This window comes from Burkholderia sp. IDO3, assembly GCF_003366075.1.
Taxonomy (GTDB): domain Bacteria; phylum Pseudomonadota; class Gammaproteobacteria; order Burkholderiales; family Burkholderiaceae; genus Burkholderia; species Burkholderia anthina.
Genome location: NZ_CP028962.1, coordinates 2,575,700 through 2,632,523 on the forward strand (window position 1 = coordinate 2,575,700; position 56,824 = coordinate 2,632,523).

Below are 56,824 nucleotides of genomic sequence, written 5' to 3' on the forward strand. Positions count from 1 at the left end.
CATCGTGATCGCGGCGATCCAGATCGCCCACGCAGGCTGGCCGATCGTCGCACATACGCCGCCGATCGTGAACAGCACGCCAGCCGGCACGCCGCTCGTCACCCAAAATGCATCCTTCCAAGTCAGGCCACGATGCAGCGTGTGGCCCGTCGAATCATGTGAGATGGTAGTTCCAACATCACTGGTGCGGTTCGCACGCAGTCCTGCCTGACTCATCCAATTCCTCCTGTGATGACTCCGCACAAGGGCCGTAGTGTAACAACTTACGCGCTTTTTTGCAGAATCAGTAAAAGAAAACCGGGATATGCACGCATCGAATCACGATTGTTTCGGATTCCTGCGTGCTACTCCCGGCATGTTGTTATGGTGTGGTGTGTGGCGAAGCGCCGCGGACTTACTGCGCGCCTTCAGTCCACGAATTCACGCGGTCCGCATGCGCTGCAATCCATGCATCGGCGGCCGCTTCCGGCTTCGAACCGTTCTGGATCGCGAGCATCACGCTATCGATTTCACCCGGCTTCCACTGGAATTTCTTCAGGAACGCGACGACCGGCTTGGCCTTCGTTTCGAGCTGCGGATTCACGACGCTGTCGACGTGCTCCGCGCCGCCGAACACCTTCTTCGGATCCTCGAGGAAGCGCAGTTTCCACTTCGCGAACATCCAGTGCGGCGCCCAGCCGGTCACGATCACCGGCTTGTTCGCGCCGACGGAGCGCGCCAGCTCGGCCGTCATCGCGCCGCCCGAGCTCGGCATCAGCGTGTAGCTCAGGCCGTAGCTCTTGATCGCATCGTCCGTCTTGCGCATCACGCCCGCGCCCGCATCGATGCCGACGATGCGGCCACCGAAGTCGCTCTTCTCCGCGTTCAGATCGTCGATGCTCTTCGCCTTCACGTAATCGGGAACGATCAGGCCGATCTTCGCGTCGGGGAAGTTCGCGCCGAGATCGACGACCTTCGTCTTGTATTCGCCCCAGTACGAGCCGTGCGTGACGGGCAGCCATGCGGACAGCGTCGCGTCGAGGTCGCCGCGTGCCACACCCTGCCACATGATCCCGGCAGCGACCGGCACGAGCTGGACCTGGTAGCCGAGCTTCTTCTCGATCACGCGGGCCGCGACGTTCGACGTGGCGACGCTGTCGTCCCAGCCTTCGACGTAGCCGATCTTCAACGTCGGTTTCGTGTCGGCGAGCGCCGATGCGCTCAATGCCACCATGGCCGACAGTGCGCCGGTCCACAACAGTTTTCCGAACAGCTTCATGGTCGATCTCCTTGATATGCGCCCATCGCGCGTTGTCTCTCTAGGTTCTTCAACCACAATTCGGCGATCCGGCCGGTTTGCGACGGATGCTTGTCCGGAGGCGACGCCTCCGGGCCGACCGATGGCGCGTCTGTTTTTTACTTGTCGACCACGAGATCCGACAGCGGCTTGCTGCAGCACAGCAGCACCATCCCCTGGTCGATCTCGCGCTGGCGGATGCCGCCGTTGTGCTTCATCTCGACTTGCCCGGACACGAGCTTCACCTTGCAGGTGCCGCACATGCCCTGCGTGCACGAAGCGGGAAGCCGCACGCCCGACTGGCGCGCCGCGTCGAGCACGTGCTGCCCGGCGCCGCACGAGATCTCGCGATTGCTCTTCGCGAAGCTGACCGTGAACTGCTTGGTCGCGGCGTCGGCGCCGTCGGCGGCCGGCACGAGTTCGGCGAGCACTTCGTCGCTCGCGGTCTGCGCGAGCGTTTCGAACGAGAAGCTTTCCTCGTGATACTGCTTGCGATCGAAGCCGGCCTCGTCGAGCAGGTCGCGCACGGCCTTCATGTACGGCGCGGGGCCGCAGGTGAAGATCTCGCGCTCCATGAAATCCGGTGCGATCAGCTTGAGCAGCGGCAGCGTCAGGAAGCCCGTGACGCCCGGCCAGTTGGTGCGCGCACCGACGCGCTCGACGACGAACGACGTGCGGAAGTTCGTCTGGTTCGAGGCGATCAGGTCGAGTTCGCGCGCGAAGATGATGTCGTCCGGCGTGCGCGCGCTGTGCACGAACAGGATGTCGCGATCCTCCGCGAGATCATGGTGCGCGCGGCTCATCGACATCAGCGGCGTGACGCCCGAACCTGCCGACAGGAACAGGTATTTGCGCGCCGGATGCCGTGCGCACGTGAATTCGCCGGCCGGGCCGAGCACGCGCACCGGTGCGCCCGGCTGCAGGTTGTCGTGCAGCCAGTTCGACACCTTGCCGCCCGGCACGCGCTTGACCGTGATCGAGATCGTGTGCGGCCGCGCCGGCGACGACGAGATCGTGTAGCACCGGTTGATCGTCTCGCCTTCGATGTCGAGCTCGAGCGTGATGAACTGCCCGGGCTCGAACGAGAACGCACGGCCTTGCGGCGAACGGAAGAAGAAACTCTTCACGTCGTGGGTTTCCTGCCGCACGTGGCAGCACACCAGCGTTTCCTCGACGTCGCTCGTCCAGCGCTCGGGAAGGGCACTCCAGAAAGCCGGGTGCGTGACCCGGCTGTCCGCCGGCTCGAAATTGGCCGCATCTCGCATCATGTGTAACTCCGCTTGCTATCTGCTGACGACTACGCGCCGGTTTTTTCGGCGAGCCGGCCGATATACCAGGCCGAGAATTTTTCGACGAGACCTTCCGTGAACGGCGAGTACGGGCCCGGCTCGTACGCGCTGCTGGTCGCGCCGCGCTGCGAGAATTCGACGAGCGCGCGATCCTGGTCGTTGGTCGCATTCCACACGGCCGTGAGGTTCTTCACGTCGTAGTCGATGCCTTCCTTGGCGTCCTTGTGCACGAGCCACTTGGTGCGCACGAGCGTCTTGCCGGCCGACAGCGGGATCACCGAGAACGTCACGATGTGATCGCTCATGAAGTGGTGCCACGAGTTCGGCTGCGTCCAGAACGACAGGCCGCCGAGGTCGGCCTGGTCGAACCGGCCGAGCAGCTTCTTCGACGCGACCTTCGCGTCGAGCGTCTGCGATTCGCCGTGGCGGTCGAGCGGCAGGCGCTGCGTGCGGAAACCCGTCACGTCGAGCAGCTTTTCGATTTCGGCGGACGGCAGGCCCATCTCGGCCCACTCCTGGCCGCGACGCACGCAGGTTTCCGCGAATGCGTCCATGCCTTCGGCGTTCGCGTCGGAGCGCTGGTAGCCGAAGCCGTATTCGTACAGCGAGATCGTCAGCTCCGGATGGTTCGCGACGCAGTGATAGCACTCGCGGTTGTTCTCCATCGTGAGCTTCCAGTTGCCTTCCTCGATGATGTCGATCTGTGCGGCGATCTTCGTATTCGGCAGATCGTGCGGCAGCAGGTACGGCTCCATCTCGGCGCGCAACTGCGCGAAGTCGACGGGCGGCTCGTCGGCGAGGCACACGAAGATCAGGCCCGCCAGATTCTGCACGTGCACCGACTTCAGGCTGTGCTTGCAGCGGTCGAACTTCTCGCCCATGTGCTCGGCGAACATCAGCTGGCCCGTCAGGTTGTAGGTCCAGCTGTGGTACGGGCACACGATGTTGCCGACCGAGCCTTTGTCCTCGTTGCACAGACGCGCGCCGCGGTGGCGGCACACGTTGTGGAACGCGCGGATTTCCATGTCGTCGTCGCGCACGATCAGGATCGAGTCGCTGCCCAGTTCCACGGTCACGTAGTCGCCCGGCTCGGGAATGTCCGGTTCGACCGCCACCTGGATCCAGTGCTGGCGGAAAATCGCCTCCATGTCGAGGGCGAAAATTTCCTCGCTCGTATAGAACGGCGCCTCGAGGCTGTAACCTTCCTTGCGTCGCTCGATCAGTGCGCGAATGTCTGCCGATACTTTCATCGTTTGCTCCGGATTCCTTGCATCCCAGTGTGGTTGCCGACAGGCATCAAAATTCAGTAGTCGATGAGTTGATGCTCGCGCAAATACGCGAGGATCACTTGTGCTTTTTCGACTGAACTCCCTTCATTTACGACGTTGCCGCCGCGGCTTTCGGTCGTCGTCGCGGACAGCATCCGCGCATGCCCGGAGCGCTTTTCGGCAGCCACGAGCTTTACGGGTTTACGCTCGATCGGACCGACCCGCCACGCGGCGGCGTCGGCATCCGCACCGGTCGTCGTGAGCGCCGGACGGATCGCGCCGGCCCGCAGCCGCGCATACGCATAGCGCGGCTGCGCGTTGGCGAGCGGATGGACCGCGACGACGGCCGGCAGCGACGCGTCGACGCGCCGCCGCAGCCCTTTCGGCAAGAATTGCCGCACGGTCGCGCGGCCGCCTTCGACCGTCACGTCGACGGCCGAGCCGACGAGCGGATAGCCGAGCGTCGCGGCGACGCGATACGGCAGCATCCCGGTGTCGTACGCGCCCTCGGCGCGGGTGCCGGTCAGCACGAGGTCATAGCCTTCGACGCGCGCGGCGAGCGCCTGCGCGGCATCGTCGCTGTCGCGGCAGGCCAGCACTTCGACCTGCCGCGCACCGAGCGCGAGGTATTCGGCAAGCGCTTCATTCGCGGGATCGCCTGCATGGATCACGTCGAGCTGCGCGCGATGCTTCTCCGCGAGCTGGCGGCCCGCTTCGAGCGCGGCCGCGTCGTTGCGGCTGTAGCGCGCGGCGCCGCTGACGGGGTGCCGGCCCACGGATACGAGCACCGCGATGCGTTGCAACTGGCGGGGGGCGTTCATGCTGCGACTCCTTCCGTTTCACGGCTGCCGACCGCGGCCGGCGATTGTCCGCGCGACGCGCGCGCGGCCTGCACCTGTTCGATCAGCGCGGCGATGGTCGCCTGCGCGTCGCCCACCACCGTCAGGTTCGCGCGCTTCGCGATCGGCGCGCTGCCGTCGAGGTTCACGGCAATCACGTGGCGGCAGTCCTTGATCCCCTGCAGATGCTGCACCGCGCCGGAGATGCCGAACGCGATGTACACGCTCGCCTCGACCGTCTTGCCGGTCGCCCCCACCTGCTTGTCCCGCGTGAAATGACCGTTGTCGACCGCGACGCGGCTCGCGCCGATCGCCGCGCCGAACGCACCGGCCAGCCGCTCGAACGCGCCGATGTCGGACACGCCGTTGCCGGCCGACACGATGAAGTCGGCTTCCTCCAGCGCGACCTGCGCCGCATCGATTTCCTCGAGGCCGAGATCGCGGTACGTCTGCGCCGCGTCGCCGGCCGGGCGGATGAAGTCGGCGGCCAGGCGCTCGCCGGCGCCGACGAACGGCAGTTTCGCTTCGACCGCGTTCTGCGCGAGCAGGATCACGTCGGGCAGCCCGCGCGTCGCGAACGCCCGCCCGGCCTGCGCATACGCGCCGACATGCTTCGCGTCGATCTCGACCACGTGAGTCGCGACGCTCGCGCCGGCGGCTGCCGCGTAACGCCGGCCGAGATCGCCGTCGCCGGTCGCGTTGTCGGGCACGAACACGTGCTTCGGTGCGAGCGCCGCCGCGCACGCCAGCAACGCTTGCAATTCGCTTTCAGGCGCAAACGCGCGACGGTCGAAGTCGGCCAGCTCGATCAGCTTGTCGACGCCGAGTTCCGCGGCGTCGTCCTTCAGTTCGCCGAATGCCAGCAGCGCGACTTCCGTCTGCGCATCGGCGAGCACCGCGGCGGCGGCGATCGCCTGCCGCGTGTGGTCGTCGAGCGCACCGCGTTCGGTGTGCGCCACCACCAGCATCACGTGCTTCGGGTCCTGCACCGCGCGGCGCGGCTTCGCGGCCGCCGCGCCGTGACCGTGCGCGGACCATTGCGCGTTCGCATCGGCGCTGCCTTCCTCGCCGAGCGTGATGCGCTTCAGGCCCTCGGCCGTGATGATGAACGGCCGGCGCGGATCGATTCGTTTGATCGTGTTCATCGATTCACTCCAGCGAAGCGGCAACGAGTTCGGCCACGTCGAGCACGTCGGGGCGCGGGCCCACGACGCCTTCGAGCATCGCCGTGCAGTTCGGGCACCCGACCGCGACCACGTCCGCACCGATCGCGCGCGCGTCGGCGATACGAATGTCGGGAATACGCTGCTTGCCCGGGATGTCGGTCAGCGGCGCACCGCCGCCACCGCCGCAGCAGCGGCCGCGCATGCCGTTGCGCTCCATCTCGACGACCTGGATGCCGATCGTCTTCAGCAGCTTGCGCGGCGATTCCGTTTCGCCGTTGTAGCGGCCGAGGTAGCACGGGTCGTGATACGTGGTGCGCTTTTCGCGCAGCGCTTCGACGGCTTTCGGCGCGATCTTGCCGGTATCGGCCAGCTCCGCGAGGTAGGTCGTGTGATGCTTGACCGTCACGCGCAGCCCGAGCGCGCGGTATTCGTTGCGCAGGCTGTGCATCACGTGCGGGTCGGCCGTCACGATCTGCTTGTACGACAGCGGGCCGAGCGTCGCGATCAGGCGCTTCGCCATCTGCTGGAACGTCGCTTCGTCGCCGAGGCGGCGGGCGACGTCGCCGGTATCGGTCTCGGTCCCGCCGAGCACCGCGTAGTCGACGCCGGCCTTGTTCAGCACCTTGACGAACGCACGCAGCGTACGCTGGTAGCGCATGTCGAACGCGCCTTCGCCTGCGACGAACAGCACGTCGACCGGCTTGCCGGCTTGCGCGACGGGCGCGTTCAGGTCGACCGACCAGTCGTAGCGCGCGGCCGTGTCGTAGCCGCCCATCGTGCCGGTCTCGCGCAGGTTCGCCAGCACTTCCTGGCCCTTGCCCGGCACCGTGCCGTGCACCAGCGTGCGGTTGCGGCGCATGTCGACGATCGCGTCGACGTGCTCGATCAGCATCGGGCATTCCTGCACGCAGGCACGGCAGGTCGTGCACGACCACAGCGTCTGCTCTTCGATCAGGCCGGACACGATCGGGCCGTTCGGTTCGCCGCGATGCTGGCCGACCGCGAGGCCCGGCGTCGGGCTGCCGGCGTACGCGGCATCGGTGCCGCCCGCCATCCCGACGACGAGATCCTGGATCAGTTTCTTCGGGTTCAGCGGCTGGCCCGACGCGAACGCGGGGCACGCGGCTTCGCACTTGCCGCACTGCACGCAGGCGTCGAAGCTCAGCAGCTGGTTCCAGCGGAATTCGACGGGCTTCGCGACGCCGTACTCTTCGTGCGCGATGTCCGGCAGCTTCAGCGCCGTCGGCGGCGTGGCCGTGCCGTTGCCCGTGAACGCATCGCGGGTGGCCGCGAAACGCTCCTGGCGCGGGTGGAACGCGAGGTGCAGCAGGCCGGCGATCGCGTGCTTCATCGGGCCGCCCTTCGCGGCGCCGACGGTCATCGTGAAGGCGCCGGCGCCGATCAGCAGCGCGCAGAGCACCGCAAACGCGCCGGACATCGCGCCGGTCGGCACCACCATGAACAGCACGAGGCCGAGCGCGAACGAGCCGAGCATCCACGGCAGCGTATTCCACGGGCCGCGCGACAGGCGTGCGGGCACGTCCTTCGCCGCACGACGGCGCCACACGAACACCGCGCCGACGAGCATCGCGAGCGCCGCGAGGAAGATCAGCTTGTCGAGCCACGGCGAGTAGATCGCGAGGCCGTAGTTGACGAACACCAGCGCGAGCGCGGCGATCGCGCCGCCCGCGGTCGCCACGTGGGTCTTCGCGATGTACGGATCGCGGGCCACCACGTGGTGCAGGTCGACGAAGTAGCGTTTCGGAATCGCGAACAGGTTCGCGACGCCGAACGAGCCGGGTGCGGTGGCGCGCCCGAGACGCCAGTAGGACGAGCGCTTCGCGACCGCGAACGCGAGCCCCGCCACCGACAGCCACAGCAGTGCGGTAATGAGGAAAGCCGGATTCATCTTTAGAAATCCTTCACGAGACGCAGCGAGTCGTAGATCGCGCCGTGGACGTTGTGCATCGAGATGCAGTCGCCGACACGGAACAGCAGGAAGCGGCCGTTGCCGAGTTCTTCCGACAGGCACGGCTGCGGCTCCGCCGCGAACAGCGTATGCGGATCGATCTGGCCGCGGTTCACCGATTCGGGCTTGAGCTTCCAGTACAGTTCGTCGTTCGGCGACGAACCGTTCTCGATCACCACCTGGTCGACCGCGCGCTCTTCCAGTTCTTCGGTGTACTCGTTGCGCAGCACGGCGATCTTCTTGCCGTCCTCTTCGTACACGCGGTCGAGCATATAGTTCGGCGTAGGGATCACGCCGAGCGCGTACAGGCGGCGATAGAAGATCGGGAACGTCGTGCCGCCGCAATCGTCGGCCACCTTCACGTCGGGCGTCACGACCTCGACCTTCGAGCCGCGGCTCGCCATGAAGTCGGCCACGCCGGCGCCCGCGTGCGTGCTCACGCCGTCGAACAGCAGCACGTTCTGCTTCGGCTCGACCTTGCCGGTCAGGATGTCCCACGAGCTGACGGCGAGCCCTTCGGCCACGCCCCAGGCAGGCACCTGCCACGTGAAGCTCGACCCGCCGGTGGCAAGCACGACGATGTCCGGCTTCTCGGCCATGATCATCTTCTCGTCGGCGGCGACGCCGAGGCGGCGATCGACGCCCAGGCGCTTGGTTTCCATGTCGAACCAGCGGATGATCCCCGACATCTGTTCGCGCTGCGGCGCCTTCGCGGCGATCATCACCTGGCCGCCCACTTCGGTGTTCTTTTCGAACAGCACCACGTCGTGGCCGCGCAGCTTCGCGACGCGTGCGGCCTCGAGCCCCGCGGGGCCCGCGCCGACCACGACCACCTTGCGCTTCGGACCGCGCGACTTCTCGATGATGTGCGGCATCGTCGCTTCGCGCGACGTGGCCGCGTTCTGGATGCACAGCACGTCGAGGCCGTTGTACTGGCGGTCGATGCAGTAGTTCGCGCCGACGCACTGCTTGATTTCGTCTTCGCGGCCATCGCGGATCTTGATCACCATGTGCGGATCGGCGATCTGCGCGCGCGTCATGCCGACCAGGTCGATCATGCCGTTCGCGAGCAGGCGCTCGGCCTGGCCCGCATCGCGGATGCTCTGCGCGTGCATCACCGGAATCTTCACCACCGACTTGATGCCGGCCGCGAGGTGCACGAACGGCTCCGGCGGCAGCGCCATCGGCGGCATGCAGTTGGCGATCGTGTTGTGGGTGTCGCCGCCCGAGCCGACCACGCTCAGGTAGTCGATCAGGCCCGTTTCCGACATCGCCTGCGCGATTTCCTTCAGCGCTTCGTGGTCGAGGCCGTCTTCGTGGAATTCGTCGCCGCACATGCGCAGGCCGACGCAGAAGTCCTTGCCGACCGCCTCGCGCACGGCCGTCAGCACCTCGATGCCGAAGCGCAGACGGTTCTCGAGGCTGCCGCCCCATTCGTCGGTGCGGTGGTTCGAACGCTTGCTCCAGAACTGGTCGATCAGGTGCTGGTGCGCGGCGGAGATTTCGATGCCGTCCATGCCGGCCGCCTTCACGCGCTTCGCGGCGGCCGCGAAGTCGCCGATGATGCGGCGGATTTCCTCGATCTCGATGATCTTCGCGTTGCCGCGGTGCACCGGCTCGCGCACGCCCGACGGCGACATCAGGTGCGGCCAGTGCTCGCCGTGGAACGACGAGCGGCGGCCCATGTGCGTGGCCTGGATCATGATCTTCGCGCCGTGCTTGTGCATCGCATCGGCCAGGCGCGTGAGCGGATCGATGATCTTGTCGTTCGACAGGTTCACCGATTTCCACCAGCCCTGCGGGCTGTCGATCGACACGGGGCTCGAGCCGCCGCAGATCGCCAGGCCGACGCCACCCTTCGCCTTCTCTTCGTAGTAGCGGATATAGCGGTCGCCCGGCAGGCCGCCCGGCTCGGCATACACCTCCGCGTGCGCGGTGCTGACGATCCGGTTGCGCAGCGTCAACTGGTTCAGCTGCATGGGTTTGAACAGGTGGGGATAACGCATCGCAGGCGACCTCTGGCGTTCGAATGTCTCGTGTTGCGGGTGTTGTTGTGTTGCTGTGTCGTGGCGTCAGCGCATCAGTGCGCGATCGGCGACACTTCGAAGACGCAGTGATCGTGGTGCTCGGCCGCACACTGCACTTCCTTCGATTGCGAGCGCGGCGCGCCCTTGCCTTCCGGCGTCGTGTCGTTGACCCAGTCCATCGCGCCGGCGAACCAGCCCGCGAACATGTAGCAGAGCTTGCCTTCCTTGCCCGGCTGCTGGAGCACGAACGACGAGTGGCGCAGCTCGATCCGGGCATGCGCGCTGGCCGGATCGGCTTCGATGATCGAGAACAGGCCCCAGCCGCGTTGCGACAGGCGCTTCAGGTAGTGCTCGAACACGGCCATGCCGGTCAGGCCGTGCTGCTTCGCTTCCTTGTCGCACCAGTGATACGCGGACTTGTAGCCGGCCTTGTAGAGGATCTCGGCATACGCTTCGACGCCGAGCGCTTCCTCGACGGCCACGTGGTTGTTCGTGAAGAAGTGACGCGGCACGTACAGCATCGGCAGCGCGTCGGTGGTCCAGACGCCGGTATCGGGATCGACGTTGATCGGCAGTTGCGGTTGCATCGTTGTAGCTCCGTGAGGAAAGTGGCCGCGCGGCTCGGGCGCAGGCGCGACATCGTCCGCGTGCCCGCGCGGCAAGCGCGGGCACGTCCCGATTTTTCTCGTGTTGAATGCGGGCGGCGGTTCGGCTCGGCGGGCGCTTAGGCGCCCCACACGTCCTTGAACACGCGCACCCAGTTATCGCCCATGATCTTGCGGATACGCGACGCCTTCCAGCCGTGGCGTTCCATCGCCGCGGTCAGGTTCGGAAAATCGCCGATCGTGCGGATGCCTTCCGGGTTGATCACCTTGCCGAAGTTCGTCAGCTGGCGATAGCGGCCCTTGTCATGCGTCAGCATGTCGAAGAATTCCTTCGCGAAATCCTGCGTGAAGTCCGTGCCGATGCCGACCGCGTCTTCGCCGATCAGGTTCACGACGTAGTCGATCGCCTCGATGTAGTCGTCGATGTTCGCTTCGATCCCGCGCTTCAGGAACGGCGCGAACATCGTCACGCCGACGAAGCCGCCGGCGTCGGCGATTTCCTTCAGCTGGGCGTCGCTCTTGTTGCGCGGATGTTCCTTCAGGCCCGACGGCAAACAGTGCGAGTAGCACACCGGCTTCTTCGAGAACGCGATCGCCTCCGACGACGTGTTGCCGCCCACGTGCGACAGGTCGACCATGATGCCGACGCGGTTCATCTCGGTGATCACTTCGCGGCCGAAATCCGACAGGCCGCCGTCGCGCTCGTAGCAGCCCGTGCCGACCAGGTTCTGCGTGTTGTAGCAAAGCTGCACGACGCGCACGCCCATGTCGGCGAACGCCTCGATGTAGCCGAGGTTGTCCTCGAACGCATGCGCGTTCTGGAAGCCGAGGATGACGCCGGTCTTGCCTTCCTTCTTCGCGCGGAAGATGTCGTCCGTCGTGCGCACCAGCGTCAGCAGTTCGCCGTTGTCGCGGATCTTCTTCTTCATCACGCCGATGTTGTCGACGGTCTTGGTGAAGTTCTCCCACACCGACACCGTGCAGTTCGCGGCCGTGATGCCACCCTTGCGCATGTCTTCGAACACCGGCTTCTCGAACTTCGAAATGTTCAGTCCGTCGATGATGATGCTGTCCTGATGCAGCGTGCTCATATCTGCCTCTCGCTCCAGTCGCTGTATTTGTGGGGGTCGTCGATCAGTAAATCGGGAAGCGCTCGCAAAGCGCGAAAATCTCTCGGCGCACGCGCTGTTCGGTCGCGTGGTCGCCTTCCGGGTTCGCGCGCAGCGCGTCGAACACGTCGAGAATCAGGCGGCCGATCTCGCGGAACTCCGCGACGCCGAAGCCGCGCGTCGTACCGGCCGGCGTGCCGAGGCGGATGCCCGACGTGACGGTCGGCTTCTCGGTGTCGAACGGAATGCCGTTCTTGTTGCAGGTGATGCCCGCACGCTCCAGCGCCTGCTCGACCGGCGCGCCCTTCAGGCCCTTCGGGCGCAGGTCGACCAGCAGCAGGTGGTTGTCGGTGCCGCCGGTGACGAGATCCACGCCGCCCGCCTTCAGCACTTCGCCGAGCGCCTGCGCGTTCGCGAGCACGCTGTCGATGTAGGTCTTGAAGTCCGCATGCAGCACTTCGCCGAACGCGACGGCCTTGCCGGCGATCACGTGCATCAGCGGGCCGCCCTGCAGGCCGGGGAACACGGCCGAGTTGATCTTCTTCGCAATCTCTTCGTCGTTGGTCAGCACGAAGCCGCCGCGCGGGCCGCGCAGCGTCTTGTGCGTGGTGGACGTGACGACGTGCGCGTGCTCGACCGGGTTCGCATGGCGGCCGGCGGCGATCACGCCCGCGATGTGCGCCATGTCGACCATCAGCTTCGCGCCGACGCTGTCGGCGATCGCGCGAAAACGAGCGAAGTCCAGTGCGCGCGGATACGCCGAGAAGCCGGCGATGATCAGATTCGGCTTGTGCTGGTGCGCCAGTTCTTCAACCTGGTCGTAGTCGATGCGCATCGTGTCGCGGTTCACGCCGTACTGAACCGCGTTGAACCACTTGCCCGACAGCGCCGGCTTCGCGCCGTGCGTCAGGTGGCCGCCGGCGTCCAGCGACATGCCGAGCACCGTGTCGCCCGGCTTGGCCAGCGCGAGCATCACCGAGCCGTTCGCCTGCGCGCCCGAGTGCGGCTGCACGTTCGCGTAGCCGGCGTTGAAGATCTGCTTCACGCGCTCGATCGCCAGCGCCTCGACTTCGTCCGCGAATTCGCAGCCGCCGTAGTAACGCTTGCCCGGATAGCCTTCCGCATATTTGTTGGTCAGCACCGAACCCTGCGCTTCCAGCACCGCGCGCGACACGATGTTTTCCGACGCGATCAGCTCGACTTGCGACTGCTGGCGCTCGAGCTCCTTGAGGATGGCGCTGCGCACCGGCGCGTCACGCTCGGCAAGGGGCTGCGAGAAGAAAGGCTGGGTGTTCGACATAGTGCGTCCGTGACAAGAATAAAGGGCGGAAAACCGAAGCTCGAGGCCCGCCGTACCTGGGTTTCCAGCGCTTCCAGAGCAAGGCTGCCGACGGCTCTATTCTTGTCGTTCGGATTTTCGGCGGATTGATGAATTTAGACGCGTTCTTTGCCTTTTCCGCCATGCACGTCCGTTTTGTACAAGTGACCGCTCGTGCTTTTCCGGATGACCCGGTGAACCGACCCTCGCGGTTCACCTATGGACAGGCACTTCGTCGGTGCCTGCCCCGCTCGTCCCGGGTGCAGCGCAGCCCGGTTACGGTGCAGCGCAGCATCGGGCTTACGCCCATACAACGTATGGAGCTAGGGTTTAGCCGTATGGCACGCTTGTTGCGCTCGCTCACACAATACGGCAGCCCGATCCGTGCCTCGGGCCAAAAGCTATTAGAGATTCAAGGAACGCTCCCCATGTCCCCCGACCGCACAGCGTCGCTGTCTCACTTCGCGTTCATGCCCTTACCGAACTTCACGATGATCGCGTTCACCAATGCGATCGAGGTGCTTCGGATGGCGAACTACCTGAGCGGACAGCCGCTCTACCGATGGTCGGTGATCAGCCCGGACGGCGGCCCGGTGACGGCGAGCAACGGTCTCACGGTCGACACGGGACCGGCCGAATGCGTGGGGCAGCCGGATATCGTCTTCGTGTGCGGCGGCGTGGACGTGCAGCGCGCGACGACGCCCGCCCATCTGTCGACCCTGCGCCGTTTCGCGCGCCAGGGCCTGCCGCTCGGCAGCCTGTGCACGGGCACCTACGCGCTTGCGAAGTCGGGGCTGCTCGCGGGCTATGCGTGCGCGATCCACTGGGAAAACATGTCGGCGCTGAAGGAAGAGTTTCCGGACACGCGCTTCCTGAAGGAACTGTTCGTGGTCGATCGCGACCGCATCACGTGCACGGGCGGCGTCGCGCCGCTCGACATGATGCTGAACCTGATCGCCGCGCGCGTGGGCACCGCGCGCGTCACGCAGATCGCCGAGCAGTTCATCGTCGAACACGTGCGCGACACGAGCGCGCAACAACGGATGCCGCTCGTCGCGCGTCTGGGTTCGGCGAACAAGTCGCTGTTCGAAGTGATCTCGCTGATGGAGAACAACATCGAGGAGCCGCTGTCGCGCGAGGAACTCGCGCGGCTGGCGAACATGTCGCAGCGTCAGTTGCAGCGGCTGTTCCGCGAGCATCTCGGGATGACGCCCACGCACTATTACCTGACGCTGCGGCTGCGCCGCGCGCGCGAACTGCTGCTGCAGACCGACATGTCGATCATGCACATCACGATGGCATGCGGATTCCAGTCGGCATGCCACTTCAGCAAGAGCTATCGCGATGCGTTCGGCGTTGCGCCGACGCGCGAACGTCGCAAGCAGGTCGCCCCGCTCGCATCGGGTGCGTCCGGCACGGGGGCGGCGTTTCCGGCGCATGTGATTCATGCGTGAAGCGTGGGTGGCGCGATAACGGAAAGCGGCCTTCATGAAGGCCGCTTTTCAATTGTGCTTACGATCCCCACACCTGCATTTCGTTGAGCGAATCCCCCGCCGTGTCGCGCACTTCTTGCCGGGCATCCCGCACGTAACGCCCCCTGCGCGTTCAGGTTCGGCAGCGTCACGTAACCGCACGCCGCGTGAGTGCGCATACGCGTCATCGGCGGCGAGCCGCGGCGTCCACCCGCGCCGATTCATTTTTCTAAACCGGCCCTCACAAAACCGGGTTTGCATCGCGACGCACGCGTGACGTTCAATGGGTTTGCCCGACCCATTGAACGGAGTTCGTCGATGAATGCACTACAGCTCGTGACCCTGGCTGCCATCTGGGGCGCGTCGTTTCTGTTCATGCGCATGGGCGCGCCGTCGTTCGGCGCCGTCCCGCTGATCGCACTGCGTGTGGCGATCGCCGCCGTGCTGCTGCTGCCGGCGCTGCGCAGCGCCGATGCACGACGCGAATTCCGCGCGCACGCGGCGGCGCTGTTCGTCGTCGGCATCGCCAATTCGGCGCTGCCGTTCTGCCTGCTGACCTATGCGGCGCTGTTCGTCTCCGCCGGCACCGATTCGATCCTGAACGCCACGACCCCGTTGTGGACCGCGCTCGTCGCGTACGTGTGGCTGCGCGCGCCGCTGACGAAGCCGCAGGCGATCGGCCTCGCGGTCGGCTTCGCCGGCGTCGTCGTGCTGGCCGGCTCCGCGATCGGCGCCGGCACGCCCGGCGCCCCGCGCGCGATCGCGGCCGCGATGCTCGCGACGCTGTCGTACGGATTCGCCGCGCATTACTCGAAGCGCAAACTGGCGAACGTCAGGCCGTTCGTGTCGGCGTTCGGCAGCCAGCTGTTTGCGGCGATCGTGCTCGTGCCGCTGGCGGTGCCGATGTGGCCGCACGCGCCGGTTCCCGCGTCCGCATGGATCGCCGTGGTGCTGCTCGGCGCGATCTGCACGGCCGTCGCCTACCTGCTGTATTTCGGGCTGATCCGCAACGCCGGCGCGCAATACGCGGCGTCGGTCACGTTCCTGATCCCGATCTTCGGCGTCGTGTGGGGCGCGATCTTCCTGCACGAGACGATTACCGTACAGACGATCGTCGGCTGCGCGATCATCCTGCTCGGCACGGCGCTCGCGACCGGCAAGATCAAGGGGCTCACGACAGGCGTCGTGCGCGGGTCACGTCAATAGATCACGCCAACAGGCCGCGCGACTCGTCGTCGGGCTCGCCGATCTCGCGCGCGAGCCAGTCGCGAAACGCGGCGATCTTCCACTCGTGCCGACGCGCTTCGCTGCAAACGACGTAATAGGACAGCTCGGTCGGCCAGGGCTGCGTCAGCACGCGCACCAGCCGCCCCGCCGCGACTTCGTCGCGTGCATAGATGTCGCGGACCAGCGCGATGCCCTGCCCGGCAACGGCCGCCTTGATCAGTAACGCGTCCTCGCTGAAGCTCGCGCCGCGCGGCGTCCGCGCATCCTCGATCCCCTGCGTGCGCAGCCACAGCGACCAGTCGGCGCGATCGGCATCCTGCAGCAGCGGATACGCCAGGCAATCGGCCGGCGTGTGGATCGGGCGGCCCGCATCGAGCAGGTGCGGGCTGCAGACGGGCCACATCTCGGGCGTCCAGATGCGAAACGCCGCGTGCCCCGGATAACGGCCCAGCCCGTGGCGGATCGCGACGTCGACGTAGTCGCGCCGCAGGTCGACCAGTTGCGCGCGGGTCTCGACGGTGATTTCGATTTCGGGGTATTCGGCGTTGAACGAGCCGAGGCGCTGCACGAGCCACGTGTTCGCGAACGACGCGGTGGTCGTCACGGCGAGCCGCACGACGCGCCGGTTCGCGCCATGAACGTTCGCCCACGCGGCTTCGATCTCGTTGAACCCGCCGGCCAGCTGGTCGAACAGCGCGCGGCCGGTGCCGGTCAGCTCGAGCTCGCGGCCGGTGCGCTCGAACAGCCGTACCGCGAGCCGGTCCTCGAGATTGCGAACGTGCTGGCTGACCGCGCCCGGCGAAAGGCACAGCAGGTCGGCCGCCTGCTTCATGCTGCCGCATCGCGCCACTTCGACGAACGTGTGCAGCGCGGCGAGAGGGAGTGACTTGGCCATCCGTATGGTCGCCGCCGGACGGCGACAGAGGGTCGGGATCGGGCGATGATTATCGCAGCAAACGCCCGGCCGCAACGATCGGTGTTCGCCGCCGTCGTCCACGGCTGCTGCGGTGACAATGCGCGTCGCGCCACAGCAAAAACGGGCGGTGCCGTCTCCGGCACCGCCCGCTTCACGCCCCCTGCCCGTACGTCAGGCCGCCAGCAAACCGTGCGGATCGATCACGAATTTGCGCGGCGCGCCGCCGTCGAACTTCTTGTAGCCTTCCGGCGCCTGATCGAGCGAGATCACTTCGACGTTGACGATCTTCGCAATCGGCAGACGGTCGAACAGAATGGCCTGCATCAGGTTGCGGTTGTACTTCAGCACCGGCGTCTGACCCGTGAAGAACGAGTGCGACTTCGCCCAGCCGAGGCCGAAGCGGATGCTGAGGCTGCCGTGCTGCGCGGCCTTGTCCTTCGCGCCCGGATCGTCCGTCACGTACAGGCCCGGGATGCCGATCGCGCCGGCCGGACGCGTGATTTCCATCAGCGAGTTCAGCACCGTCGCGGGCGCTTCCTCCGAGTGGCCCGACGAACCGTGGCCGTGCGCCTCGAAGCCGACGCAGTCGACCGCGCAGTCGATCTCCGGCACGCCGAGGATCTGCTCGATCTGCTCGCCGAGCGACGCGTCCTTCGACAGGTCGACCGTCTCGAAGCCCATCGCGCGCGCATGCGCGAGGCGTTCCTCGTTCATGTCGCCGACGATCGTCACCGCCGCGCCGAGCAGGCGCGCCGACGCGGCCGCCGCCATCCCGACCGGGCCCGCGCCCGCGATGTAGACCGTCGAGCCCGGCTTCACGCCCGCGCTCACCGCGCCGTGATAACCGGTCGGCAGAATGTCGGACAGGCAGGTCAGATCGCGAATCTTCGCCATCGCCTGGTCGCGGTCCGGGAATTTCAGCAGGTTGAAGTCGGCGTACGGCACGAGCACGTACTCGGCCTGGCCGCCGATCCAGCCGCCCATGTCGACGTAGCCGTAAGCGCCACCGGCACGCGACGGGTTCACGTTCAGGCACACGCCCGTATGCGTGTCCTTGCACATCGCGCAGCGGCCGCACGCGACGTTGAACGGCACCGACACCAGATCGCCGATCCTCAGCGTCTCGACGTCGGGGCCCACCTCGACCACTTCGCCCGTGATCTCGTGACCGAGCACGAGACCGACCGGTGCGGTCGTGCGGCCGCGCACCATGTGCTGGTCGGAGCCGCAGATGTTCGTGCTGACGACCTTCAGGATCACGCCGTGACCGATCGCGCGGCCGGTCGGATCGACCATCTTCGGATAATCGATTTTCTGGACTTCGACCTTGCCCGGCCCAAGATAGACGACACCTCGATTGCTGCTCATCGTATTGTCTCCATGTCTCGTTGGATGGCGCCGCTGCGCGCCGATGCGGCGCACACGCAACGTGCTGTTCGAGAGTAGTCCCGGAGGCAGGGGCGTCGATGTCTCAAACGCGACATGCGTTTGATCGGCGCCGACATCGATGGCGGAAAGACGAAAGTCGGGTCGGGAAACGGACGAAGGCCCGCAACGCGGCACGCACCGCCCGCCGCCCGGGCCCGGTGCGCGGGTGCGGCCCGCAGGTTCGGCCCGCGTTACCCGCCCTGATTTTCGCGGATGATGACGGCCGCCGCCGCGTCCGCGTCGCGCGCGACGCCGTCGTGCACGCGCGTGCTGACGGGCGGCGTCGGCGGCTCGCTGTCGAGCGCGTGCCCGTCGCGGTTGCGCGTGTCGACCGTCGCGCGCATCGACAGCCCGACGCGCAGCGGATGCGCGGCCAGGTCGCGGGGATCGAGCGCGATCACGACCGGCACGCGCTGCACGACCTTGATCCAGTTGCCGGCCGCGTTCTGCGACGGCAGCATCGAGAACGCGCTGCCGGTGCCGGCCGAGAAGCCCTGTACGCGGCCGCGATAGACGATGCGCGACCCGTACAGGTCGGACACCACGTCGACCGGCTGGCCGACGCGCATGTGCCGGATCTGCCCTTCCTTGAAGTTCGCCTCGACCCACAGCCGGTTCAACTGCACGATCGACATCAGCGGCACGCCGGGCCCGACCTGCTGGCCGACCTGCACCGAACGCTGGCCGATCGTGCCGTCGACCGGCGCGACGATCGTCGTGCGCTTCAGGTTCCGGTACGCGAGCCTGAACTGCGCGGCCGCCTGCACGACGGCCGGGCTCTCGTCGACGGGCAGCTTGCTGCCGAGCGCGCGCGCGGCTTCGAGCTGCGCCCGCGCGGCCGCGAGGTTCGCCTGCGCACCGGCGACCGCCGCGCGGGCGCGCGCCAGTTCCTCCGGCGCGACGATCTCGACCGATGCGCCCGAGCGCGCGGCCAGCGCGCGCTGCGCGAGCGACAGATCGGCCTGGCGCGCGTTCACGGCCTCCACGTACATCGTGTTCGAGATCTTCGCGTTCGCGACCTGCCGCACGGCCTGCACGAGCTGCGCCTTCGCCTGCGCGAACGCGACGGCGGCTTCCGTATCATCGAGCCGCACGAGCGTCTGCCCGGCGCGCACGGCCTGCGTATCGGCGACCAGCACGTCGGTCACGGCGCCGGGCGTCTGCGCGGCGACCTGCACGATGCTGCCGGCGACGTACGCGTCGTCGGTGTCCTCGTAGTAACGGTCGCGCAACAGCCAGAACGCGATCCAGACGAGCGCGGCCAGCAGCACCACCGCGAAGAACAACGTGAAGCGCTTGCGGCGTGTCGCACGGCGCGCGTCGAGTGCCGGGTCGTTCTTGGCGGCCGGCGGTACGGCGGTATGAAGGTTGTCGTGGTGCATCAGTCGCTTTGCGTAACGATCAGGCGGTCATGCTGGAACAGGGGGATCGCGGGTGCGTCGGTGGAAACGGCGGGGACCGTACCGCGCGCCGCGGAATTCGCACGCGCGGTCTCGGCAACCGCAGCGCGCGGCGTTCGAACGACTGGCGGCGGGTCGAGCCGTGCAACAGGCAGTGCGGTGCTGTTACCGATAGCCGCCGTGCGCGCCGGTTCCGCCGCCGTACCCGGCGCGTTGCGCGCAGCGGCATTCGCCGCCACGGCGCGCTTGATCCGCGCACCGTGCGCGGCACGCGCCGCAGGCGCAAGCGCCACCGCCGCTGCATCCGCCATCGTTGCGCGCGCATCGAACCCGCCGCCGAGCGCGCCGACGAGGCCGACGTGCAACGTCCGCTGCCGCCCCTGCAACGCGATCAGCTGCGCGCGCTCGTCGATCAGCGTCAGATCGGCGACATCGACGTCCTTCTGCATCAACACGCCGCGCCGATGCCGGTCGGCCGCGATCTGCACGATCTTCAGCGCGGCCGCGACCGCCTCCTGCTGCTGTGCGACGAGCGTGCGCGACGTCTGCAGCGACGTGACGATCTGCGCGACTTGCCCGAGCGCGTCGTCGACGGTCTTGTTGTACAGCCCGATCGCGACGTCGGCCTGCGCGACGTCCGCGCCGAGCTTCGCCTTCAGCCGGCCGCGATCGAACACCGGCAGCGAGATCGCGGGGCCGACGGAACCCGCGAGCGCGTCGCGCGAGAACATCGACGCGGGCGTCAGCGCGAACACGCCGCCGAGCGCGACGAGGTTCACGTCCGGATAGAACTGCGCGCGCGTCGAATCGGCATTCGCGAACGCGGCCTCCACACGCAGCCGCGCGGCGACGATGTCCGGCCGGCGGCCGAGCAGATCGGCCGGCAGCCGCGCGGGCAGCGCGCCGCCCGGAAACGCGCCGACGCGCGGCCGCTGCAGCGCGAGCCCGCGCTCGGGGCCGCGGCCCGACAGCACGCCGAGCTGCAGTTGCGCGAGCTTGATCTGCTCGTCGTTCATCGCGATCTGTTCGAGCAGGCGGCTGCGCTTGATCGATGCGTCGCTCGCGTCGTACGCGTTGTCGAGACCGCGCGCGGTGCGCTCGCGCAGCACGGCCGTCACGCGCTGGCTGATCTTCAGCTTCTGCTGCAGCAGGTCGCGCACCGCGTACGCCTGGTCGAGCTGGCAATACACGGTGACGATCGCGACCGCGAGCGTGAGCCGCACCTGCTCGGCCTCGACGCCCGCCGCGTCGCGCAGCGACATCAGGCTCTTCGTCGCCGCGCGGTTCCTGCCCCACAGGTCGAGCTGGTAGTTCAACCCGACGAACACCGACGCCGGCGACACGACCGGATCGCCGAAGATCTCCACCGGCACGCGATAGCCGCCCGCCGTCACGTCGGCGATGTCGCCCGGCTTGGGCATCCGCGCGCGGCTGACCGTCGCGCCCGCGGTGCCCGTCAGCCCGGTCAGCGAATCGAACTGCCGCAGCTGTGCCTGCGCCACGCGCAGCCGTGCCTGCGCAACCTGCAGATCGGGATTGTTCTGCGACGCTTCCGCCACCAGATCGTCGAGCTGCGGATCCTGCAGTTGCGTCACCCAGTCGGGCGCGGGCCATGCGCCGTTCGCGCCGGGGCCCGCCGTGTGTGCCAGCGCATCGGCGGCCGGCGCGCGCAGCGACAGCGACGGCAGGAATCCCGACGGCACGCAGCCGCCGAGCGCGAGCAGCGCGGCCGCTGCCAAAATCGTCCAGCCGCCCTGCCCGCCGCGTGCCGGCGCGGCCGCTTTCGTGATGCGTTCCATCGCGCGCCTCACCCCTGCTGGACGCGCTGCGCGCGCGCGGCCAGACGCGGCCGCGTCCGCTCGAGCGGGCCGAGCCGGCCGAACAGGCCGTCCGCGATGCCCAACAGGATGCCGGCGAGCTTGTCGCGCTTGTCGCGCTCGACGAGCGCGATCTGCACGACCTGCCACACGGTCAGCAGGTTCGGCACGATCGCCACCGGAAAGCGCAGCCCGTACTGCATCCCGAGCTGCACCGCATTGCGTGCGCTGTAGTAGCGCCGTTGCCACGAGTGATTCATCGACGTCATTTCGAAAGGGCCGAACGCGTGGCGCTGCTTCGCGCCGATCCGGTGCGACAGCACCAGCGACGGCACGACATAGAGCGGCACGTTGCGCGCGAGCGCGCGGAAGCTGTACTCGGTGTCGACGTGATCGATGAACAGCGTCTCGTCGAAGCGGCCGAGCGCGTCGAACCCGGCACGCGACACGACGCAGCCGGACGAGATCAGGAACGCGCAGCGCTGCAGCGGCCCGTCGGCTTCGACCCGCAGCCGGCGCAACGCGATCCCGTCGGTCGCGAGCTCGGGCAGGAAGCTGCGCGCGTTCTCGTCGAAGATGCGCGGGCCGGCCAGGAACGCGCGGCCCGCGCGCCCCGCGCAGACGTCGCGCATCGTCGAAAAATAGCCGGCCGGCACCGACGAATCCTGGTCGAACAGCGCGACCGCATCGACGTTCCCGCGAAACAGCGCGGCAAGCCCCGCGTTGTACGCGCCGGCGATCCCGCCGCGGTTGCCGTGATGCAGCAGCGCGATGCCGTCGCGCGCGCACAGCGCGCTTGCACGGGCATCGGGCTGCGGCGTGTTGTCGACGACGAGCAGCGCGTCGCACGCATGCCGCCATGCGCCGAGCGCCGCGAGTTGCGCGTCGGTCGGGTGATACAGGATCACGAGTGCGCCGAGTGTCGTCATGCGGGTTTCCTCAATGTCCGAACGAAGCGGCCGCGCCGCGCCTGGGCCGCGTCAGCCACATCATCGCGGCGAGCACGAGACAGGTCATGCTCGCCATCCAGAACATGTCGCCCGTCGCCATCATGTAGGCCTGCTGCATCACCACCTGATGCAGCGTCGTCAGCTCGCGCACGCCGTCCACGCCCATCGCGTTCAGCGTGTGCACGAAGCGCTGCGTGTTCGCCGATGCGTGCGTGACCGATTGCGACACGACGTCGTAGTGGTAAGTCGCGCGGTTGTCCCACAGCGTCACGCTCATCGCGGTGCCGAACGCGGCCGACAGCGTGCGCAGGAAGTTCGACAGGCTCGACGCGGCCGCGAGCCGGTCGTCGGGAATGCGCGACAGCGTCGCGGCGGTCAGCGGAATGAAGAAGCACGGCAGCCCGATCCCCTGGATCAGCCCCGGCGCGGCGATCTGCGCGAACGTCATCTTCAGCGTGAAATGCGCGTCCCACGCGAGCACGGCCGCGAACACCAGGAAGCCGAACGTCGCGAGCACGCGTGCGTCGAAGCGGTGCGCGTGCAGCCCGACGAGAATCGAGAACACGAGCGCGAGCACGCCGAGCGACGCGGTGGCCAGGCCCGCATGGAACGCGTTGTAGCCCATCACCGCCTGCATCCACAGCGGAAACACGACGCCGACCACCGAGAAGCTCATCATCCCGAGCGAGATGATCAGCACGCAGAACGAGAACGTGCGGTCGCGAAACAGGCTCAGGTCGACGACCGGGTGCGCCTCGCCCGCCTCCCAGATCAGCAGCGACACGATCGCGAGCCCCGCGACCACCGCGAGCGTGACGATCAGCGGCGAGCCGAACCAGCCCTTGTCGTGGCCGAGGTCGAGCATCGCCTGCAGCGAGCCGACGCCGATCACCAGCAGCACGATGCCCGGCGCGTCGATCGGGCCGGCCGCGCCGCGCTGCGCGTCGGGGCGCAGCATCGTCGTGCAGACCGCGAACGAGAACAGCCCGATCGGCAGATTGATCAGGAAGATCCACGGCCACGAGAAGCTGTCGACGATCCAGCCGCCGACCACCGGCCCGAAGATCGGCGCGAGCAGAACAGTCATCGCCCATAGCGCGAGCGCGACGGTGCGCTTGTCCGGCGGGAACGTGCGCAGCAGGATCGTCTGCGACAGCGGCACCATCGGCCCCGAGCACAACCCCTGCAGCGCGCGGCAGATCACCAGCACGTGCAGGTCGCGCGCCAACCCGCACAGCAGCGACGTCAGCGTGAACAGCAGCACCGCGCCGACGAACAGCCGCAGCTCGCCGACGCGGCGCGCCAGCCAGCCGGTGAGCGGCACCGCGATCGCGGCCGCGACCGAATACGAGCTGATCACCCATGTGCCCTGGCTGTTCGAGACGCCGAGGCTGCCGGAGATCGCCGGCACCGCGACGTTCGTCACGGTCGAGTCGAGCACTTCGATGAAGGTCGCGAGCGACAGCGCGAACGTCAGCAGCGCGAGCCGCGCGCCGCGCACCGGCGGCGCGGCCGGCGCGGCCGGCGCGGACACGGGTGCGGACGCATCGAAGGCGGCGGGCGGGTCCCGAAGCGGCGACGCCGTGCTCATGCGCCCGCCGCCGCGACGTCGGCCGGTGTAGGCACGCGTCCGTGGTTCGGCGCGAGGCGCTCGATGAAATCGGCGGCCGTCTCGCACCCGTCCGGCGCGGCAGCGACCTGCGCGCGCACGCGGGCCGCCCGCTCGGCGAAGGCCGGCTCGGCGAGCACGCGCGCGAGCGCCGCGGCGAGGCGCGCGCCGTCGACCGGGCCATCGACGCGCACCCCGCAGCCGCTCGCGGCAACGCGTTGCGCATTGTCGAACTGGTCGTGCGCGAACGGCGTCGCGACCTGCACGATCCCCGCTTCGTACGCGAGCGCCGCGGTGCCGATCCCGCCGTGATGCACGAGCGCGCGGCAACGCGGCAGCAGCGTACGCATCGGCACGAAGCGGCGCACCAGCAGCCGCTCGCCGTCCGTAGCCGCATCGTGCGGCGTCAGCAGAATGCCGCGTGCGCCGGTTGCACGCAGCGCGTCCGACACCGCGCGCGCATACGCGGCGTGATCGATCCGCGTCGAGCCGGCCGTGAACACGACGGGCGGCTCGCCCGCCGCGAGAAACGCATCGAGCGCGGGATCGTCGTCATGCGTGGCGACGTCGTTGAACAGCGGAAAGCCGCTTTGCAGAAGACGCGCCGGCCAGTCGCGCTGCGCCGGCGCGAACCAGTCGGGAAACAGGCACAGCACGCCGTCCGTCGAATGCAGCCAGCGGCCGAGCACGCGCCGCGCGGGCGCCAGCCCCAGTTCACGGCGCACCGCATTGAGCGCCGGGCCGCACACGCGGTCGAGCACCTGCCGCTCGATCAGCGTCATCAGCGCCGATTTCACGGGCAGCGGCCAGCGCGCGGGGATCGTCAGGCGCGGGTGCGTCGGCGGCATCTGCGCGGACAGCAGCGTGGACGGCGACACCTGCACCGACACGTACGGCGTGCCGTGCAGCTCCTGCATCAGCCGCGCGGAAAACGCCCACAGCGTGCCGACCAGCACGGTGTCGCGATCGGTCAGCGCGCGCAGCGCGTCGTAATGCGGGCGCACCACGGGCGCGATCACCTGCCACAGCGTGCGGAACGACGTGCGCGGATCCCACAGCGCCGGGTTCGCCATCGCGGCGTCATACTCGGCCGCGGTGCCGACCGGCACGAACGCGAAGCCGAAGCGGCGCGCGGCGGCCTCGAACGGCGGATGCGTGCAGAACACGACGTCGTGGCCGCGCATCGCGAGCGTGCGCGCGACGCCGAGCAGCGGATGCACGTCGCCCGCCGAGCCGATCGCGGTCACGATCACCTTCGCCATCGCGCGCCTCGCGGGGATCAGTAGAAGCCGGGGATCAGCGCCGCGACCTCGCGGCGGTACTGCGTATACGCCGGCCCGAAATAGCCGGTCAGCCAGCTCTCCTCGACGCGCACCTTGTACGCCAGCGACGCGAACACGAGCACGACGCCGAGCGCGCCACGCCATTCGCCGCCGATCAGCGCGGCGCCGACCAGCGCGATCAGGCAGCCGGTGTAGATCGGATGGCGCACGAGGCCGTACGGGCCGGTGCGCACGAGTTCGTGGTTTTCCTTCAGCGTGACGGACACGCTCCAGTTCGTGCCGAGGTGCAGCCGCGCCCACACCGAGAACAGCAGCCCCGCGACCAGCACCGCGAGCCCGCCTTGCGCGAGCAGGCCGAAGCGCTGCCAGTCGGGCACGAGCGCCTGCCACGACGGATCGGGCAGGATGATCAGCGCGCCGCCGACGATCAGCGGAATCGACTGCAGCGTGCGCGAACGCGACGCCTCCTTGCGCACGGTCGTCTTTACGCCCTGCGACGTCGCGATCCAGTAGGCGAGCCAGATGGCCCACGGAACGACGATGGCGATGCTCTGAACGATATTCACGGCTGGCCTGCCTCGTATGGATAGGAATTTGGATACGTCCGGCGTGGATACGCCCGGCGTGGATACGTCCGGTGTGCCCGATGCGCGACGTGCCGCGTCACGACATCGCCGGCATCGGCGCGGACACGCATGCGTGCGCGGCGCCGAGCGCGATGCCCGCGGCGGCCGGCGGCGCATCGCAGAAGAAGTCGAGCAGCGCCGCCCGCGTGGTCTCGCGCTGCGCGCGGCCTTCGATGTCGAGGAAGTGGCCGGCATCGGGAATGGTCGTGAAGCGCGCGCGCGGCACGTGTGCGGCAAGCTGGCGGACGTCGGCGGGCGTCGTGTACTCGTCGCGCTCGCCGTTCAGGAACAGCAGCTCGCAGCCGATGTTCGAGAACTCGCTCAGATAGCGCTCCGGCTGCAGCGACAGGATCTGGTCGACGTGGAAGGCGACCTGGTCCTGCTCGTCGCGCGGCAGGCGCGTCAGATACCGGTAGTTGTACAGCTTCATGATGCGCGGCAGGTAGCGGCCGACCGTATCGTTGAGCAACTGCGCGGCCTTCAGGTTCTCGCCGGCCGAGATGTGGTCGCGTGCGCGGGTCACGTAGTCGACCATCGCATCGTTCAGGAACGGCGAGAACGAGCAGATCGCCGCGCGCCGCACGCTCGGGCAGCCGCGCGCGAGCGCGAACAGCGACGCGACCCCGCCCCACGACACCGACACGAGGAACGCGGGTGCGAAGCGCTCGACCAGATGCTGGAGGATCGCGGCCTCGTCGTCCTTCGTCAGGATGAAGCAGCCGGGATTGTGCTGGCGCGACTGCCCCGCATACGGGAGGTCGAAGCAGATCGTGTTCATCCGCTCGCCGAGATACTGGACGGTCTGCCCGAACGACGCGGTGGTCGCGAGCGCGCCGTTGACGAGCATCGCCGTGTCGAAGGACGGATCGAACACGTTCCGTTCGACGTAGACCTTCAGACCATTCGGCAGCGGGACCACGTGTTTTTCGGTCGGCATCGTCGTTCTCCGGTGGATGCGGCGTCTCGGCGTCGCGGCATGCTGCAGGTGCGCAATGGCTGGCGCCGGCCGCATGCGCGATCGCCGAGCGCGCATGGCCGACGCACCGCGACAATGACGCGCGGCGCCGATTCATTCCTTGTAGTGCGGCGCCATACTAATACGGCCAATATTACTTACTCAAGTCATCTCAACGATCCCCTCTACTCCAGCGGGAAATACGACCGATTCGAATTTTTTTAGCGTTTTTTATGGTAGGCAGAGTCGATTGAAAGGCGATCGCAATCGTTTGCGCAAACCTCTTTCAGCAGGCATGAAATTCACATATATCGTCATAATTCAACGACTTACAGCATTTCAATCGCCCGATTGAAACGAATTTCCGGAAATTACCCGGATTGCCATCGGATGCTTGAATTCTCAGATCACATCGAATCTCACATACCTCGACATTCTTTCGGCATGTAATAAAAACAATCCGAAAACCTTGGCAACGATTACGCCGCCTTTTCGGAAATCGTTTTAAACAAACTTAATTTTATTTAACCAGCTTTCAAACGGTTTTCCCGCACCTGCACAATTGCGCCGGGCGGACTCCCCTACCCCGCCGGCGTGACGATCCATCGTCGGACCCCGATTTTTTGTTGATTGAACGATCAATAAAAAACCGCTAAGCTTCGACTTCCAGGAACGGCCCGTCCGGGCGAAGGGAGTCGCGATGCCGAAAGTCGGAATGCGGGAGATTCGTCGCGCACAGTTGATCGACGCGACGCTGCGCTCGATCGACGAAGCCGGCCTGCCCGGCACGACGCTCGCATCGGTCGCGCAGCGCGCGAACATCTCCACGGGCATCGTCAGCCATTACTTCGGCGACAAGGACGGCCTGCTCGAAGCCACGATGCGGCACGTGCTGCGCGATCTGTGGGCGGCCACCACGCGCCGCCGCGTCGCCGCGCGCAAGGACTCGCGCTCCCGGCTGCGCGCGGTCGTCGCCGCGAACTTCGACGACACGCAGGTCAGCGCGCCCGTGATGAAAACCTGGCTCGCGTTCTGGTCGCAGAGCATGCACGACCCGATGCTCAAGCGCCTGCAGCACGTCAACACGCGGCGCCTCCATTCGAACCTGTGCGCCGAATTCGCGAAGACGCTGCCGCGTGCGAAGGCACGCGAAGCCGCCAGCGGCCTCGCCGCGCTGATCGACGGCCTGTGGCTGCGCGGCGCGCTCGCCGGCGGCCCGATCGACACCCGGGCGGCATTGAAACTCGCCCACGATTACATCGACCTGCTGCTCGCGTCCGACTGACGCGTCACGCACTCGCCCTCAAGGAGATCCTCATGTCCGTATACGGTTTGCAGCGCCTCTACATCGGCGGCGGTTACGTCGACGCCACCAGCGGCAAGACTTTCGACACCGTCGACCCCGCCACCGGCGAACTGCTCGCACAGGTGCAGCAGGCGAGCGCGGCCGACGTCGACCGCGCGGTCGCATCGGCGCAGGCAGGCCAGCGCGAATGGGCCGCGATGACGGCCATGCAGCGCTCGCGCATCCTGCGCCGCGCGGTCGACCTGCTGCGCGAACGCAACGACGCGCTCGCGGCGATCGAGACGCGCGACACCGGCAAGCCGATCGGCGAAACGCTCGCGGTCGACATCGTCACCGGCGCGGACGTGATCGAGTACTACGCGGGCCTCGCGACCGCGATCGAAGGGCTGCAGGTGCCGCTACGCGCCGAGTCGTTCGTCTATACGCGTCGCGAACCGCTCGGCGTGTGCGCGGGCATCGGCGCATGGAACTACCCGATCCAGATCGCGTGCTGGAAGACGGCGCCCGCGCTCGCGGCCGGCAACGCGATGGTGTTCAAGCCGAGCGAAGTCACGCCGCTCACCGCGCTCAAGCTCGCCGAGATCTATACGGAAGCCGGCGTGCCGGCCGGCGTGTTCAACGTCGTGCAGGGCGACGGCTCGGTCGGCGCACTGCTCACCGGCCATCCGGACATCGCGAAGGTGTCGTTCACCGGCGGCGTCGAGACCGGCAAGAAGGTGATGTCGCTCGCCGGCGCCTCGTCGCTGAAGGAAGTGACGATGGAGCTCGGCGGCAAGTCGCCGCTGATCGTGTTCGACGATGCCGATCTCGATCGTGCGGCCGACATCGCCGTGACCGCCAACTTCTTCAGCTCGGGCCAGGTCTGCACGAACGGCACGCGCGTGTTCGTGCACCGCTCGGTCAAGGACGCATTCACGCAGAAGGTGCTCGAACGCGTGAAGCGCATCCGCGTCGGCAAGCCGACCGATGCCGACACCAACTTCGGCCCGCTCGTCTCCGCCGCGCAGCTCGACAAGGTGCTCGGCTTCATCGAGAGCGGCAAGGCCGAAGGCGCGAAGCTGCTCGCCGGCGGCACGCGCCTGACCGACGGCCACTTCGGCAGCGGCCAGTACGTCGCGCCGACCGTGTTCGGCGACTGCCGCGACGACATGAAGATCGTCCGCGAAGAAATCTTCGGGCCGGTGATGAGCATCCTCGATTTCGAATCGGAGGACGAAGTCATCGCCCGCGCGAACGACACGCACTACGGCCTCGCGGCCGGCGTCGTGACCGAGAACCTGTCGCGCGCGCACCGCACGATCCACCGCCTCGAAGCCGGCATCTGCTGGATCAACACGTGGGGCGAATCGCCGGCCGAGATGCCGGTTGGCGGATACAAGCAATCCGGCGTCGGACGCGAGAACGGCATCACGACGCTCGAACACTACACTCGAATCAAGTCGGTGCAGGTCGAGCTCGGCCGCTACAACCCGGTGTTTTGAGAACGAGAGGAGATACCCCGTCATGACGACACGCGAATACGACTACATCATCTGCGGCGCCGGTTCCGCGGGCAACGTGCTCGCGACGCGCCTGACGGAAGATCCGAATGTCACGGTGCTGCTGCTCGAAGCGGGCGGCCCCGACTACCGCTTCGACTTCCGTACGCAGATGCCGGCGGCGCTCGCCTATCCGCTGCAGGGCCGTCGCTACAACTGGGCCTACGAGACCGACCCCGAGCCGCACATGGACAACCGCCGGATGGAGTGCGGCCGCGGCAAGGGGCTCGGCGGCTCGTCGCTGATCAACGGGATGTGCTACATCCGCGGCAACGCGCTCGACTACGACAACTGGTCGACGCACAAGGGGCTCGAGAACTGGACGTATCTCGACTGCCTGCCGTACTTCAAGAAGGCCGAGACGCGCGACGTCGGCCCGAACGACTACCACGGCGGCGACGGCCCCGTGTCGGTCACGACCAGCAAGCCGGGCGTGAATCCGCTGTTCGAGGCGATGGTCGATGCGGGCGTGCAGGCCGGCTATCCGCGCACCGACGACCTGAACGGCTATCAGCAGGAAGGCTTCGGTCCGATGGACCGCACCGTCACGCCGAAGGGCCGCCGGGCGAGCACCGCGCGCGGCTACCTCGACCAGGCGAAGGTCCGGCCGAACCTCGAGATCGTCACGCACGCGCTCGCCGATCGCATCCTGTTCGACGGCAAGCGCGCATCGGGCGTCACGTACCTGCGCGGCAGCGAGCGCGCCACCGCGCATGCGCGCCGCGAAGTGCTCGTGTGCAGCGGCGCGATCGCATCACCGCAATTGCTGCAGCGCTCGGGCGTCGGCCCCGGCGCGTGGCTGAAGGAACTCGACATCCCGATCGTGCTCGACCTGCCCGGCGTCGGCCAGAACCTGCAGGATCACCTGGAGATGTACATCCAGTACGAGTGCAAGGAACCGGTGTCGCTGTATCCGGCGCTCAAGTGGTGGAACCAGCCGAAGATCGGTCTCGAATGGATGCTGAACGGCACCGGCCTCGGCGCGAGCAACCACTTCGAGGCGGGCGGTTTCATCCGCACGCGCGACGACGATCTGTGGCCGAACATCCAGTATCACTTCCTGCCCGTGGCGATCAACTACAACGGCTCGAACGCGATCGAGATGCACGGCTTCCAGGCGCACGTCGGCTCGATGCGCTCGCCGAGCCGCGGCCGCGTGAAGCTGCGCTCGCGCGATCCGAACGATCATCCGAGCATCCTGTTCAACTACATGGCCGAAGCGCTCGACTGGCGCGAGTTCCGCGATGCGATCCGCGCGACGCGCGAAATCATGCGGCAGCCGGCGCTCGACCGCTATCGCGGCCGCGAACTGAACCCGGGCGCCGACTGCAAGAGCGACCAGGAGCTGGACGCGTTCGTGCGGGCCCGCGCGGAAACCGCATTCCATCCGTCGTGCTCGTGCAGGATGGGTTACGACGACATGGCCGTGGTCGACGAAGAAGGCCGCGTGCACGGGCTGGAAGGGTTGCGCGTGGTCGATGCGTCGATCATGCCGATCATCACGACCGGCAACCTGAACGCGCCGACGATCATGATCGCGGAGAAGATCGCGGACAAGATCCGCGGCCGCAAGCCGCTCGCGCGCGTGGACGTGCCCTACTTCGTCGCGAACGGCGCGATGGCGAGGAACGTCGCGAAGGCGGTGCGGCAGCCGGAGACGGTGTAACCGGACGCGCGCCCTTCGCGGCGCGCAGCAGCAACATCCACGGCTCGCGGCGTTCTCGCCGCGGGCCGTTTTTTTTCATGGCGTGCTTTCGCCGCCCGTGCTGAACCGCGTGATCGCGGCGCCCTTTCGTCGCATCCGTTTCGCGCGCACGATCGGATTCGCGCGCGACGTCAGGCTCATCGTGCCGCGCAAGCGCTCGAACGCGACGTCCTCCTGCGCCCCGAAGCGGCTGGCGGCCGGCCATGCGAGCACGGCGTCGAGCCACGTCCGCCACGCATCGCCATGAAAGCGGCGCGCGAATGCGTGCACCACGTCGGGCGCGGCGATCACGATGCCCGCCAGCAGGTAATACGCCCAGAAGCTGCCCGCGGCGAGGATCCGGTCGAGCCGGCACACCGACACCGCGGCGAGCAGGCCGTCCACCGATGCGAGATCCGCGCGTCGTTCGCGGATCGCGCGCGCGACGATATTGTGTCGGCCGCCATACGCGGCAATGGATACTCCATTACCGGCAGCCAATTCCGCGCTGAACATCGCGAGCGCGGCCAGCTCGTCGATACGCGCCGCATCGTCGCGCGGCCCGCAGACGCGCAGCACGATCGCGTCGATGACGGCGCCCGGCCGAGCCGACGGTGCCACGCATGCGGCAGCCACGGCCGCGTGTCGTTCTCCCAGGTTCTTCGCAGGCCGCGCATCGACGCCGCCTGCTTCGGGCGCCGGCGCTTGGTACGTTCCTGCCTCGTCGTCGTTTTCGATGCCGGTCGCGATTCGCTCGAGCGCGGCCCAGCCGTCATCGGGGTGCTCGAACGCCCACACGTCGACGATGCCGTGCGCCGCTTCGAATGCATCGCGCGACCCCGGGCAGCGCCGCTCCGCATGCGCGAGCTGCCACGCATCGGGAACGTGCATGCACGCATTGCGCGGATCGCCCGCATCGCACGCGCAACCGCCGCCGTCCGTGGCGATCCACGGCGCGAGTTCGTGCAGCACGGCAATCGCGTCGCGCGACAGGTTCATCCCCGGTCCCGCACGCGACGGCACGACGGCCGTGTCGCCGGTTTCGGCCGCCATCGCGCGGGCGGCTTCGGCTTCGTGGAGAGAGTCGATCAGGTACTGCAGCCACGCAGCCGTGCGCAACCGGTCGGGCGTCGCACCGCGGGCATCGCCATACTTCGCTGGGTCGGTGAGCATGGGGGGTCCGGACATGGTCTGGCAAATCAAGGAGTCGTTTTGTGCCGGTCGAACCGGACGGTACGGCATACCGTACCGTCCGCTGCATGGCCGCCCGCGCCGGATCGCGAAGCAGGCGGCCAGCCGGTCGTCGTGCCGATACGCGCGGACGCGTCGCCGTCGCGAAACCGGAACACCCGCCGCGCATCCTTGCTCGGCCCTCGTATCCGGCGGGCGCCCCGGCCTCGATCACACGGCGCTTACTGCACGTGGAACTTCGGCGACGTGGCAACCGTGCCGCTGACCGTACAGTCCGGCGTCAGCACCGCGTTGTTGAACGTGAGCGACGAGTTCGGATCGCTCCACGTCGTGACCACCTTGCTCGGCCCGCACGTGCCGAGCAGCGTAACGGTCACCTTCGCGTTGTTGATCGACAGCTGCGTCGTGCTGTCGGCCTGCCCCGTCCACGGCGACGCGCTGCTCGCGCTGCCGCTGATCAGGCCGCACGTCGCGCCGCCGGTGAACGTCGTCGACGTGATGTTGACGATGCCCGTCGAGGAGATCGTGCCGTTGAAGGTCGCGTTGCAACTCGCGTTGATCGCGCCTTTAGCCAACACCGTGAGGCCCGTCGCGGAGAACGGCTCCCCGCCCGGATTCATGGCCTGGCCGTCGACGCGCGTCACGGTCACGGCGAAAGCAGGCGCGGCCGACACCGCGGTGAATGCCACTGCAGCAACAAGCGATACGATTTTGCGAATGCTCATTTGAACTGCCCCCTCTCTCTTCACAAATGGCGGCATGCCGCCAGGAACGCGACGCGCCGGCCGGATCGCCCCGGCCGCCCGGTCGCAGGAAGCCGCCGGCGCGCGTACCGCGCGCCGGACGGCTCAGAACTTGTAGGAAATCCCGACGAACGAGATCAGCGGATCGGCTTTCAGCCGCGTGCGCGTCGTGGCGAGCGTCGTGCCGTCCGCCGCGCTGATCACGAGCGACGAGTAGGTCTTCAGCGGCATGTAGGTCAACGTCGCCGTGAGCGCCCAGTGCTTGTCGATCGCATAGCTCGCACCGACGTTGTAGACCGGCGTGAACGACGACGATGCCTTGCCCTCCACCGACGTCGGCCCCGGCTTGCCGGCACCGGCCGCGAGCACGCTGCCGAGATTCTCGTTGATGTCCTTCGCGAAATTGCCGTTCAGTTCGATGTTGCTGAACCAACTGTACGCCACGCCGATCCCGACGAACGGACGGAATTTCGCCGTCGGTGCATTGAAGTAGTACTGCAGAATGATCGTCGGGCTCCATTGCCGCGCATTCTTCACGGCCGGCTGGTTCGACGGATTGTCCATGTTGACGCTGCCGAGCGCGCCGGCCGGGCCCGGCGGCCGGATCACGCCGTGCCCGGTCAGCGTGAACTCGGGCGGCACGCCGAGCACCGACGTCACCGCGATGTGGTCGGTGAAGAAGTGCGTGAGCGTGAGGCCGACCGTATCGGCGTTGTTGACCGTCAGGCTCGTGCCCGGCGACGTGAACGACCCGGGCAGGCGCAGCGGCCCGTTGATCGGCATGCTCGCGAGATTCGTCGTCAACCCGTTGGTCGAATCCATCGGCGCGATGTGCAGCCAGCCCAGCGTCGCGACGTTGTCGCCCGCCTGCTGGGCCGATGCGAGCGTCGACACGCCTGCGACGACACCCGCGACAATCAGCTTCTTCATCAGTCTCCCCCTCCTTCTGTCCGGGCGCCGCGCACCCGCGCGCGGCGCCATCGTGTCTCCTGCCCTGCGCGGTCACTGCACGAACGCGCCGACCGTGAAGTACGGATTGCTCGTATCGGCCATGTCGAGGAACCCGAACACGCCGCCGGTGAACACGAACTTGCCGGTCGCCGGCCCCGACGCCGCATCCGCATGCACGGTCGTCACGACGCCCGGCACCTTCTGCGTGTAGTCGAGATTCAGCGCGCGCGTGAGCGCGGCCTGCGACGCGTTGAACGGATCGAGCAGCGTGGCCTGCGCATCGACGAGCGCCGTCGCGCGGTAGTTGAACGCGCTGTCGACGCCCGTGTACTCGCCGTTCTGCGAACCCGGCGCGATCGCCGCCTGCGGGCTCAGGAACGAGATGCCCGATTCGTCGTCCGCGCTCGGCGGGCCCTGCGTGAGGTCCGCGTTCGCGGCACCCGTGCGGATGAAGATCGGCACGAGCTGATCGCGCAGCTTGCCGACGATCAGGATCCCCTTGCCGGCCTTCGCCGGATCGAGCGCGGCGAGCGTCGGCGGAATCTGCGGCTGGTAGTTCAACGACTGGAACGCCGGCGCATCCGGGCGCGGCGTGAACGGCTGGTTCACGGTCGCGCTCGATGCGAGCGGCTGGCCGCCGTTCTTCTTGCCGAAGTTGTCGGTCTCGACGTAGCTGCCGTCCGCGTTGATCGTCACCTGCTGGTCGAGCGCCACCGGCTGGAAGTTCTGCGACGGCACCTGGTGATAGCCGAGCTGGTTGTACGTGCCGGCGATCTTCGACAGATCGGTTTCGAGCGACGAGAAACTGATGAACGGGTAGTACGGGAACGTCGTCTGCGGAATCTTGCCGACACCGATCACGCCGTCGAACTGGATCGTCGCACCGGGAATCGCACCGCCCAGCACGCCTTCGCCGAGGAACAGCCGTGCCGGCCGATTCGGGTCGAGGCTCGCGTTCTGCATCCGGAACGTGCACTGATTGAGCTTCACGGTCGGCAGCCCGGTTTCGTCGACCAGCGTGCCGTCGACCACGTTGGCCGGCGCCGTGTCGCGCGTCGGCTGCACGGTGCCGGTGGTGATCGGCACCGGCGACGCGAGATAGGTCATCCGGTACGTCATCTTCGTCGTGTCGAGCTGCACCTTCACCAGTTCGCCCGAACCGGAGCCGCCGATGAACACCGTGTCGTAGTCGATCGTCTGCGGGCACAGCCGGACCACCGGCGAGGGCGGCGGGTCGCCGTCGCCGCCGCAGGCGACCAGCACGGGCGCGAGCGACGCCGCGGCCATCCAATGCTTCACATTCATAGGAATCCTCTTGAATTTCGATTCGCCGGCGGCGACGCGTGCGCCGCCGGTGTTCCGTGTTCAGTCCGCCGTCACTGGACGAACGCGCCGACCGTGAAGAACGGGTTGACCTTGCTGTTGTTGACGACCATCGCGTAGACGCTCCCCGCCGTCACGATCCAGCCCGTGTCGCCCTTGCTGAAGATCGCCACGTTGCCGTCCGCCCCCTTCGCGTTGAAGTCCTGCGAAGCCGTGACCTTGATCTTGCCGGGCGTCGCCTGCGTATAGTCGAGCGCGAACTGCGAGGTAACCGACGACGTCTGCGGGTCGATGAATGCCGCGGTGGCGCCCTGGAACAGCGTCGACGTGTAGTTCGCGGCCATCGTCGACACGGCGGTGCCGTCCGTGCAATTTCCGGCCTCGGGCATGAAGAACGTGCCGTTGAACGTGCCGGGCAGGTCGGGATGCGGTATGGCGTTATTGAAGCTCGGCCCCGCATTCCCCGGTGCGCCATACAGGCCGTTGGACGTCACCACCCCGCATGCGGACGCGCTCGTCGCACCGATGAAACCGCCCTTGAGCGCATTGGTCGCGACAGACTGCGCGGGAGACAGCATCGAGATGCCGACTTCCGCGTCGGCGACCGACGCCAGCAGGTTGCTCGCGTCGGCATGCGAGTAGCCGACGCGAATCACGATCGGCACCAGCACGCCGTTCAGCTTGCCGACGATCATCACGCCACGCGCCTGGGTCGGCGACAGCAGCACGAGCGGCTGCTCCTGGCCGGCCGACGGATAGGGCATGCCCGGATTCGCGCCGCTGACGAACACGTTATCGGCGCTGCCGTCCATGTTCTTGCGCAGCGTCCACGGCGTGCCGGTCGTCTGGCACGAGTAGTCGCTGCCCGACGTAATCGTGCACGTGCCGTCCGCATTGAGTGTCTGGTTCCAGTTCACGACATCCGGCTGCCAGCCCTGCGGGGTGGCGGTCTGATAGCTGCTGCCGGTCGGCGACAGATGAATGCCGACCTCGTTGTAGACGCCGGCCACCTTCGCGAAATCGGTCTCGGTGTCGGTAAAGCCGATAAACGGATAGAAATCGAACGTGCGCGACGGCACGGTCCCGATAAAGACGCCCGGCGCGAGCGGAATGCCGTCGAACTGGATCGTCGCGCCCGGAATTCCGCCACCCACCACACCATTCCCGACGAACAGCATCGGCGGATCGCTGCGCTTGATCGTCACCGCATACGCGCCGTCGCTCGTCGCGCCGCTGTCGAGCACGAACGCGCAGCGGTTCTGCTCGGCGGTCGGCAGATTGGTCGGATGATGGAATGCGCCGCTGATCGTCAGGCCCGCGCGCGTGTCGTTGACCTGCCCCGCCGAGGTCGGCACCGACGATTCGATGAACTGCATCTGGTAGGTGAGCCTGGTCGTGTCGAACTTCACCTTCACGTATTCGCCGCTGCCCGAGCCGCCCGTGTAGGTCGTCGTGTAGTCGAGCGAATCCGGACACAGCTTCGTCACGACGGGCGGCGTCGTTTCGGCACCGCTCGGCCCGCATGCGCTGCCCGAGCACTGCGGCACGTTGATCGGCCCCGGATCGTCGCCGCCGCCGCAACCGGCGACGAACGGCAGCGCCAGCACGGCGCACGACAGGACCGCCTTCCGCCATTCAGGAATGCAAACCATCAACCCCTCCTTTTCAGGTACGACAAGTCTCGTCCGGACGGGCTGCGTGGCCCGCCGGTTGGTATCGCGCCGTCGTGCAGGCACGCGGCGCATGACGATGCGCGCAATGCGCGCCGCGCGGCCGGTCAGGCCAATGCGATCGGAACCGCCGCGGCAGGCAAGCGCGATCCGGCCGCGCCGTCATGCGGCACGGCGCCGTCGGGAAAAACGAAACGGAATGGGATGCGTCGCTACAGCGGCAACGCAATGCGATGGCGCTCGCGCGCGACTCGCGTCGCGCCGGCGTCCGGCGAAAAACAGGGAAACGGCAGTCCGGCTAGCCCCGCGGATAGGCGTCTCATGATGTGGTCTCCATACGTACGCTTGATTCGTTATCGTGATGCGTCGTTTGTCGAGACTATGAGCGGACAATCCGCACAAGTAAATGGATGCAGAGTTCCAAACGGGCCGCGCCGCGTGATCGTAGCGCTTGCAGGGTCTTTGACAGTTTTTCAAACAGCCTTCATTTTCCTTGCTCAGACAAATACCCGGACGATATAACGCGCGTTTGAACGATCGCGGCCGACCCGCGCGAAAGCCGGCGGGACGGCCTGCCGCGACCGGCAGGGATGCTGCGGCGCAACGTCACACGTCGATGATCGCCAGCGTGCCGTGGCTGCCCGGCAGCACCGCGTGGCGCGTGCCGGCGAGCGCGAGATACATCTGGCCGGCCTCCACCACGATCGTTTGCGCATCGACCTCGAGCATCAGCCGGCCGTCGAGCACCAGCAGCCCTTCGTTGTAGTCGTGCACTTCCGCTTCGTACGGCTGCGCATCCATGCGCAACACCTTGATCCGGGCCGGCCCGACTTCGCCGACGATCGTGGACTGCCACGCGGCGGCCTGCGCGGCCGCAACGGACTTGAAATCGACCAAAGACATGCGCACCGCTCCGCAGACGTGAAAGGAACGCATTATCGCGAGCGCCGCGCGTGGCGTCCCGGTACGGCGCGGCGGTGTCCGGGCGGCACAGTTCGCCGCCCCGCCGTCGTGCCGCCGCGCGAACGCGCGATCGGCGCCCGCATTGCCGAAAACGATGCGGATTGTTTGCTTATCTCAAATAAAGTGCCGCGTTGTCGGGCAATGCCTGCACATTGGACGCAAATCCGGCGCCGACATCGCCCGGCCTTTCCACCAGAATGCATTTCCATCTACCGATTGCTAATATGGCGATCCTGCGATCCCGCACCACAACGCCGTTCGACATGACGCACGCTCGCCATGCCGCACCCGCAACCGGCCGCCCCGCAGCGGCGGCGCCGGGCACGCGCGGCGCGCAGCGTCGGACCGACCGGCCGTGCCATCCGTGAGCATGCAACCGATCCTTTCCGTTTCCGACCTCTCCAAGACTTACGCGTCCGGCTTCCAGGCGCTGAAGCACGTGACCCTCGACATCCGCCCCGGCGAGATCTTCGCGCTGCTCGGGCCGAACGGCGCGGGCAAGACCACGCTGATCGGCTCGATCTGCGGGATCGTCACGCCGACCGAAGGCCGCGTGACGGTCGGCGGCCACGACATCCGCGATCACTATCGCGCCGCGCGCGAAATGATCGGCCTCGTGCCGCAGGAACTGACGACCGACGCGTTCGAATCCGTCTGGGCGACCGTGTCGTTCAGCCGCGGCCTGTTCGGCAAGGCGCCCGATCCCGCGCACATCGAGAAGACGCTGAAGGCGCTGTCGCTGTGGGACAAGCGCGACAACAAGCTGATGACGCTGTCGGGCGGGATGAAGCGCCGCGTGATGATCGCGAAAGCGCTGTCGCACGAGCCGCGCATCCTGTTCCTCGACGAGCCGACGGCCGGCGTCGACGTCGAGCTGCGCCGCGACATGTGGAAGCTCGTCGACTCGCTGCGCGAAAGCGGCGTGACGATCCTGCTCACCACGCACTACATCGAGGAAGCCGAGGAAATGGCCGACCGGATCGGCATCATCCTCGGCGGCGAGCTCGTGCTCGTCGAGGAGAAGCGCGAGCTGATGCGCAAGCTCGGCAAGAAGCAGCTGACCGTGCAGCTCGAGCAGCCGCTGGCGGCCGTGCCGGCCGAACTCGCGCCGTTCGGCCTCGAACGCGCGGACGACGGCACCGCGCTCGTCTACACGTACGACTCGCAGCGCGACGATGCGAGCATCGCGAAGCTGATCAACGCGCTCGGCGCGGCCGGCATCGGCTTTCGCGACCTGCATACGACGCAGAGCTCGCTCGAGGATATTTTCGTGAGCCTGATCGACAACCGCCGCAACGGCGCACAAGGGGCGTAACGCACATGGCCAACTGGAATCTCCACGGCATCCGCGCGATCTACCGCGCCGAAATGGCCCGCACGCGCCGTACGCTGATGCAGAGCATCATCGCGCCGGTGATCTCGACGTCGCTGTACTTCGTCGTGTTCGGCTCGGCAATCGGCTCGCGCATCAGCGACGTGAACGGGATCGGCTACGGGTCGTTCATCGTGCCGGGCCTCGTGATGCTGTCGCTGCTGTCGCAGAGCATCTCGAACGCGTCGTTCGGCATCTACTTCCCGCGCTTCACGGGCACGATCTACGAGATTTTGTCCGCGCCCGTGTCGTACTGGGAAATCGTGATCGCCTACGTGGGCGCGGCCGCGTCGAAGTCGCTGCTGCTCGGGGTGATCATCCTCGCCACCGCCGGCCTGTTCGTGCCGCTGCACATCCTGCATCCGTTCTGGATGGTGCTGTTCCTGGTGCTGACGTCGATCACGTTCAGCCTGTTCGGCTTCGTGATCGGCATCTGGGCCGACAGCTTCGAGAAACTGCAGCTCGTGCCGCTGCTGATCATCACGCCGCTCACGTTCCTCGGCGGCAGCTTCTACTCGGTCGACATGCTGCCGCCCGTGTGGCGCATCATCACGCTGTTCAACCCGATCGTGTATCTGATCAGCGGCTTCCGTTGGTCGTTCTACGGGCTGGCCGACGTGCACGTGTGGATCAGCCTCGCCGCGACCACGCTGTTCCTCGCGATCCTGCTCGCGATCGTCGCGTGGATGTTCCGCACCGGCTACAAGCTGAAGAACTGACGCGGTGCGCGCCGTCGCGGCCGCATCGGCCCGGTTCGCGCAACCGGACCGGCGCTGCTAGACTGGATCGGAAGACCGGCCGCTGCCGCCCGACAGGCGCGGGCCGCGCGGCCCCACTCCCTGCGTGAGGATCTCCCGATGAGCGCTTCCCGGATCGATGCCGTCCGCGACGGCCTGTTTCGCGCCACGACGTTCGTCGATACGCTGAACCTGGGCTTCAGCCAGTTCTTCATCCGCTCGCCGCACGGCGACGTGCTGTGTGTCGAAACCGGCACCCGCTCCAATTTCACGCAACTGAGTGCGGCGCTCGACACCGTCGGCATCGCGCCGTCGATGGTGAGCAGCGTGATCGTTCCGCACTTCGAGGCCGACGAAATGGGCGCGCTGCCCGATTTCCTCGCGGCCAATCCGGCGCTCGTCGCGTACGGTCATCCGATGTGCACGTGGGGGCTCGCCGACGTGTTCGGCGTGCGCACGATTCCGCTGAAGGATGGCGTGCCCGCGACGCTGTCGGGCATCGACGTCGTGCCGGTCTTCACGAAGCACGTGCATCAATGGGACGCGCTCGTCGTATATCTGCCGGCGTACAAGGCCTTGCTGTCGTCGGACATCCTGATGCGCTTCGGCAACGCGGACACGGACGACCCGCTGCCCGCGATCCTCGATTCGATCACGCGTTCGGATTACCTGCCGTCGCTCGCGCACATGGCGAGCGCGCTGCGCCGCATCCAGGCGCTCGACCTCGACATCATCCTGCCGATGCACGGCCCGGCGATCACGCACGACATTCCGCGCGTGATCGCCGGGGTGATCGCCCACTGCGAGGCGGCCACCGCGTAGCGCAAGCGCGCCGCGCGCGGCCGGCTGGCGCGCTCAGGCGCCCGTGACGACGAATTCGTCGGCCGCCTTGCTCTGGATCGAAGCCATCAACGCGAGCTCGCGCTTGCTGCGCGGCTCGCCGGACACGACGCCCGTCGCATGCTTGGCCTTCGCGCCGAGCGGAAAGAACACGAACGACGCGCCGGCCGGCGCATCCGGCTCCGCGCGCAAGCGTTTGTTCAGAATTTTCAGGTACTTCTTCTTCGACACTTCCTTCGCTGCCATGGCGCCCTCCACGCGAATGTAATGCCGGTCAGCATACCAGTTTTGAACCGGCGCTCCGGTCCGGGCCGCCCGACGGCTGGCCGGCGAGCCTCGTTGCGAGGCACCAGGTTCGATGCGCCCGCCAAGGCGGCATGCGCGGCCGACCGCGAACCTGCCCGGCCATCCGCGCGTCTTGCCGAGGACCGCCCGTCCCGTCACCGGTCTTCGAAATTTTTTCGCAGGCGATGTCGATCGACGCGATCGTCGCGCGTCGTAGTGTCGTAACCGGTCGTTTTGCCGTCCGCGCGGCCGGCCGCCCTCCCTTTTACCGTTCAAGGAGCAGCAACAATGCGCGTCATGGTGATCGTCAAGGCAACGGCCTCTTCCGAGTCGGGCACGATGCCCGATACCGAACTGCTGGCGGCAATGGGCCAGTACAACGAGGCACTCGTGAAGGCCGGCGTGATGCTCGCCGGCGAAGGGCTCCATCCGAGCTCGCGCGGCAAGCGCGTGCATTTCTCCGGCAACGAGCGGACCGTTATCGACGGCCCGTTCGCCGAGACCAAGGAGCTCGTCGCCGGCTACTGGCTGTGGGAAGTGAAGTCGATGGAGGAAGCCGTCGAGTGGGTCAAACGCTGCCCGAACCCGATGCCGACCGATTCGGACATCGAGATCCGCGGGATCTTCTCGCTCGAGGACTTCGGCGACGCCTTCACGCCGGAACTGCAGGAACAGGAAGCGCGGCTGCGCGCGGAGATGGACGGCAAGCGCAACGCGTAAGCCGGCGCGGCCCAATCCTCGGAACAAACGGATCGACGGCGCGGTCTCGCCGCGTAATGCATCGCCTTGATACGTTACCGGGCGAGATCGCGCCGCCATGCCTGTCCGTTTCGACCGCTGTCGTGCAGCGCATCGAAGCGCCGTCGCACAACCGCGGCGCGCTACACCGCCGGCACCGGATGACGCATCACCGGCGCGCCCCACGATTGCAGGCGATCGCGGCTCGGCGGGCAGCCGAACCGCGACTTGTACACGCGGGAAAAATGCTCGACCGATTCGAAGCCGGTCGCTGCCGCAACCTGCGACACGCTCAGCTCCGTCTGCTGCAGCAACTGGTGCGCGGTCGCGACCCGCAGGCTCAGGTAGTACTGCAACGGCGCGGTCGCCGTATGCCGCTTGAACTGCCGCTCGAGCTGGCGCTTGGACAGCCCGACCGCCTGCGCGACCGATTCGCACGACATCGGCTCCGCCATCGACTCGCGCATCAGCCGGATCGCCTTCGCGACCGACGCGCTCATCGCCTCCGGCTCCACCTCGCGGTCCGACAACTGCGCCTCGTCCGCGCCGCGCGGCCGCGCATGCAGCAGATGCCGCGCAATCTCCCGCGCGAGCTCGGCGCCGTGTTCGCGGCCGATCCAGTCGAGCATCATGTCGATGATCGCGGTGCCGCCCGCGCACGTGATCAGGCGCGGCTCGATCGTGTAGAGCCGCGTGGTCGCGCCGACCTTCGGATACGCCTCCTGAAATCCTTCGACGTTGTCCCAGTGCACGGCCGACGGCCGCCCGTGCAGCAGGCCGGCCGCGGCGAGCAGTTCGGTCCCCGTCTCGACGCCGCCGATCTGCGTGCCGAACGCCATCTGGTTCTGCAGCCACGTCTTCACGCCGCGGTGCTTCCCGTGCTGCTGCGCCTCGAAGCTCGCGACCACAAAGATCGTCGCGAACGCGCCCCGCTGGTCGCCGATCGGCCGGGTCGGCGTCGACATGCCGTTGGTCGCCTGCACCGGTTCGCCGTCGGCCGACAGCACGGTCCACGCGTACAGCGTGCGCTGCCCGAGCCAGTTCGCGAGCGACATCGCCTCGATCAGCAGCGCGAGCCCCAGATGGGAGAACTGCGGCAGGACGAGCAAGCCGACCTGGCGCGGTGCGTGCGTGGCCGCCGGCCCGGCCGGCAAAGGCAGTTTCCGTGAAGTCATGGCAGTTTCGATCCGGCCGGATACAGGGGCCGCCTGGCGGGAAATCGTAGGCGGCGCGTCTCCGACGCGCCATCCGTTCAACCCCGACTGTGCCGCCCGCCGCCTTTCGGTACTTGATGAAAAGCGACATTACGCTGTCGCTTTCCGCAGGGTCGCAACACCGGCGGCGCCCGCCCTGGACGTGCCGCCGCGGTGCGTCACGCGCCGTCGCAATCGATCAAGTGCGGGCCGCGCACGCCCCTTATAGTCGGCTCGCGTTCCGCCCGCATCCGGGCGATGCACGCGTATCCACTGACTTCCGGGAACCTGCTCCATGCACATCAAACAGCTCTATATCGACGGCGCGTGGCAACCCGCCGCCGCCGGCGGACAGCGCGCCATCGTCGATCCCGGCACCGGCGAAACGATTGCGCGCGTGTCGTACGGCACGACGGCCGATGCCGAACACGCGATTCGCGCGGCGCGCACCGCGTTCGATCACGGCGAGTGGCCGCGCCGGCCCGCAGGCGAGCGCGCGGCCCGCGTGCGCGCGCTGGCCGATGCGCTGCGCGGCGAAGCGAGCGCGCTCGCGCGCATCGAGACCGCGAACACCGGCAAGACACTGGCCGAATCGGCGTCCGACGTGCACGACGCCGCCGCGGCCTTCGACTATTTCGCGAGCCTCGCGGTCACCGAATCGGGGAGCGTGAACGCCACGCAGCCGCACGCGCTCAGCGTCACGCTGCGCGAGCCGGTCGGCGTGTGCGGGCTGATCACGCCATGGAACTACCCGTTGCTGCAGGCCGCGTGGAAGCTCGCGCCGGCGCTCGTGGCCGGCAACACGGTCGTCATCAAGCCCGCGTCGCTGACGCCGCTGTCCACGCATCGCCTGGTCGAGCTCGCGCACGACGCGGGCCTGCCGCGCGGCGTGCTCAATCTCGTGACGGGCGGCGCCGACGTGGGCGACACGCTCGCGTCGAGCGCCGAGGTCGACCTGATCTCGCTGACCGGCAGCAACGCGGCCGGCGCCAGCGTGATGCGCGCGGCCGCGTCGAACTTCAAGCGCGTGTCGCTCGAACTCGGCGGCAAGAACCCGAACATCGTGTTCGCCGACGCCGATTTCGACACGGCGCTCGACTACGCGCTGAATGCCGCGTTCTTCAACGCCGGACAGATGTGCTCGGCCGGCTCGCGGCTGCTGGTCGAACGCGCGCTGCACGACCGCTTCGTCGAGGCGCTCGCCGAACGCATCGCGGCGATCCGGCTCGGCCACGGCGTCGACGCGGCCACGCGGATGGGCCCGGTGATTTCCGCCCAGCAGCGCGATCGCGTGCTGGCGCTGATCGGCGACGCCGCGCGCGAAGGCGCGCGCATCGTATGCGGCGGCCGTGCGCCCGCGGGCGACGCGTTCGCGACCGGCTTCTGGATCGAACCGACGCTGATCGCCGACGTGCGCACGACGATGGCGATCGCGCGCGACGAGGTGTTCGGCCCGGTGCTGACCGTCGAGACGTTCGACAGCGAGGACGACGCGCTCGCGCTGGCCAACGACACGCCGTTCGGCCTCGCCGGCGCCGTGTGGACGCGCGACTTCGCGCGCGCCAACCGCGTGATGCGCCGGTTGCGGGCGGCGACCGTGTGGGTCAACGACTACAACGTGACGCTGCCGGGCGCGCCGTGGGGCGGCTACAAGGCCAGCGGCATCGGCCGCGAGCTGTCGCGCAGCGGCCTCGACGAATACACCGAACTGAAGCACGCGTACGTCAACTTCGAAGCCAGCCCGCAACGCTGGTTCTGATCTCCACCGACACGGGAACCCGACATGCTCACTGCCACGCAACCCGACCAGACGCATCGCGCGACACGCGCGGATCTCGCGTGCGCGTTCCGCTGGACCGCGCGCCTCGGCATGCACGAATCGATCGCCAACCACTTCAGCGCCGCCGTATCCGACGACAACCGGCAATTCCTGATCAACCCGCGCGGACGTCATTTCTCGCGGGTGCGCGCGAGCGAACTGCTGCTCGTCGATGCCGACGACGCGGACACGATCCGCCGCGACGACGCGCCCGACATCACCGCGTGGGCGCTCCATTCGGAAATCCACAAGCGTCATCGGCATGCACGCTGCGTGCTGCACGTGCATTCGAAATACGCGACGGTGCTGTCGTGCCTCGCGCAGCCCGCGCTGCCGCCGCTCGACCAGAACTGCATGCGTTTCTTCGAACGGGTCGCCGTCGATACCGGATTCGACGGCATGGGGCTCGGCGACGAAGCGCGCCGCGTCGCCGACGCGCTGGGCGACAAGCCCGTGCTGCTGATGGGCCAGCACGGCGTGATCGTCGTCGCGTCGTCGGTCGCGCAGGCGTTCGACGATCTGTATTACTTCGAGCGCGCGTGCGAGACCTACGTGAGCGCGCTGCAAACCGGCCAGCCGTTGAAGATCGCGACCGAACAGGTCGCGCGCAAGACGATGATCCAGTGGCGCGACGACTATGCTGGCTTCGCGGAGCAGCACCTGGCGGAACTGCGCGCGATTCTCGACGACGAGTCGCCGTCGTATGCGTGGTAGCGATGCGCGGCGCGGCATGCGCAGGCATGCTCGCGCGCCCAAACGCGCGCACGGACGATTCGTGCGACGCGGCGTGAATCGTCCGTCGACGCGCGTTATTGTGCGGTCAACCCGCCATCGACGAGCACCGACGTGCCGGTGACGAAACTGCTTTCATCGGACGCGAGAAACAGCGCGACGTCGGCGACCTGCTCCGGCGTACCCATCCCGAGCGGCTGAACCGCGTCGAGCAGCGCATCCATCCGCTGCCGACCGCCGAGCGCGTCGATGAACGGCGTATTCATCGGCGTGTCGATCCAGCCCGGGCACACCGCATTGGCGCGGATGCGGTCCTTCGCATGCTCGATCGCCACGCAGCGCGTCAGCATCAGCACGCCGCCCTTCGATGCGCAGTAGGCCGCATGCAGCGGTTCGCCGACGAAGCTGCTCGTCGAGCCGAGATTGACGATCGAGCCGCCGCCGCTGCGGATCATCGCCGGAATCGCGTATTTGCAGCCGAGAAACACGCCCTTGAGGTTCACGTCCATCACGGCGTCCCAGTCCGCCTCGGTCGTGTCGACGAGCATCGCTTCGCGGATCACGCCCGCGTTGTTGCACAGGATGTCGAGCCGGCCGAACGCGCGCTCCACGAAATCGACCAGCTCGCCGACCTGCTCGGCGGAACGCGCGTCGGCCTGTCTGCCGACGATCGCGCCGTCAGGCGCCATCGCGCACGTCGCGTCGAGCTGCGCGACATCGCGGCTCGTCGTCGCGATCACGCGGGCGCCCTCGCGCGCGAATCGCAGCGCGATGCACCTGCCGATTCCGCTCGCCGCGCCCGTCACCACGGCCACCTTGCCGGCCAGCCGGCCGGCCTGGTTCTCGTTCATCGTCGTTTGCTCCGATGGGTTCCGGTTCGCCATCGTGTGCGCCGGCGCGAGCCGCGGCGCACACGATGCGCGCCGCACGCTCAGTGAAGATCCAGCGCGACGTCGAGCGCCGCGCGCGGATCGCGTCCGTCGGCCGTCGTGACGCCGGCCAGCCAGTCCTTCAGCACGCCCGGATGCTGCTGCAGCCACGCCTTCGCCGCGACCTCGGGCTGCTTGCCGGAGGCGATCGCCTTCATCACCTGGTTCTCCATGTCCGTGGTGAACTGCAGGTTCGCGACCAGCTTCGCCGCATTCGGGCAGCGCGCCGCGTAGTCGGGCGCCGTCATCGTATAGACCTTCGCCTCGCCGTAATTCGGGCCGAACAGCGCGTCGCCGCCGCCGAGATAGCGCATGTTGAAGTCGAGGTTCATCGGATGCGGCTCCCAGCCGAGAAAGACGATCCACGCATGATCGCGGATCGCCCGCTTGACCTCGACCAGCATGCCGGCCTCGCTCGATTCGATCAGCTTGAACTTGCCGAGCCCGTACTGATTGCCCTGGATCGCCTTGCGGATCAGCTCGTTGCCGTCGTTCCCCGGCTCGATCCCGTAGATGCGGCCCTGCAGCTTGTCCGCGAACTTCGCGATGTCGCCGAACGAGCGCAGGCCGGCGTCGTATGCATACGCCGGAACCGCGAGCGTGTACTTCGCGCCGACGAGGTTCGGGCGGTCCAGCACCTTCACGGCGCCGCTCTTCACGAACGGCTCGCTCGTCGCATCCATCGACGGCCGCCAGTCGCCGAGGTACACGTCGATCTGGCGCGCCTTCAGCCCGGCCAGCGCGATCGGAATCGATGCCATCGTCCTGGTCGGCTGATAGCCGAGACTCGACAGCACGGTCGACGCGAGCGCGGTCGTCGCGGCGATATCGGTCCAGCCGATCTCCGCGAACCGCACGACGCGGCAGGTTGCCGGTTCCCGTGCGACCGCATGCCCCGCGCAGACGCCCGCCAGCGCGATACACCCGAGGGTTTTCCTGACGACGTTCATCGTGATTTCTCCAGACAGGTTGAAGGACAACTAAAGATCCAGCACGAGTCGTGACGACTTCGCGCGCGACACGCAGATATAGATGAGATGGTTCGCGCGCTTCTCCTCGTCCGTCTGGAGACCGTCGCGATGGTCGGCCTCGCCGTCGAGCAGCCTGACGGCGCAGGTGCCGCAGATGCCTTCTCCGCACACCGATTCGACCGCGATCCGCTCGTCGCGCAGCACGTCGAGAATCGACCGCTCCGCCGGTATCGCGATACGGCGGCCGGTGCTGGCAAGCTCGACCTCGAACGCCCGCGCGTCGTCGCGTGGCGCGCACGGCGCCGCGAAGCGCTCGAAGCGGATCGCGCCGGCCGGCCAGTCGCGCGCCGCGTCGAGCACGCTGTCGATCAGCCGCGCCGGGCCGCAGACATACACCTGCGTGCCCGCACGCGGCGTGCCCAGCAGCGCGCGCAGATCGGCCTCGCCGTCCCGTTCGCTGAAATGCAGACGGGTTTTCAGTCGCAGCGCGCCGCCTTCGATCGTATCGAGCAGCGCCATCCGCTCGCGCGATCGCGCCAGGTAGCACAGCGTGAACGGCTTGCCGAGCGCCTCGAGCCGGCGCGCCATCGGCAGGATCGGCGTGATGCCGATGCCGCCCGCGATCAGCACGTAGTCGCTCGCGTGCTCGTCGAGCACGAAATGATTCCGCGGCGCGCTCAGGCTGACCGCGTCGCCCGGCGCCAGCCGCTCGACGACATACGCGGACCCGCCGCGCGAGCGCGGCTCGCGCAGCACCGCGATCCGGTAGGTCGATCCGTCGGCCGCGCGTTCGACGATCGAGTACTGGCGCACGATGCCGCCCGGCAGGCGCAGCTCGACATGCGCGCCGGGCTCGGCCGGCGGCAGCGCTGCGCCGTCGGCCGACGCGAACACGACGCCGCGGATCTCCGGTGTAAGCATCGTCGCGTCGACGACACGCGCGTCGATATGCGCGACGGCCGGAATCGAGAGGATCGGCTCCATCGTGCTCACCGTTGACGCGTGCGCCATTCAGGCTGCGCCCAGACGGGCGCCGACGAAGGCGGCAACGGCGCGCGCCCGAGCACGAGATCGCTGCCCTTTTCGCCGATCATCACGGTCGGCGCATTGGTGTTGCCGCTGACGATCGTCGGCATCACCGACGCGTCGATCACGCGCAGCCGCTCGAGGCCGTGCACGCGCAGGTCGGGGCCGACCACCGCTTCCGGATCGGACGCCGGGCCCATCTTGCAGGTGCCCGCCGCGTGGTAGCCCGTCTCGGTGATGTCGCGCGCCCACGCGTCGAGCGACGCGTCGTCGGTCTTGCCCGCGCCCGGCGAAAGCTCGTCGCCGCACAGGTCGCGGAACGACGGCTGCGCGAGAATCTCCCGCACGAGACGCACGCCGGCGCGCATGTCGGCCCGGTCGCGTTCGGTCTTCAGGTAGTTGAACAGGATCCGCGGCGGCTGGCGCGGATCGCCGGACGTCAGCGTCACCGCGCCGAGGCTCGTCGGGCGCATCAGGTCGATATGCACCTGAAACGCATGCGCGGGCACGCTGTCGACGCTGCCCGGCTGCACCGCGAGCGGCATGAACGTCAGTTGCAGATCCGGGTGCTCGACGCCCGCGCGCGAACGGATGAACGCACCGGCCTCGAAATGGTTGGTCGCCGCCAGCCCTTCGCGCTGCGCGAACCATTTCGCGCCGGTCCACCATTTGCGCGGCGCGACCGTCCACGGATAGATCGACACCGGCTTGCGGCACAAATACTGCACCACGGTGTCAGGGTGATCGGACAGCCTGCGGCCGACGCCCGGCAGATCGTGCCGCGTGCGCACGCCGGCGCGTTCCAGTTCGCCGGCCGGCCCGACGCCGGACAGCATCAGCAGTTGCGGCGTATTGATCGCACCGCCGCACAGCAGCACTTCGGCGTTCGCCGTCACTTCGTGCGTGGCGCCGTCGCATGCATACTCGATGCCGGTCGCGCGCTTGCCGTCGAACAGCACGCGCAGCACGAGCGCACCGGTGAGCACTGTGACGTTGCCGCGTTCGAGCGCCTGCGCAAGATAGCCGCGCGCGGTGCTCCAGCGCGCGCCGTTCCACGTCGTGCGATCGACGCGGCCGAAGCCTTCCTGCCGATAGCCGTTCACGTCGTCGGTATGCGCGTAGCCCGCATCGACGCCCGATGCGATGAACGCGCGCGTGAGCGGCGTGTCGGTGCGGCCGGCCGTCACGCGCAGGTGGCCGCTGTCGCCGTGATAGGCGTCGGCGCCCAGTTCGTGCCGTTCCGAGCGGATGAAATACGGCAGCACCTCGCGGTAGCTCCATCCGGTGCAGCCCTGCTCGGCCCAGCCGTCGTAGTCGCGCGCATGGCCGCGGATATAGACCATCCCGTTGATCGACGACGAACCGCCGAGCACGCGCCCGCGCGGCGTCGCGATGCGGCGCCGGTTCAGGAACGGCTCCGGCTCCGACCGGTACTGCCAGTTGAAACGGTCGCCGCCCACCACGATGCCCATCGCGGACGGCATGTCGATCGACCAGTGCCGGTTCGCGGGGCCGGCCTCGAGCAGCAGGATCCGCACGTTCGGGTCCTGCCCGAGCCGGTTGGCCAGCACGCAGCCGGCCGATCCCGCACCGACAATCACATAGTCGTAGTCGCGACGCACAGCGTCGATTGCGTCTGATTTCTTCATCGCATGCATGCAGTTGATCGTGATCATGAAGGTCGAACGGGCGAATCGGCGCCGTCGTCCTCGCCGGAGACGCAACGGGGAGCGGCGCCCCCCGCCGCTCACGCGCCGTGAATGCCGTCGTGCACGAGCGTGTGGAAGTGATGCACGAGGTGTTCGCTCTCGTTGCTGTGCTCGGCGTCGATCACGTAGCGGCCCTGGTTGTAGCCGACCGAATGCAGCCCCTTCTGTACCGAGATGTTCAGGCGGATGTCTTCCGGGCCGAGATCGGTGTTCATCCAGTCCATGCACGCCTTCGTCACCGCGGGCATCTCGTCGTGCGTCGAGTAGTAGCCGAAGCGCAGCAGCGTCTTCTCCGGTTCCAGCGGAATGATCAGGAACGTCGCGAGGAATTCCGAGTACGGGAACGTATAGAACGTGTTGTGCGGCCAGATCCCGATGTTGAAGAAGCACTCGTCCGGATTCTTGTCGCCGAGCGGCACGCCGTACGCGGCGGTCGCGCCGAGATTGGCCGGCGCCGTGTAGGTCCACCATTTGTCGTGCTGCGTGAGCCGGTATCCGTCGAAGTCGATCAGGCCGGCCAGCTCGACGTGATGCGGGCCGGACAGCGAGAAGTGATAGCCCTCGATCGAGTTGTCCATGATGACCTTCCAGTTCGCCGGCACGATCACGTCCTTCTCCTCCATCAGCCGGTACGCGTCCAGCTTCGGAAACACGCGCTTCATCTCCGCGTCGGCGCCGGGGAACTGGTCGCGCATCGACGGCGCATTCGGATCGAGGTTGAAGTAGTAGAACCCGCCGAGTTCCTCGATGCGCACCTTCGGAATGTTGTAGTCCGAAATATTGAACCCTTCGATGCGATCGGTGCGCGGCGCGCCGCGCAGGCTGCCGTCGGCGCCATAGCACCACGAGTGGTACGCGCAGCGGAACAGCCCTTTCTGCACGCCGCGCCGCGCTTCGACGAGGCGGTTGCCGCGATGCTGGCAAACGTTGTGGAACGCGTGGACCTGGCCGTCGCGGCCGCATGCGGCGATCACGCTCTGGTCGAACACGTCGGTCATCACGAACTGCCCGGGCGTGCTCAATTCCGACTTGTGGCCGATCACGTGCCACGCCGACATGAAGATGCGGTCGCGCTCGGCCGCGAACACCGCATCGTCATAGAAATAGCGCGACGGCAGCGTCAGCGCGTTTTCGGGCCGTTGCTGCATCCAGCGGTCGGCAGCGACGATGTCTTGCTTCTTCACAACGGAGATCGGTTGCATGGGCGTTTTCCCTGTTCTGTCGTTCGTCGGAAGGTGGCGGCCCGGTCCGGCTGGCCATCCACCATGAAGCGAACTTTATGGGCGCCCGCCGGCCCGCACTTGATGGATCGCGACATCGCGATGTCGCCGCGCGCTGCCTCGGCTGACGTATGCGTCGGCGCCCGCCTGACAACCCGTAGGTTTCGCCGAAATATGGTTGAAAGGCGCGGTTGCTAGAGTCGCCGAACCGGGTTGTCCTGGCGCCCGACCGCCGGACGGAGGCGATACATGCGACGATCAATGAACCTGGTACGTGCATTCTGGCTGCTCCTGCTGCTCGCCGTTGCGGGCCCCGCCCTCGCGTTCCAGACGCGGGTCGTGGCGATCCCCAGTGCGGCGATGCGCGAAACGCTGAAGGCGACCGTCGTGTTGCCCGACGACTACGCACGCCAACACAGCGGCGCCGAACGCGGCGTCGAACGCTTTCCGGTCGTCTACCTGCTGCACGGCTCCGGCGGCGACCACACCGACTGGACCAGCAACACGCACATCGCCGCGCTCGCGGACCGCTATCACGCGATCCTCGTGATGCCCGACGGCGGACACGAGAGCTGGTACATCGACAGTCCGTTCGACTCGGGCAGCCGCTACGAAACCTTCGTCGGCGACGAAGTCGTGTCCTATATCGACGATCACTTCAGGACGATCGCCGCCAAACCGGCGCGCGCGATCACCGGGCTCAGCATGGGCGGCTTCGGCGCGCTGCGCATCGCGCTCGACCGGCCCGACACGTTCGGCGCGGTCGGCAGCATCAGCGGCGCGGTCGACCCGCGCTGCTGCGAGGACGAGCCGGGCATCGACCACGTATTCGGCGACCCCGTCCGCCATTCGTCGTTCTGGAACCGCAACGCGATCGTCGAAAGCGCACGCGCGTTCGTCCGCGCGCATCTCGACCTGACGATCGACTGCGGCCGCGACGACGCGTTCGTCGGCTCGAATCGCACGCTGCACGAGCGGCTCGTCGCGCTCGGCGTGCCGCACGACTATGCGGAACGTCCCGGCGGCCACACGTGGGATTACTGGGCGCAGGCGATCCGCTACCAGATGCGGTTCTTCGCGATGTCGTTCCAGCACGGCGGCTATGCCTACCATCCGGCGCCCCATGCGCCGGGCATGACGCACGCGGGCTGACGCGCGGCACTGCCGTGCAGCGAACCCGGTGGTACGATGCGCTGGCATCGACCACCCACGTTTTCCCATGCCGCGCGACAACTTTGCGGACCTGCTTGCCTTCATCGCCGTCGCACGCGAGCGCAGCTTCACGCGCGCGGCCGCCCGGCTCGGCGTATCGCAATCCGCACTCAGCCATACGATCCGCTCGCTCGAGACGCGTCTCGGCGTGCGGCTGCTCACGCGCACGACGCGCAGCGTGTCGCCGACCGAAGCCGGCGAGCGCCTGCTGCTGAACCTCGCGCCGCGCTTCGACGAAATCGAGGCCGAACTGTCCGCGCTCGCCGAGCTGCGCGACAAGCCGGCCGGCACCGTGCGCATCAATGCGACGGACTACGTGATCCGCACGTTACTGTGGCCGAAGCTGTCGCCGATGCTGCGCGACTATCGCGACCTGAAGGTCGAGTTCGTGACCGACTACGGGCTGTCCGACATCGTCGCGGAACGCTTCGACATCGGCGTGCGGCTCGGCGACCAGGTCGCGAAGGACATGATCGCGGTGCGCATCTCGCCCGACCTGAAAATGGCGATCGTCGGCGCGCCCGCGTATTTCGCGCAACGCGAGCGGCCCATGACGCCGCAGGATCTCGTCGCGCACGACTGCATCAACCTGCGCCTGCCGACGCATGGCGCGCTATACGCATGGGAACTCGCGCGCGGCGACGACACGCTGCAAGTGCGCGTCGACGGCCAGGTCACGTTCAACGGCACCTATGAAATGCTCGACGCGGCGCTCGCCGGCTACGGCCTCGCGTACGTGCCGGCCGAACTCGCCGCGCCGCATGTCGATGCCGGCCGCCTCGTCGGCGTGCTCGACGACTGGTGCCCGACGTTCCCCGGTCATCATCTGTACTACGCGAGCCGGCGGCAGTCGTCGCGCGCGCTCGCGCTGATCGTCGACGCGCTGCGCCATCCGGCTCATTCATGAACCCGCTCGATAAGTGCATGCGAATTATTGGGGATTATCGATAAGCGTTTCGGTAGCTACCATCGTCGGTGTCTTCAACGTCATCCGGAGCCATCGATGTCCGAACCGACTTCCCCCGCGCGCCGCGCCTTCGGCGCCATCGCGCCGGCCCTCGCCGACTACACCGACAACGTGCTGTTCGGCGACGTGTGGCAGCGCCCCGGCCTGTCGCCGCGCGATCGCAGCCTGATCACCGTCGCGAGCCTCGTCGCGCTGTATCGCGTGAACGAGCTGCCGTTCCATCTGAAGAAAGCGCTCGACAACGGCCTCACCCGCGACGAGCTGATCGAGGCGATCACCCACCTCGCGTTCTACTCCGGCTGGCCGACCGCAAGCTCGGCGCTGCCGATCGCGCAACGCATCTTCGACGAAGCCGGCGTGTGAACACGACGCACGGCCGGCACGTTCCCGTTCAACCGACTTGAACCGACGCGGGCGAATGTCCGCATGGAGTTCGCATATGGATTACCGCTATCTCGGGCGCAGCGCGCTCAAGGTGTCGCCGCTGTGTCTCGGCGCGATGATGTTCGGCGGGGAAACCGACGAAGCGACGTCGGCGCGCATCATCGGCAAGGCCTTCGACCAGGGCGTCAACTTCATCGACACGGCCGACGTCTATCACGCCGGACGCTCGGAAGAAATCGTCGGCCGCGCGATCGCACGACATCGCGACAGTTGGGTCGTCGCGACGAAATTCGGCTATCCGGCCGAACCGGACGCGGGGCCGAACCGTCAGGGCCAGTCGCGCAAGTGGATCTTCGAATCGGTCGACGCGAGCCTGAAGCGGCTCGGAACCGATTACATCGATATCCTCTATTTCCATCGCGCGCTGACGGACGCGCCGCTCGACGAAGCGATGCGCGCGGTGGCCGACCTGATCCGGCAAGGCAAGGTGCGCTACATCGGACTGTCGAACTTCAAGGGCTGGCGCATTGCCGAGATCGTGCGACTCGCGGATCAGCTCGGCATCGATCGGCCGGTTGCGAGCGAACCGCTGTACAACCTCGTCGATCGCACGGCCGAGGTCGAACAGCTTCCGGCCGCCGCGCATTACGGGATCGGCGTCGTGCCGTACAGCCCGCTCGCGCGCGGCGTGTTGACCGGCAAATATGCGGTCGATGCGCAGCCGCCCGCCGATTCGCGCGCGGGCCGCGGCGACCGGCGCATCCGGCAGACGGAATGGCGGCCCGAATCGTTGCACATCGCGCAGCAGGTGGCCGCGCATGCGGCTGCGCGCGGCACGACGTCGGTCGCGTTCGCGCTCGCCTGGGTGATGAAGAACCGCATCGTCAGCTCGACGATCGCGGGCCCGCGCACCGAGGCGCACTGGGACAGCTACGTCGATGCGCTGACGCTCGAGCTCGGCCCCGACGACGAGCGCTTCGTCGACGCGCTGGTGCCGCCCGGGCATGCGTCGACGCACGGTTATACGGATCCCGGCTATCCAGTCGAAGGGCGGAAGGTTTGACGTCGGGAGATTGAAGCGGGATGCCCGCTGCCCGCCGGCATGACGCGGCGATCGCGATTGCAGGCGCGCGAAGGATGTACGACTGACGGGCCGGACGGTGTCGTCCGGCAAGCGGGTGAACGGGTGAACTAAGGCAGTGCGCGTCGGGCGACGCGGCGAAAAACAGAAAACGAAAAGCGAACAACGAGCAACGAAAACAGCGGCGGCGGCGAACTCAGTTGCCGCGTGCCGCGTCGGCGCTCACCACGCGATCGAAAAATTCCTGCGCTTGCGCCAGTTCATCGAGCGCGCGATCGAGGCGCGACATCGCGCGTGCATATTCGGCCGACGAGATATCGTCGTCGCTTTCGCCGCGCACGGCGCGAAACGCCTGATCGACATTACGCGTCGCTTCGACGAAGCGTTGCGCGGCCCGGGCTTCCTGCGAACAGATATGGGTCGACATCGACACTTCTCCCTCAGGGTTGCTGTGTGAAGCAAGCCGACGCCCAGTGTGCGTCGCGCGCATGTCGACGGCGTGAACGATCGCCAACCGCCTGCCGGCGCATCGGTCGCCGCACGGCGTGCTTCGAGCCGATTGTCGCTCCGGGTTCGCGGATCCGCTATGGCGAGATTGCAACAAATTCTTGCGCGCGCCGTGACGACGGCCGCACCGGCGCGCGTCGTTGCATGCGCACAGGCTTCGCTGCCGACGCACACGCCGCACCTCAGCGGCGCACACGTCATGCGCGCCCGATGCGCGGATGCGTCAAGCCGCCGAACGCCGCCGCTTCACCGGACGACAGATCGAACAGATCGCCGGTGGGCTCGCGCGGGTGCTCGGCAGCCGGCCGACTGCGCAACCGCGCCACATGCGCGGACGCGACATAAGCGGCCACCGTTTCGATCGGCGGCACGTCGAACAGATCGCGCGTGACGCCGCGCACGGCATCCGTCGGTGAACGGCCGCGCAGGCGCGCGACCAGTTCGACGAAGCGATCGAAATCGCCGGCGCGCGTCGCCTTGTTCACGTCGGCGAGATCGCGCGCCTTCAGCACGCACGGCTGCGCGAGCCGCACGAAATACGGTGCCTCCAGCTCGACCGACAGCGCAAGCGGATAGCTCTTTCCCGTTTGTTCCTTCGCACGCCCGATGCAGTCGACCACGGCCGCGCCCTGCGCGACGCCGAGCGGCTTGCCCGTACTCACGCTGCGCAGGTGATCCGGGAACACGCGCAGTTGCGTGCCGACCGTCAGCGCGGTGGACGACGCGCACACCAGCGCGTAGTGCTGTTCACGACGCCGGCCCGACGGCAGCGTCGAGCGGCTCGCGATGAACGTGTGCGGCGGCAACGGCCGCACCTGGCCGCTTGCGTCGACCCATGCATTCCACAGCAGCGCGTCCTCGCGCTTGCGCTCGCCCGGCCGCGTGCGCGACGCCACCGGCGAAAACAGCGCGAGCAGCGAGCCCGTGCGATGCGCGGCGACTTCCGCGCTGCTGCCGAGCGGCTGGTTGATCCCCCACAGAAAACGCCCGCCCCCGAGCCGGCGCTCCCATTCCTTGCGGAGCACGACGGTCGGCAGTTCCTCGCCGGACTCGGTACCGATCTTCGTCCAGCAGAAGGTGGGAGGGAGGTGTTTCAGTGTCATCAACTTTCTCGGAATACAGCCTCGCTGGTGACAGCAAGCCCATTCAACAACCGTAACTGTATAGGTATAATGCATCGCATG

50 protein-coding genes and 1 pseudogene (2 of these 51 cut by a window edge) are annotated in these 56,824 nt (G+C 67.5%); 16 read left to right on the forward strand and 35 right to left on the reverse strand.

The genetic code is table 11. The annotated features are described in order from the left end of the window. The 11 genes and pseudogenes from DCN14_RS11835 to DCN14_RS11885 all read right to left on the reverse strand — a co-directional run. Positions 1 to 216 (reverse strand): annotated as a pseudogene (locus DCN14_RS11835) (APC family permease); it reaches 1,440 nt to the left of the window's first position. A gap of 178 nt (positions 217 to 394) precedes the next feature. Then, complete coding sequence (locus tag DCN14_RS11840) at positions 395 to 1,258, reverse strand: glycine betaine ABC transporter substrate-binding protein (protein WP_096501826.1); 864 nt, start codon at positions 1,256 to 1,258, stop codon at positions 395 to 397. A gap of 137 nt (positions 1,259 to 1,395) precedes the next feature. After that, positions 1,396 to 2,544, reverse strand: coding sequence for a hybrid-cluster NAD(P)-dependent oxidoreductase (locus DCN14_RS11845; protein WP_096501828.1), 1,149 nt, complete (start codon positions 2,542 to 2,544; stop codon positions 1,396 to 1,398). 29 nt (positions 2,545 to 2,573) lie between these two features. After that, on the reverse strand, positions 2,574 to 3,815 hold the full coding sequence (locus DCN14_RS11850) for an aromatic ring-hydroxylating dioxygenase subunit alpha (protein ID WP_096501830.1): 1,242 nt from the start codon (positions 3,813 to 3,815) through the stop codon (positions 2,574 to 2,576). 53 nt (positions 3,816 to 3,868) lie between these two features. Next, positions 3,869 to 4,654 (reverse strand): electron transfer flavoprotein subunit beta/FixA family protein, encoded by a 786-nt coding sequence (locus DCN14_RS11855; RefSeq protein ID WP_096501832.1) that lies wholly within the window; start codon positions 4,652 to 4,654, stop codon positions 3,869 to 3,871. Continuing rightward, positions 4,651 to 5,817: an electron transfer flavoprotein subunit alpha/FixB family protein gene (locus tag DCN14_RS11860; RefSeq protein ID WP_096501834.1), complete on the reverse strand. Its 1,167-nt coding sequence runs from the start codon at positions 5,815 to 5,817 to the stop codon at positions 4,651 to 4,653. Before DCN14_RS11860 ends, DCN14_RS11855 begins: the two co-directional genes overlap by 4 nt. 4 nt (positions 5,818 to 5,821) lie before the next feature. After that, complete coding sequence (locus DCN14_RS11865) at positions 5,822 to 7,747, reverse strand: (Fe-S)-binding protein (protein ID WP_096501836.1); 1,926 nt, start codon at positions 7,745 to 7,747, stop codon at positions 5,822 to 5,824. Between the two features lie 2 nt (positions 7,748 to 7,749). Next, complete coding sequence (locus DCN14_RS11870) at positions 7,750 to 9,813, reverse strand: NADH:flavin oxidoreductase (protein ID WP_096501838.1); 2,064 nt, start codon at positions 9,811 to 9,813, stop codon at positions 7,750 to 7,752. 74 nt (positions 9,814 to 9,887) lie between these two features. Next, positions 9,888 to 10,421: a DUF5943 domain-containing protein gene (locus DCN14_RS11875; protein WP_096501840.1), complete on the reverse strand. Its 534-nt coding sequence runs from the start codon at positions 10,419 to 10,421 to the stop codon at positions 9,888 to 9,890. Positions 10,422 to 10,558: 137 nt separating this feature from the next. After that, positions 10,559 to 11,530, reverse strand: coding sequence for a dipeptidase (locus tag DCN14_RS11880; RefSeq protein WP_096501842.1), 972 nt, complete (start codon positions 11,528 to 11,530; stop codon positions 10,559 to 10,561). Between the two features lie 43 nt (positions 11,531 to 11,573). Next, positions 11,574 to 12,848: a serine hydroxymethyltransferase gene (locus DCN14_RS11885; protein ID WP_096501844.1), complete on the reverse strand. Its 1,275-nt coding sequence runs from the start codon at positions 12,846 to 12,848 to the stop codon at positions 11,574 to 11,576. A 356-nt stretch (positions 12,849 to 13,204) separates the two neighbouring features. Between DCN14_RS11885 and DCN14_RS11895 the strand changes: the two genes are divergently transcribed. After that, entirely contained in the window at positions 13,205 to 14,320 is a 1,116-nt protein-coding gene (locus tag DCN14_RS11895; RefSeq protein WP_096501846.1) for a GlxA family transcriptional regulator, read from the forward strand. A gap of 336 nt (positions 14,321 to 14,656) precedes the next feature. Continuing rightward, entirely contained in the window at positions 14,657 to 15,544 is an 888-nt protein-coding gene (locus DCN14_RS11900) for a DMT family transporter (RefSeq protein WP_096501848.1), read from the forward strand. Between the two features lies 1 nt (position 15,545). Here the strand turns inward: DCN14_RS11900 and DCN14_RS11905 are convergent, their stop codons facing one another. The 9 genes from DCN14_RS11905 to DCN14_RS11950 form a co-directional block, all read right to left on the reverse strand. Further along, positions 15,546 to 16,460: a LysR substrate-binding domain-containing protein gene (locus DCN14_RS11905; protein WP_096501850.1), complete on the reverse strand. Its 915-nt coding sequence runs from the start codon at positions 16,458 to 16,460 to the stop codon at positions 15,546 to 15,548. Between the two features lie 192 nt (positions 16,461 to 16,652). Continuing rightward, positions 16,653 to 17,849 (reverse strand): formaldehyde dehydrogenase, glutathione-independent, encoded by a 1,197-nt coding sequence (gene fdhA, locus DCN14_RS11910; RefSeq protein WP_057927550.1) that lies wholly within the window; start codon positions 17,847 to 17,849, stop codon positions 16,653 to 16,655. A gap of 251 nt (positions 17,850 to 18,100) precedes the next feature. Further along, positions 18,101 to 19,291: an HlyD family efflux transporter periplasmic adaptor subunit gene (locus tag DCN14_RS11920; protein WP_096501852.1), complete on the reverse strand. Its 1,191-nt coding sequence runs from the start codon at positions 19,289 to 19,291 to the stop codon at positions 18,101 to 18,103. Next, positions 19,291 to 21,108: an efflux transporter outer membrane subunit gene (locus DCN14_RS11925; RefSeq protein ID WP_096501854.1), complete on the reverse strand. Its 1,818-nt coding sequence runs from the start codon at positions 21,106 to 21,108 to the stop codon at positions 19,291 to 19,293. Before DCN14_RS11925 ends, DCN14_RS11920 begins: the two co-directional genes overlap by 1 nt. 8 nt (positions 21,109 to 21,116) lie before the next feature. Next, the gene (locus tag DCN14_RS11930; RefSeq protein ID WP_096501856.1) at positions 21,117 to 22,055 is read right to left on the reverse strand and encodes a glycosyltransferase family 2 protein; all 939 of its coding nucleotides are present in this window, start codon (positions 22,053 to 22,055) and stop codon (positions 21,117 to 21,119) included. Positions 22,056 to 22,065: 10 nt separating this feature from the next. After that, positions 22,066 to 23,667 (reverse strand): DHA2 family efflux MFS transporter permease subunit, encoded by a 1,602-nt coding sequence (locus tag DCN14_RS11935; protein WP_162826192.1) that lies wholly within the window; start codon positions 23,665 to 23,667, stop codon positions 22,066 to 22,068. After that, positions 23,664 to 24,947, reverse strand: a complete 1,284-nt coding sequence (locus DCN14_RS11940) for a nucleotide disphospho-sugar-binding domain-containing protein (protein ID WP_096501858.1) — start codon at positions 24,945 to 24,947, stop codon at positions 23,664 to 23,666. Before DCN14_RS11940 ends, DCN14_RS11935 begins: the two co-directional genes overlap by 4 nt. 17 nt (positions 24,948 to 24,964) lie before the next feature. Continuing rightward, complete coding sequence (locus DCN14_RS11945) at positions 24,965 to 25,534, reverse strand: isoprenylcysteine carboxylmethyltransferase family protein (RefSeq protein WP_096501861.1); 570 nt, start codon at positions 25,532 to 25,534, stop codon at positions 24,965 to 24,967. A 97-nt stretch (positions 25,535 to 25,631) separates the two neighbouring features. Continuing rightward, entirely contained in the window at positions 25,632 to 26,531 is a 900-nt protein-coding gene (locus DCN14_RS11950) for an alpha/beta hydrolase (RefSeq protein ID WP_096501863.1), read from the reverse strand. A gap of 718 nt (positions 26,532 to 27,249) precedes the next feature. Between DCN14_RS11950 and betI the strand changes: the two genes are divergently transcribed. From betI to betA, 3 genes are read left to right on the forward strand one after another with little or no spacing between them, the layout of a single operon-like run. After that, positions 27,250 to 27,834 carry a transcriptional regulator BetI gene (gene betI / locus DCN14_RS11955; RefSeq protein WP_096501865.1) on the forward strand — a complete coding sequence of 195 codons (585 nt, stop codon included), beginning with the start codon at positions 27,250 to 27,252 and terminating at the stop codon, positions 27,832 to 27,834. 32 nt (positions 27,835 to 27,866) lie between these two features. Next, entirely contained in the window at positions 27,867 to 29,336 is a 1,470-nt protein-coding gene (gene betB, locus DCN14_RS11960; RefSeq protein ID WP_096501867.1) for a betaine-aldehyde dehydrogenase, read from the forward strand. A 22-nt stretch (positions 29,337 to 29,358) separates the two neighbouring features. After that, complete coding sequence (gene betA / locus DCN14_RS11965; RefSeq protein WP_096501869.1) at positions 29,359 to 31,059, forward strand: choline dehydrogenase; 1,701 nt, start codon at positions 29,359 to 29,361, stop codon at positions 31,057 to 31,059. 75 nt (positions 31,060 to 31,134) lie between these two features. Here betA and DCN14_RS11970 read toward each other — a convergent pair whose 3' ends face one another. The 6 genes from DCN14_RS11970 to DCN14_RS11995 all read right to left on the reverse strand — a co-directional run bounded on the left by DCN14_RS11970 (position 31,135) and on the right by DCN14_RS11995 (position 37,858). Then, positions 31,135 to 32,250, reverse strand: coding sequence for a hypothetical protein (locus DCN14_RS11970; RefSeq protein ID WP_096501871.1), 1,116 nt, complete (start codon positions 32,248 to 32,250; stop codon positions 31,135 to 31,137). A gap of 239 nt (positions 32,251 to 32,489) precedes the next feature. Beyond that, a complete protein-coding gene (locus tag DCN14_RS11975) occupies positions 32,490 to 32,993 on the reverse strand; it encodes an activator protein (protein WP_096501873.1) in 504 nt (167 codons plus the stop codon). 123 nt (positions 32,994 to 33,116) lie between these two features. Then, positions 33,117 to 33,941: an OmpW family outer membrane protein gene (locus tag DCN14_RS11980; RefSeq protein WP_096501875.1), complete on the reverse strand. Its 825-nt coding sequence runs from the start codon at positions 33,939 to 33,941 to the stop codon at positions 33,117 to 33,119. Positions 33,942 to 34,013: 72 nt separating this feature from the next. Then, entirely contained in the window at positions 34,014 to 35,267 is a 1,254-nt protein-coding gene (locus DCN14_RS11985) for a DUF2957 domain-containing protein (protein WP_096501877.1), read from the reverse strand. Positions 35,268 to 35,338: 71 nt separating this feature from the next. Then, entirely contained in the window at positions 35,339 to 36,937 is a 1,599-nt protein-coding gene (locus tag DCN14_RS11990) for a DUF2957 domain-containing protein (RefSeq protein ID WP_096501879.1), read from the reverse strand. A gap of 624 nt (positions 36,938 to 37,561) precedes the next feature. Further along, the gene (locus DCN14_RS11995; RefSeq protein ID WP_096501881.1) at positions 37,562 to 37,858 is read right to left on the reverse strand and encodes a cupin domain-containing protein; all 297 of its coding nucleotides are present in this window, start codon (positions 37,856 to 37,858) and stop codon (positions 37,562 to 37,564) included. A gap of 430 nt (positions 37,859 to 38,288) precedes the next feature. On the opposite strand from DCN14_RS11995, the gene DCN14_RS12005 reads away from it, so the two are divergent. From DCN14_RS12005 to DCN14_RS12015, 3 genes are all read left to right on the forward strand, one after another. Continuing rightward, on the forward strand, positions 38,289 to 39,233 hold the full coding sequence (locus tag DCN14_RS12005) for an ABC transporter ATP-binding protein (protein WP_096501883.1): 945 nt from the start codon (positions 38,289 to 38,291) through the stop codon (positions 39,231 to 39,233). A gap of 5 nt (positions 39,234 to 39,238) precedes the next feature. Then, the gene (locus DCN14_RS12010; RefSeq protein ID WP_096501885.1) at positions 39,239 to 40,009 is read left to right on the forward strand and encodes an ABC transporter permease; all 771 of its coding nucleotides are present in this window, start codon (positions 39,239 to 39,241) and stop codon (positions 40,007 to 40,009) included. Between the two features lie 138 nt (positions 40,010 to 40,147). After that, positions 40,148 to 40,849, forward strand: a complete 702-nt coding sequence (locus DCN14_RS12015) for an MBL fold metallo-hydrolase (RefSeq protein WP_096501887.1) — start codon at positions 40,148 to 40,150, stop codon at positions 40,847 to 40,849. Positions 40,850 to 40,882: 33 nt separating this feature from the next. Here the strand turns inward: DCN14_RS12015 and DCN14_RS12020 are convergent, their stop codons facing one another. Beyond that, on the reverse strand, positions 40,883 to 41,113 hold the full coding sequence (locus tag DCN14_RS12020) for a hypothetical protein (RefSeq protein WP_096501889.1): 231 nt from the start codon (positions 41,111 to 41,113) through the stop codon (positions 40,883 to 40,885). Positions 41,114 to 41,440: 327 nt separating this feature from the next. Between DCN14_RS12020 and DCN14_RS12025 the strand changes: the two genes are divergently transcribed. Beyond that, entirely contained in the window at positions 41,441 to 41,872 is a 432-nt protein-coding gene (locus tag DCN14_RS12025) for a YciI family protein (RefSeq protein WP_096501891.1), read from the forward strand. Positions 41,873 to 42,033: 161 nt separating this feature from the next. Here the strand turns inward: DCN14_RS12025 and DCN14_RS12030 are convergent, their stop codons facing one another. Further along, on the reverse strand, positions 42,034 to 43,065 hold the full coding sequence (locus tag DCN14_RS12030) for a GlxA family transcriptional regulator (protein WP_240327210.1): 1,032 nt from the start codon (positions 43,063 to 43,065) through the stop codon (positions 42,034 to 42,036). 313 nt (positions 43,066 to 43,378) lie between these two features. Here DCN14_RS12030 and DCN14_RS12035 point away from each other — a divergent pair, with 313 nt between their 5' ends. After that, complete coding sequence (locus tag DCN14_RS12035; protein WP_096501893.1) at positions 43,379 to 44,842, forward strand: aldehyde dehydrogenase family protein; 1,464 nt, start codon at positions 43,379 to 43,381, stop codon at positions 44,840 to 44,842. Between the two features lie 24 nt (positions 44,843 to 44,866). Continuing rightward, positions 44,867 to 45,616, forward strand: a complete 750-nt coding sequence (locus DCN14_RS12040) for a class II aldolase and adducin N-terminal domain-containing protein (RefSeq protein ID WP_096501895.1) — start codon at positions 44,867 to 44,869, stop codon at positions 45,614 to 45,616. 95 nt (positions 45,617 to 45,711) lie between these two features. On the opposite strand, the gene DCN14_RS12045 is transcribed toward DCN14_RS12040, so the two are convergent. The 5 genes from DCN14_RS12045 to DCN14_RS12065 all read right to left on the reverse strand — a co-directional run bounded on the left by DCN14_RS12045 (position 45,712) and on the right by DCN14_RS12065 (position 51,471). Continuing rightward, a complete protein-coding gene (locus DCN14_RS12045) occupies positions 45,712 to 46,485 on the reverse strand; it encodes an SDR family oxidoreductase (protein WP_096502043.1) in 774 nt (257 codons plus the stop codon). 80 nt (positions 46,486 to 46,565) lie between these two features. Then, on the reverse strand, positions 46,566 to 47,513 hold the full coding sequence (locus tag DCN14_RS12050) for a choline ABC transporter substrate-binding protein (protein ID WP_096501897.1): 948 nt from the start codon (positions 47,511 to 47,513) through the stop codon (positions 46,566 to 46,568). A 30-nt stretch (positions 47,514 to 47,543) separates the two neighbouring features. After that, positions 47,544 to 48,518: a PDR/VanB family oxidoreductase gene (locus DCN14_RS12055; RefSeq protein ID WP_162826193.1), complete on the reverse strand. Its 975-nt coding sequence runs from the start codon at positions 48,516 to 48,518 to the stop codon at positions 47,544 to 47,546. A gap of 5 nt (positions 48,519 to 48,523) precedes the next feature. Beyond that, positions 48,524 to 50,209, reverse strand: a complete 1,686-nt coding sequence (locus DCN14_RS12060) for a choline dehydrogenase (RefSeq protein ID WP_096502045.1) — start codon at positions 50,207 to 50,209, stop codon at positions 48,524 to 48,526. A 98-nt stretch (positions 50,210 to 50,307) separates the two neighbouring features. Continuing rightward, positions 50,308 to 51,471, reverse strand: coding sequence for an aromatic ring-hydroxylating dioxygenase subunit alpha (locus DCN14_RS12065; protein ID WP_096501901.1), 1,164 nt, complete (start codon positions 51,469 to 51,471; stop codon positions 50,308 to 50,310). A 279-nt stretch (positions 51,472 to 51,750) separates the two neighbouring features. On the opposite strand from DCN14_RS12065, the gene DCN14_RS12070 reads away from it, so the two are divergent. From DCN14_RS12070 to DCN14_RS12085, 4 genes are all read left to right on the forward strand, one after another. Beyond that, complete coding sequence (locus tag DCN14_RS12070) at positions 51,751 to 52,641, forward strand: alpha/beta hydrolase family protein (protein ID WP_174928122.1); 891 nt, start codon at positions 51,751 to 51,753, stop codon at positions 52,639 to 52,641. Between the two features lie 67 nt (positions 52,642 to 52,708). Beyond that, positions 52,709 to 53,608: a LysR family transcriptional regulator gene (locus DCN14_RS12075; RefSeq protein WP_096501905.1), complete on the forward strand. Its 900-nt coding sequence runs from the start codon at positions 52,709 to 52,711 to the stop codon at positions 53,606 to 53,608. A 96-nt stretch (positions 53,609 to 53,704) separates the two neighbouring features. Continuing rightward, entirely contained in the window at positions 53,705 to 54,031 is a 327-nt protein-coding gene (locus tag DCN14_RS12080; RefSeq protein ID WP_096501907.1) for a carboxymuconolactone decarboxylase family protein, read from the forward strand. Positions 54,032 to 54,107: 76 nt separating this feature from the next. Continuing rightward, positions 54,108 to 55,115: an aldo/keto reductase gene (locus DCN14_RS12085; RefSeq protein WP_096501909.1), complete on the forward strand. Its 1,008-nt coding sequence runs from the start codon at positions 54,108 to 54,110 to the stop codon at positions 55,113 to 55,115. 214 nt (positions 55,116 to 55,329) lie between these two features. Here the strand turns inward: DCN14_RS12085 and DCN14_RS12090 are convergent, their stop codons facing one another. Beyond that, entirely contained in the window at positions 55,330 to 55,560 is a 231-nt protein-coding gene (locus DCN14_RS12090) for a hypothetical protein (protein ID WP_096502047.1), read from the reverse strand. Positions 55,561 to 55,837: 277 nt separating this feature from the next. Continuing rightward, on the reverse strand, positions 55,838 to 56,743 hold the full coding sequence (locus DCN14_RS12095) for a hypothetical protein (RefSeq protein WP_096501911.1): 906 nt from the start codon (positions 56,741 to 56,743) through the stop codon (positions 55,838 to 55,840). Positions 56,744 to 56,821: 78 nt separating this feature from the next. On the opposite strand from DCN14_RS12095, the gene DCN14_RS12100 reads away from it, so the two are divergent. Next, positions 56,822 to 56,824, forward strand: the 5' end (the start) of a protein-coding gene (locus DCN14_RS12100; protein ID WP_096501913.1) for a helix-turn-helix transcriptional regulator. It continues 336 nt past the right edge of the window; only the first 3 of its 339 coding nucleotides appear in the window; the start codon lies at positions 56,822 to 56,824; the stop codon falls past the right edge of the window.

What these genes read in the sequence shown, in the direction of transcription:
- DCN14_RS11840 (WP_096501826.1), bottom strand. Translation starts at nt 1,258, where the DNA reads ATGAAGCTGTTCGGAAAACTGTTGTGGACCGGCGCACTGTCGGCCATG.
- DCN14_RS11845 (WP_096501828.1), bottom strand. Translation starts at nt 2,544, where the DNA reads ATGATGCGAGATGCGGCCAATTTCGAGCCGGCGGACAGCCGGGTCACG.
- DCN14_RS11850 (WP_096501830.1), bottom strand. Translation starts at nt 3,815, where the DNA reads ATGAAAGTATCGGCAGACATTCGCGCACTGATCGAGCGACGCAAGGAA.
- DCN14_RS11855 (WP_096501832.1), bottom strand. Translation starts at nt 4,654, where the DNA reads ATGAACGCCCCCCGCCAGTTGCAACGCATCGCGGTGCTCGTATCCGTG.
- DCN14_RS11860 (WP_096501834.1), bottom strand. Translation starts at nt 5,817, where the DNA reads ATGAACACGATCAAACGAATCGATCCGCGCCGGCCGTTCATCATCACG.
- DCN14_RS11865 (WP_096501836.1), bottom strand. Translation starts at nt 7,747, where the DNA reads ATGAATCCGGCTTTCCTCATTACCGCACTGCTGTGGCTGTCGGTGGCG.
- DCN14_RS11870 (WP_096501838.1), bottom strand. Translation starts at nt 9,813, where the DNA reads ATGCGTTATCCCCACCTGTTCAAACCCATGCAGCTGAACCAGTTGACG.
- DCN14_RS11875 (WP_096501840.1), bottom strand. Translation starts at nt 10,421, where the DNA reads ATGCAACCGCAACTGCCGATCAACGTCGATCCCGATACCGGCGTCTGG.
- DCN14_RS11880 (WP_096501842.1), bottom strand. Translation starts at nt 11,530, where the DNA reads ATGAGCACGCTGCATCAGGACAGCATCATCATCGACGGACTGAACATT.
- DCN14_RS11885 (WP_096501844.1), bottom strand. Translation starts at nt 12,848, where the DNA reads ATGTCGAACACCCAGCCTTTCTTCTCGCAGCCCCTTGCCGAGCGTGAC.
- DCN14_RS11895 (WP_096501846.1), top strand. Translation starts at nt 13,205, where the DNA reads ATGGCACGCTTGTTGCGCTCGCTCACACAATACGGCAGCCCGATCCGT.
- DCN14_RS11900 (WP_096501848.1), top strand. Translation starts at nt 14,657, where the DNA reads ATGAATGCACTACAGCTCGTGACCCTGGCTGCCATCTGGGGCGCGTCG.
- DCN14_RS11905 (WP_096501850.1), bottom strand. Translation starts at nt 16,460, where the DNA reads ATGGCCAAGTCACTCCCTCTCGCCGCGCTGCACACGTTCGTCGAAGTG.
- fdhA (WP_057927550.1), bottom strand. Translation starts at nt 17,849, where the DNA reads ATGAGCAGCAATCGAGGTGTCGTCTATCTTGGGCCGGGCAAGGTCGAA.
- DCN14_RS11920 (WP_096501852.1), bottom strand. Translation starts at nt 19,291, where the DNA reads ATGCACCACGACAACCTTCATACCGCCGTACCGCCGGCCGCCAAGAAC.
- DCN14_RS11925 (WP_096501854.1), bottom strand. Translation starts at nt 21,108, where the DNA reads ATGGAACGCATCACGAAAGCGGCCGCGCCGGCACGCGGCGGGCAGGGC.
- DCN14_RS11930 (WP_096501856.1), bottom strand. Translation starts at nt 22,055, where the DNA reads ATGACGACACTCGGCGCACTCGTGATCCTGTATCACCCGACCGACGCG.
- DCN14_RS11935 (WP_162826192.1), bottom strand. Translation starts at nt 23,667, where the DNA reads ATGAGCACGGCGTCGCCGCTTCGGGACCCGCCCGCCGCCTTCGATGCG.
- DCN14_RS11940 (WP_096501858.1), bottom strand. Translation starts at nt 24,947, where the DNA reads ATGGCGAAGGTGATCGTGACCGCGATCGGCTCGGCGGGCGACGTGCAT.
- DCN14_RS11950 (WP_096501863.1), bottom strand. Translation starts at nt 26,531, where the DNA reads ATGCCGACCGAAAAACACGTGGTCCCGCTGCCGAATGGTCTGAAGGTC.
- betI (WP_096501865.1), top strand. Translation starts at nt 27,250, where the DNA reads ATGCCGAAAGTCGGAATGCGGGAGATTCGTCGCGCACAGTTGATCGAC.
- betB (WP_096501867.1), top strand. Translation starts at nt 27,867, where the DNA reads ATGTCCGTATACGGTTTGCAGCGCCTCTACATCGGCGGCGGTTACGTC.
- betA (WP_096501869.1), top strand. Translation starts at nt 29,359, where the DNA reads ATGACGACACGCGAATACGACTACATCATCTGCGGCGCCGGTTCCGCG.
- DCN14_RS11970 (WP_096501871.1), bottom strand. Translation starts at nt 32,250, where the DNA reads ATGCTCACCGACCCAGCGAAGTATGGCGATGCCCGCGGTGCGACGCCC.
- DCN14_RS11975 (WP_096501873.1), bottom strand. Translation starts at nt 32,993, where the DNA reads ATGAGCATTCGCAAAATCGTATCGCTTGTTGCTGCAGTGGCATTCACC.
- DCN14_RS11980 (WP_096501875.1), bottom strand. Translation starts at nt 33,941, where the DNA reads ATGAAGAAGCTGATTGTCGCGGGTGTCGTCGCAGGCGTGTCGACGCTC.
- DCN14_RS11985 (WP_096501877.1), bottom strand. Translation starts at nt 35,267, where the DNA reads ATGAATGTGAAGCATTGGATGGCCGCGGCGTCGCTCGCGCCCGTGCTG.
- DCN14_RS11990 (WP_096501879.1), bottom strand. Translation starts at nt 36,937, where the DNA reads ATGGTTTGCATTCCTGAATGGCGGAAGGCGGTCCTGTCGTGCGCCGTG.
- DCN14_RS11995 (WP_096501881.1), bottom strand. Translation starts at nt 37,858, where the DNA reads ATGTCTTTGGTCGATTTCAAGTCCGTTGCGGCCGCGCAGGCCGCCGCG.
- DCN14_RS12005 (WP_096501883.1), top strand. Translation starts at nt 38,289, where the DNA reads ATGCAACCGATCCTTTCCGTTTCCGACCTCTCCAAGACTTACGCGTCC.
- DCN14_RS12010 (WP_096501885.1), top strand. Translation starts at nt 39,239, where the DNA reads ATGGCCAACTGGAATCTCCACGGCATCCGCGCGATCTACCGCGCCGAA.
- DCN14_RS12015 (WP_096501887.1), top strand. Translation starts at nt 40,148, where the DNA reads ATGAGCGCTTCCCGGATCGATGCCGTCCGCGACGGCCTGTTTCGCGCC.
- DCN14_RS12020 (WP_096501889.1), bottom strand. Translation starts at nt 41,113, where the DNA reads ATGGCAGCGAAGGAAGTGTCGAAGAAGAAGTACCTGAAAATTCTGAAC.
- DCN14_RS12025 (WP_096501891.1), top strand. Translation starts at nt 41,441, where the DNA reads ATGCGCGTCATGGTGATCGTCAAGGCAACGGCCTCTTCCGAGTCGGGC.
- DCN14_RS12030 (WP_240327210.1), bottom strand. Translation starts at nt 43,065, where the DNA reads ATGACTTCACGGAAACTGCCTTTGCCGGCCGGGCCGGCGGCCACGCAC.
- DCN14_RS12035 (WP_096501893.1), top strand. Translation starts at nt 43,379, where the DNA reads ATGCACATCAAACAGCTCTATATCGACGGCGCGTGGCAACCCGCCGCC.
- DCN14_RS12040 (WP_096501895.1), top strand. Translation starts at nt 44,867, where the DNA reads ATGCTCACTGCCACGCAACCCGACCAGACGCATCGCGCGACACGCGCG.
- DCN14_RS12045 (WP_096502043.1), bottom strand. Translation starts at nt 46,485, where the DNA reads ATGAACGAGAACCAGGCCGGCCGGCTGGCCGGCAAGGTGGCCGTGGTG.
- DCN14_RS12050 (WP_096501897.1), bottom strand. Translation starts at nt 47,513, where the DNA reads ATGAACGTCGTCAGGAAAACCCTCGGGTGTATCGCGCTGGCGGGCGTC.
- DCN14_RS12055 (WP_162826193.1), bottom strand. Translation starts at nt 48,518, where the DNA reads ATGGAGCCGATCCTCTCGATTCCGGCCGTCGCGCATATCGACGCGCGT.
- DCN14_RS12060 (WP_096502045.1), bottom strand. Translation starts at nt 50,209, where the DNA reads ATGAAGAAATCAGACGCAATCGACGCTGTGCGTCGCGACTACGACTAT.
- DCN14_RS12065 (WP_096501901.1), bottom strand. Translation starts at nt 51,471, where the DNA reads ATGCAACCGATCTCCGTTGTGAAGAAGCAAGACATCGTCGCTGCCGAC.
- DCN14_RS12070 (WP_174928122.1), top strand. Translation starts at nt 51,751, where the DNA reads ATGAACCTGGTACGTGCATTCTGGCTGCTCCTGCTGCTCGCCGTTGCG.
- DCN14_RS12075 (WP_096501905.1), top strand. Translation starts at nt 52,709, where the DNA reads ATGCCGCGCGACAACTTTGCGGACCTGCTTGCCTTCATCGCCGTCGCA.
- DCN14_RS12080 (WP_096501907.1), top strand. Translation starts at nt 53,705, where the DNA reads ATGTCCGAACCGACTTCCCCCGCGCGCCGCGCCTTCGGCGCCATCGCG.
- DCN14_RS12085 (WP_096501909.1), top strand. Translation starts at nt 54,108, where the DNA reads ATGGATTACCGCTATCTCGGGCGCAGCGCGCTCAAGGTGTCGCCGCTG.
- DCN14_RS12090 (WP_096502047.1), bottom strand. Translation starts at nt 55,560, where the DNA reads ATGTCGACCCATATCTGTTCGCAGGAAGCCCGGGCCGCGCAACGCTTC.
- DCN14_RS12095 (WP_096501911.1), bottom strand. Translation starts at nt 56,743, where the DNA reads ATGACACTGAAACACCTCCCTCCCACCTTCTGCTGGACGAAGATCGGT.